General features: G+C 62.4%; 56 protein-coding genes (1 of these 56 running past the window's edge). 3 read left to right on the top strand and 53 right to left on the bottom strand.

Annotation, left to right across the window (positions count from 1 at the left end):
* Positions 1–456: 456 nt before the first annotated feature.
* From ACF8EA_RS20170 to ccmA, 10 genes are read right to left on the bottom strand one after another with little or no spacing between them, the layout of a single operon-like run.
* Positions 457–873 (bottom strand): hypothetical protein, encoded by a 417-nt coding sequence (locus tag ACF8EA_RS20170; RefSeq protein WP_021785213.1) that lies wholly within the window; start codon positions 871–873, stop codon positions 457–459.
* Positions 874–885: 12 nt separating this feature from the next.
* A complete protein-coding gene (ccmI, locus tag ACF8EA_RS20175) occupies positions 886–2082 on the bottom strand; it encodes a c-type cytochrome biogenesis protein CcmI (protein ID WP_392523075.1) in 1197 nt (398 codons plus the stop codon).
* Positions 2075–2551, bottom strand: coding sequence for a cytochrome c-type biogenesis protein (locus tag ACF8EA_RS20180; RefSeq protein WP_021785211.1), 477 nt, complete (start codon positions 2549–2551; stop codon positions 2075–2077). The genes ccmI and ACF8EA_RS20180 overlap by 8 nt, the downstream gene beginning before the upstream one ends.
* Positions 2548–3084: a DsbE family thiol:disulfide interchange protein gene (locus ACF8EA_RS20185; RefSeq protein WP_392523077.1), complete on the bottom strand. Its 537-nt coding sequence runs from the start codon at positions 3082–3084 to the stop codon at positions 2548–2550. The genes ACF8EA_RS20180 and ACF8EA_RS20185 overlap by 4 nt, the downstream gene beginning before the upstream one ends.
* The gene (locus ACF8EA_RS20190) at positions 3081–5054 is read right to left on the bottom strand and encodes a heme lyase CcmF/NrfE family subunit (protein WP_189638497.1); all 1974 of its coding nucleotides are present in this window, start codon (positions 5052–5054) and stop codon (positions 3081–3083) included. The genes ACF8EA_RS20185 and ACF8EA_RS20190 overlap by 4 nt, the downstream gene beginning before the upstream one ends.
* An 11-nt stretch (positions 5055–5065) precedes the next feature.
* Positions 5066–5521 (bottom strand): cytochrome c maturation protein CcmE, encoded by a 456-nt coding sequence (gene ccmE / locus ACF8EA_RS20195; protein WP_021785209.1) that lies wholly within the window; start codon positions 5519–5521, stop codon positions 5066–5068.
* The gene (ccmD, locus tag ACF8EA_RS20200; protein ID WP_021785208.1) at positions 5518–5694 is read right to left on the bottom strand and encodes a heme exporter protein CcmD; all 177 of its coding nucleotides are present in this window, start codon (positions 5692–5694) and stop codon (positions 5518–5520) included. The genes ccmE and ccmD overlap by 4 nt, the downstream gene beginning before the upstream one ends.
* Positions 5691–6458, bottom strand: coding sequence for a heme ABC transporter permease (locus tag ACF8EA_RS20205; RefSeq protein ID WP_021785207.1), 768 nt, complete (start codon positions 6456–6458; stop codon positions 5691–5693). The genes ccmD and ACF8EA_RS20205 overlap by 4 nt, the downstream gene beginning before the upstream one ends.
* Positions 6459–6504: 46 nt before the next feature.
* The gene (gene ccmB / locus ACF8EA_RS20210; protein WP_012051653.1) at positions 6505–7173 is read right to left on the bottom strand and encodes a heme exporter protein CcmB; all 669 of its coding nucleotides are present in this window, start codon (positions 7171–7173) and stop codon (positions 6505–6507) included.
* Positions 7170–7802, bottom strand: a complete 633-nt coding sequence (gene ccmA, locus ACF8EA_RS20215; protein WP_103462222.1) for a cytochrome c biogenesis heme-transporting ATPase CcmA — start codon at positions 7800–7802, stop codon at positions 7170–7172. Before ccmA ends, ccmB begins: the two co-directional genes overlap by 4 nt.
* A 267-nt stretch (positions 7803–8069) precedes the next feature.
* On the opposite strand from ccmA, the gene ACF8EA_RS20220 reads away from it, so the two are divergent.
* From ACF8EA_RS20220 to ACF8EA_RS20230, 3 genes are all read left to right on the top strand, one after another.
* A complete protein-coding gene (locus tag ACF8EA_RS20220; RefSeq protein ID WP_392523078.1) occupies positions 8070–9626 on the top strand; it encodes a flagellar hook-length control protein FliK in 1557 nt (518 codons plus the stop codon).
* Positions 9623–9961, top strand: coding sequence for an EscU/YscU/HrcU family type III secretion system export apparatus switch protein (locus tag ACF8EA_RS20225; protein ID WP_021785204.1), 339 nt, complete (start codon positions 9623–9625; stop codon positions 9959–9961). Before ACF8EA_RS20220 ends, ACF8EA_RS20225 begins: the two co-directional genes overlap by 4 nt.
* 67 nt (positions 9962–10028) lie before the next feature.
* The gene (locus ACF8EA_RS20230) at positions 10029–12740 is read left to right on the top strand and encodes a dermonecrotic toxin domain-containing protein (protein ID WP_392523079.1); all 2712 of its coding nucleotides are present in this window, start codon (positions 10029–10031) and stop codon (positions 12738–12740) included.
* A gap of 114 nt (positions 12741–12854) precedes the next feature.
* On the opposite strand, the gene ACF8EA_RS20235 is transcribed toward ACF8EA_RS20230, so the two are convergent.
* The 43 genes from ACF8EA_RS20235 to rffA all read right to left on the bottom strand — a co-directional run.
* Positions 12855–13250 carry a DUF2802 domain-containing protein gene (locus ACF8EA_RS20235; protein WP_103462219.1) on the bottom strand — a complete coding sequence of 132 codons (396 nt, stop codon included), beginning with the start codon at positions 13248–13250 and terminating at the stop codon, positions 12855–12857.
* Position 13251: 1 nt separating this feature from the next.
* Positions 13252–13731: a chemotaxis protein CheW gene (locus ACF8EA_RS20240; RefSeq protein WP_003254393.1), complete on the bottom strand. Its 480-nt coding sequence runs from the start codon at positions 13729–13731 to the stop codon at positions 13252–13254.
* A 41-nt stretch (positions 13732–13772) separates the two neighbouring features.
* Complete coding sequence (locus ACF8EA_RS20245; protein WP_021785201.1) at positions 13773–14666, bottom strand: CheW domain-containing protein; 894 nt, start codon at positions 14664–14666, stop codon at positions 13773–13775.
* Positions 14666–15454 (bottom strand): ParA family protein, encoded by a 789-nt coding sequence (locus tag ACF8EA_RS20250; RefSeq protein WP_021785200.1) that lies wholly within the window; start codon positions 15452–15454, stop codon positions 14666–14668. Before ACF8EA_RS20250 ends, ACF8EA_RS20245 begins: the two co-directional genes overlap by 1 nt.
* Positions 15455–15677: 223 nt before the next feature.
* Positions 15678–16535, bottom strand: a complete 858-nt coding sequence (gene motD, locus ACF8EA_RS20255; protein WP_103462218.1) for a flagellar motor protein MotD — start codon at positions 16533–16535, stop codon at positions 15678–15680.
* Positions 16536–16538: 3 nt separating this feature from the next.
* On the bottom strand, positions 16539–17279 hold the full coding sequence (locus ACF8EA_RS20260) for a flagellar motor protein (protein ID WP_003254399.1): 741 nt from the start codon (positions 17277–17279) through the stop codon (positions 16539–16541).
* Positions 17279–18391, bottom strand: a complete 1113-nt coding sequence (locus ACF8EA_RS20265) for a chemotaxis response regulator protein-glutamate methylesterase (RefSeq protein WP_021785198.1) — start codon at positions 18389–18391, stop codon at positions 17279–17281. Before ACF8EA_RS20265 ends, ACF8EA_RS20260 begins: the two co-directional genes overlap by 1 nt.
* Positions 18392–18437: 46 nt before the next feature.
* Positions 18438–20675: a chemotaxis protein CheA gene (locus ACF8EA_RS20270; RefSeq protein ID WP_103462217.1), complete on the bottom strand. Its 2238-nt coding sequence runs from the start codon at positions 20673–20675 to the stop codon at positions 18438–18440.
* A gap of 12 nt (positions 20676–20687) precedes the next feature.
* The gene (locus tag ACF8EA_RS20275; RefSeq protein ID WP_021785196.1) at positions 20688–21476 is read right to left on the bottom strand and encodes a protein phosphatase CheZ; all 789 of its coding nucleotides are present in this window, start codon (positions 21474–21476) and stop codon (positions 20688–20690) included.
* 22 nt (positions 21477–21498) lie between these two features.
* Positions 21499–21873 carry a chemotaxis response regulator CheY gene (locus tag ACF8EA_RS20280; protein WP_023663319.1) on the bottom strand — a complete coding sequence of 125 codons (375 nt, stop codon included), beginning with the start codon at positions 21871–21873 and terminating at the stop codon, positions 21499–21501.
* A gap of 107 nt (positions 21874–21980) precedes the next feature.
* A complete protein-coding gene (fliA, locus tag ACF8EA_RS20285; protein WP_021785194.1) occupies positions 21981–22721 on the bottom strand; it encodes an RNA polymerase sigma factor FliA in 741 nt (246 codons plus the stop codon).
* On the bottom strand, positions 22718–23551 hold the full coding sequence (fleN, locus tag ACF8EA_RS20290; RefSeq protein ID WP_021785193.1) for a flagellar synthesis regulator FleN: 834 nt from the start codon (positions 23549–23551) through the stop codon (positions 22718–22720). Before fleN ends, fliA begins: the two co-directional genes overlap by 4 nt.
* A gap of 93 nt (positions 23552–23644) precedes the next feature.
* Complete coding sequence (flhF, locus tag ACF8EA_RS20295; protein ID WP_103462216.1) at positions 23645–24952, bottom strand: flagellar biosynthesis protein FlhF; 1308 nt, start codon at positions 24950–24952, stop codon at positions 23645–23647.
* 11 nt (positions 24953–24963) lie between these two features.
* Complete coding sequence (flhA, locus tag ACF8EA_RS20300) at positions 24964–27093, bottom strand: flagellar biosynthesis protein FlhA (protein WP_021785191.1); 2130 nt, start codon at positions 27091–27093, stop codon at positions 24964–24966.
* Positions 27094–27463: 370 nt separating this feature from the next.
* Complete coding sequence (flhB, locus tag ACF8EA_RS20305; RefSeq protein ID WP_021785190.1) at positions 27464–28606, bottom strand: flagellar biosynthesis protein FlhB; 1143 nt, start codon at positions 28604–28606, stop codon at positions 27464–27466.
* A 2-nt stretch (positions 28607–28608) separates the two neighbouring features.
* Entirely contained in the window at positions 28609–29385 is a 777-nt protein-coding gene (fliR, locus tag ACF8EA_RS20310) for a flagellar biosynthetic protein FliR (RefSeq protein ID WP_021785189.1), read from the bottom strand.
* A 7-nt stretch (positions 29386–29392) separates the two neighbouring features.
* Positions 29393–29662: a flagellar biosynthesis protein FliQ gene (fliQ, locus tag ACF8EA_RS20315; RefSeq protein WP_021785188.1), complete on the bottom strand. Its 270-nt coding sequence runs from the start codon at positions 29660–29662 to the stop codon at positions 29393–29395.
* A gap of 21 nt (positions 29663–29683) precedes the next feature.
* A complete protein-coding gene (fliP, locus tag ACF8EA_RS20320) occupies positions 29684–30439 on the bottom strand; it encodes a flagellar type III secretion system pore protein FliP (RefSeq protein ID WP_003254415.1) in 756 nt (251 codons plus the stop codon).
* The gene (gene fliO, locus ACF8EA_RS20325; protein WP_031322757.1) at positions 30439–30873 is read right to left on the bottom strand and encodes a flagellar biosynthetic protein FliO; all 435 of its coding nucleotides are present in this window, start codon (positions 30871–30873) and stop codon (positions 30439–30441) included. The genes fliP and fliO overlap by 1 nt, the downstream gene beginning before the upstream one ends.
* Before the next feature lie 12 nt (positions 30874–30885).
* Entirely contained in the window at positions 30886–31350 is a 465-nt protein-coding gene (fliN, locus tag ACF8EA_RS20330; RefSeq protein ID WP_003254417.1) for a flagellar motor switch protein FliN, read from the bottom strand.
* Between the two features lie 47 nt (positions 31351–31397).
* Positions 31398–32366, bottom strand: coding sequence for a flagellar motor switch protein FliM (gene fliM, locus ACF8EA_RS20335; RefSeq protein WP_021785186.1), 969 nt, complete (start codon positions 32364–32366; stop codon positions 31398–31400).
* Positions 32367–32375: 9 nt separating this feature from the next.
* Entirely contained in the window at positions 32376–32873 is a 498-nt protein-coding gene (gene fliL / locus ACF8EA_RS20340) for a flagellar basal body-associated protein FliL (protein WP_103469891.1), read from the bottom strand.
* 357 nt (positions 32874–33230) lie between these two features.
* Positions 33231–34499 carry a flagellar hook-length control protein FliK gene (locus ACF8EA_RS20345; protein WP_392523082.1) on the bottom strand — a complete coding sequence of 423 codons (1269 nt, stop codon included), beginning with the start codon at positions 34497–34499 and terminating at the stop codon, positions 33231–33233.
* Between the two features lie 70 nt (positions 34500–34569).
* Positions 34570–34917, bottom strand: coding sequence for an Hpt domain-containing protein (locus ACF8EA_RS20350; RefSeq protein WP_004577674.1), 348 nt, complete (start codon positions 34915–34917; stop codon positions 34570–34572).
* Between the two features lie 48 nt (positions 34918–34965).
* Entirely contained in the window at positions 34966–36657 is a 1692-nt protein-coding gene (locus tag ACF8EA_RS20355) for a fused response regulator/phosphatase (protein ID WP_135192494.1), read from the bottom strand.
* An 8-nt stretch (positions 36658–36665) separates the two neighbouring features.
* A complete protein-coding gene (locus tag ACF8EA_RS20360; protein WP_021785182.1) occupies positions 36666–36974 on the bottom strand; it encodes an STAS domain-containing protein in 309 nt (102 codons plus the stop codon).
* A gap of 395 nt (positions 36975–37369) precedes the next feature.
* Positions 37370–37822, bottom strand: a complete 453-nt coding sequence (gene fliJ / locus ACF8EA_RS20365; protein WP_103469894.1) for a flagellar export protein FliJ — start codon at positions 37820–37822, stop codon at positions 37370–37372.
* Between the two features lie 6 nt (positions 37823–37828).
* The gene (gene fliI, locus ACF8EA_RS20370; protein ID WP_021785180.1) at positions 37829–39184 is read right to left on the bottom strand and encodes a flagellar protein export ATPase FliI; all 1356 of its coding nucleotides are present in this window, start codon (positions 39182–39184) and stop codon (positions 37829–37831) included.
* The gene (gene fliH / locus ACF8EA_RS20375; RefSeq protein ID WP_392523083.1) at positions 39174–39968 is read right to left on the bottom strand and encodes a flagellar assembly protein FliH; all 795 of its coding nucleotides are present in this window, start codon (positions 39966–39968) and stop codon (positions 39174–39176) included. Before fliH ends, fliI begins: the two co-directional genes overlap by 11 nt.
* Positions 39969–40130: 162 nt before the next feature.
* Positions 40131–41150 carry a flagellar motor switch protein FliG gene (fliG, locus tag ACF8EA_RS20380; protein WP_013973604.1) on the bottom strand — a complete coding sequence of 340 codons (1020 nt, stop codon included), beginning with the start codon at positions 41148–41150 and terminating at the stop codon, positions 40131–40133.
* Positions 41143–42921, bottom strand: a complete 1779-nt coding sequence (fliF, locus tag ACF8EA_RS20385) for a flagellar basal-body MS-ring/collar protein FliF (RefSeq protein WP_021785178.1) — start codon at positions 42919–42921, stop codon at positions 41143–41145. Before fliF ends, fliG begins: the two co-directional genes overlap by 8 nt.
* A gap of 15 nt (positions 42922–42936) precedes the next feature.
* Entirely contained in the window at positions 42937–43269 is a 333-nt protein-coding gene (gene fliE / locus ACF8EA_RS20390; RefSeq protein WP_021785177.1) for a flagellar hook-basal body complex protein FliE, read from the bottom strand.
* 233 nt (positions 43270–43502) lie between these two features.
* Positions 43503–44858 carry a sigma-54-dependent transcriptional regulator gene (locus ACF8EA_RS20395; protein WP_392523084.1) on the bottom strand — a complete coding sequence of 452 codons (1356 nt, stop codon included), beginning with the start codon at positions 44856–44858 and terminating at the stop codon, positions 43503–43505.
* Entirely contained in the window at positions 44858–46075 is a 1218-nt protein-coding gene (locus ACF8EA_RS20400) for a sensor histidine kinase (RefSeq protein ID WP_392523085.1), read from the bottom strand. Before ACF8EA_RS20400 ends, ACF8EA_RS20395 begins: the two co-directional genes overlap by 1 nt.
* Before the next feature lie 510 nt (positions 46076–46585).
* Positions 46586–48061: a transcriptional regulator FleQ gene (gene fleQ / locus ACF8EA_RS20405; RefSeq protein WP_103469900.1), complete on the bottom strand. Its 1476-nt coding sequence runs from the start codon at positions 48059–48061 to the stop codon at positions 46586–46588.
* Between the two features lie 169 nt (positions 48062–48230).
* Entirely contained in the window at positions 48231–48527 is a 297-nt protein-coding gene (locus ACF8EA_RS20410) for a flagellar protein FliT (protein WP_392523086.1), read from the bottom strand.
* A gap of 14 nt (positions 48528–48541) precedes the next feature.
* On the bottom strand, positions 48542–48937 hold the full coding sequence (fliS, locus tag ACF8EA_RS20415) for a flagellar export chaperone FliS (protein WP_021785172.1): 396 nt from the start codon (positions 48935–48937) through the stop codon (positions 48542–48544).
* Between the two features lie 134 nt (positions 48938–49071).
* Positions 49072–50490 carry a flagellar filament capping protein FliD gene (fliD, locus tag ACF8EA_RS20420; RefSeq protein ID WP_392523088.1) on the bottom strand — a complete coding sequence of 473 codons (1419 nt, stop codon included), beginning with the start codon at positions 50488–50490 and terminating at the stop codon, positions 49072–49074.
* 79 nt (positions 50491–50569) lie between these two features.
* A complete protein-coding gene (locus ACF8EA_RS20425; RefSeq protein ID WP_274147964.1) occupies positions 50570–50929 on the bottom strand; it encodes a flagellar protein FlaG in 360 nt (119 codons plus the stop codon).
* Between the two features lie 69 nt (positions 50930–50998).
* Entirely contained in the window at positions 50999–51847 is an 849-nt protein-coding gene (locus ACF8EA_RS20430; RefSeq protein WP_015271225.1) for a flagellin domain-containing protein, read from the bottom strand.
* A gap of 246 nt (positions 51848–52093) precedes the next feature.
* The gene (locus ACF8EA_RS20435; RefSeq protein WP_021785169.1) at positions 52094–53029 is read right to left on the bottom strand and encodes a ketoacyl-ACP synthase III; all 936 of its coding nucleotides are present in this window, start codon (positions 53027–53029) and stop codon (positions 52094–52096) included.
* Between the two features lie 247 nt (positions 53030–53276).
* Positions 53277–56819 carry a glycosyltransferase family 2 protein gene (locus tag ACF8EA_RS20440; RefSeq protein ID WP_392523090.1) on the bottom strand — a complete coding sequence of 1181 codons (3543 nt, stop codon included), beginning with the start codon at positions 56817–56819 and terminating at the stop codon, positions 53277–53279.
* 44 nt (positions 56820–56863) lie between these two features.
* On the bottom strand, positions 56864–57671 hold the 3' portion of the coding sequence (gene rffA / locus ACF8EA_RS20445) for a dTDP-4-amino-4,6-dideoxygalactose transaminase (protein WP_021785167.1). The gene runs 347 nt beyond the window's last position; only the last 808 of its 1155 coding nucleotides appear in the window; its start codon lies off the right edge, out of view; its stop codon occupies positions 56864–56866.

Here is a 57671-nt window from a genome sequence, read left to right on the forward strand (position 1 = left end):
GTGTCGCCATCGCGAATGGACTGTTCGCTGAGTCAAAACAGACGAGTTCGCTTCTTGCTTCTTGCTTCTTGCTTCTTGCTTCTTGGATGTGGGCACTCACATCGGGTAGGTATTCATTCACGCAGGTGGCGCATAGTCACCTTTCCGCCCTTACGGCGGGTCACTTTTTGTCAAACGCGACAAAAAGTAACCAAAAAACGCTGTGCTCCCATCATCCGGCCCCTGCGCTACGCTCCGGGGTTCCCTCGCTACGGTCTTGCTCCCGGGAGTACGCGCCGAAGGCCCCATCCATGGGGCCTCAGCGCTTGACGGGCATCCATGCCCGTCACCTCCCTTCGCAAGCCCTGCGCTCGGCCTCCTGAAGTCGCAATCTGCGTCGCCTGAACTATCGCGCGCTTACAAGCAAAATCAAAAGCAGAAGCAGAAGCAGAAGCAGAAGTAAATACAGAAACAGCGTTACTGTGCGAACGCGCGCCCTAACCCACCTGGTACACCGCTGCTGTCAGTTTCCTGCCAAGGCCCATTCGGGCTCAACGACCAGCTCCAGCCGTTATCGAACCGATAGTAGGTACGCTGCCGGTAGAAGGTATTGGGCTGCTTCTCCAACACATATACACCCAGCCTGGGATCCCAGTGGCTTGCCCCGCCAGGCGGTGGCGCAAAGCTGGCCGAGGTACGTGGCATGGGCTTGGGTATCGCTGCCGGCTTGCTCGGCTGAGTGGAAGGCTGCCCGCCCGGCAAGGGCTTGACCACCGGCCCCGACGGCGGCACACGCTCGATAGGTGGCGCGGGCTGCTCGTACGGCTCGTGCACCGTACACGCAGACAAACCCAAGGCCAGGGTAATCAGGGTCAGGCGGACGGTGCTATGCATGGCATTGCTCTCTTACTGGTCTGGAGTGTCGATGGTCAGGCGCTGGGTAGCCCGGGTGGCGCTAGGCAACGGAGCACCCCGGCCAATCCATTCACCCTGGGTAGGCTGACCCGCGCGCGAAACACGTGCAACCAGTTGGACTTCGGCAAATTGCGACAGTTTCATCTGCGGCATCATCGCATCAGCATCAGACAACTCCACTTCGATCGGCAACTGCGCCACGGTCACACGCTTGGCCGCCAGTGGCATCGGCGGGCCATTGCTGGCGCGAGCGAAGATAAACACCGTGTCGTCCGGCTTGACCTTGTCCTTCAAAGCATCCGCCAGCTCCACACGCACTTTCAGGCGAGCCGCCACAGGTGCAGGTTCGGTAGCCTGCGCTGGCGCGCCACCCAGGCGCTCGGCGGCGCGGTCGATACCGCCCTGCAGGGCAGCACGCGATGTATCACCTTCTGGCAACTGCGCCAGCAAGCGCTTCCAGTAGTCGATGGCTTCCTGATAACGCTCGCCTTCAAACGCAGCAATACCGCGCAGGCCCAGGCTGGTCACCTCGTTGGGGTCCGCCTTCAGCGCTTCGTCAGTCAGCGCCTGCAATTGCGGGCTCCACTGCTTGTTGGCGGCAAAGTACAGGGCCTGGGCCCACTGCCCCAGCAGCTCGGGCTGGCGCCCAGCCAGGGCCACGGCCCGTTCGAACGTACGCGCGGCATCGGCCGGGCGCTGCTCGGCCATGTAGGCCCGGCCGAGGAAATACATGGCCTCGGCCGAATCCGGCTGGGCCTGCACCACGCGCTCAAGGCGCGTGGTCATTTCTTCCATCGACTTGGGTGCCTCGGCAAATTCCTGGGTCAGCGCCACCTTGTCGGCCGCGCCAAAATGCAGGTACAGCCCCAGCGCCATCAGCGGTACCAGCACGGCCGCCAGCAGCGGCAGGGCCTTGCCCAAATGCCCCTGGCGCGGGGCCTCGGCGCCTTCGGTATCGGCCAGCAACTCGCGGGCAGCCTCGTCCCGGCCCTTGGCCATCTGCGCCTCATCGAGCACACCGGCGGCTTGCTGGGTCGCCAGTTCAGCGATGCGCTCCTGGTAAAGGGCCACGTTCAGGGCCGTGCGGTCTTCTTCCTGCTGGCGACGGCGGCCACGCAGGATCGGGAGCAACAAAAAGCTGAGGGCAGCGAGCAGCAGCAGGCCCGCGCTAAGCCAGAATTCAATCATGGGTCTGTTCTTTTTCCAGCAGTTTGGCGAGACGCTCGCGTTCTTCGGCAGACAACTCATCGGCGCCTTGCGCGGCCGTGCCACGGCGCCGGCGAACGATCACCGCCAGCACCACGAAGCCACCGACCAGCAAGATCCCCGGGCCAAACCACAGCAGCCAGGTACGCGCGCTGAGCGCCGGCTTGTAACGCACGAAGTCGCCGTAGCGGTCGACCATGAAGTCGATGATCTGCTGGTTGCTCTGGCCTTCGCCGAGCATGCGGAAGATCTCCCGGCGCAGGTCGGCAGCAATCGGCGCGTTGGAGTCGGCAATATCCTGGTTCTGGCACTTGGGGCAGCGCAGTTCCTTGGTCAACTGTTGGTAACGCTCGCGCTCGGCCTCGTCGCGAAACTGGTAGGTGTCGATAGCCGCCTTGGCCACACCGGCCAGGCTCATGCCCAGCACTGCAGCTGCCAGCCAGCGCTTCATGGCTTGGCCTCGTCGATCAGGCCCTGGTACAACGGCGCCAGCTGTTCACGCCAGACCGTGGCATCAACGATGCCCACGTGCTTGTAGCGGATGATGCCCTTGGCGTCTATCAGGAAGGTTTCCGGCGCCCCATACACCCCAAGGTCCAGGCCCAGGCTGCCCTGCTCGTCACGAATATCCAGCTGGTAGGGGTTGTGGAACTCGGCCAACCACTTCTGCGCGGCGGCGTTGTCATCCTTGTAGTTGACCCCATGGATCACCACACCCTGCCGTGCCAGCTGGTTCAGGTACGGGTGCTCGACCTTGCACGACGGACACCAGGTGGCCCACACGTTGACCAGTGCCGGGCGGCCCTGCAAGTCAGCCTGAGTCAGGGTACGGTCCCCCTGTGTCGAAGCCAGGGAAAACGCCGGGAACGGTTTACCGATCATTGCCGAAGGCAGCTCGTCGGGCTTGAGGAAAAGCCCCTTGTAGAGGAACACCGCCACCAGCAGGAACACTGCAAGGGGCACTACCATGATCCAACGCTTCATGCAGCTGCTCCAGACACGCCCAGGACATCACGCACCCGGGTCTTGACCTTGACGCGGTAGCGCCGGTCGAGGGCCGCCAGCAACCCGCCCAGGCCGGTCAGCAGACCGCCCAGCCAGATCCAGCGAACGTAAGGCTTAATATGTACGCGCACAGCCCAGGCGCCATTCTCCAGTGGCTCACCAAGCGCAACGTACAGGTCTCGGGTAAAGCCGGCGTCGATGCCCGCTTCGGTCATCATCGACTGTTGCACGGTGTACAGGCGCTTCTCCGGGTGCAGTGTGGTCACTTCACGACCCTCGCGGCTGACCACGACGGTGCCCTTGTCAGAGATGAAATTCGGCCCCTCGAAGTGCTTGGCGCCCTGGAACAGGAAGTGGTAGCCACCCAGTTCCACGCTTTCGCCCGGCGCCATGCGCAGGTCGCGTTCGGCGCTGTTGTTGCTGGACAGCACCACGCCCAGCGCGCACACCGCCAGGCCCAGGTGCGCCAGTTGCATGCCCCAGTAGCTGCGCCCCAGGCCCGGCAGGCCTTTGACCAGGCCCTTGTGGCGGGTCTTGTCGAAAATGTCACGCAGCCCGCCAAGTACTACCCAGGCAGCCAGGGCGAAGGCCGTCAGTGTCGGCCAATCGAAGTCGTCGACGATAAAGCCGGCAACCGGGGCAAGGATGGCACTGCCGATCAACACCGGGGTCATCATGCTGGCCAGCCATTTGCCCGGGGTGTCCTTCCAGCGCACCACCACGCCCACGCTCATCACCACCATCAGCAGCGCCATCAGTGGCAGGAACAAGGCGTCGAAGTAGGGCGGGCCGACCGACAGCTTGGCACCGGTCAGGGCATCGAGCACCAGCGGGTACAGGGTACCGAGCAGAATCATCGAAGCCGCCACCACCAGCACCAGGTTATTGGCCAGGAGCAGCGTTTCACGGGACCACAGGGCGAAACCAACCTGACTCTTGACCACCGGTGCGCGCAGGGCGAACAGCGTGAGCGACCCGCCGACCACGAACAGCAGGAAAAACAGGATGAAAATGCCGCGTGACGGGTCGGCGGCAAACGCATGCACCGAGGTCAGCACGCCGGAACGCACCAGGAAGGTACCCAGCAGGCTCAGCGAGAATGCGGCAATTGCCAGCAGCACGGTCCAGCTCTTGAACACCCCGCGTTTCTCGGTCACCGCCAACGAATGGATCAATGCGGTGCCCACCAGCCAAGGCATGAACGAGGCGTTTTCCACCGGGTCCCAGAACCACCAGCCACCCCAGCCCAGTTCGTAGTAGGCCCACCACGAACCCAAGGTGATACCGACACCAAGGAACGCCCATGCAACGATGGTCCACGGCCGCGACCAGCGCGCCCAGGCCGCGTCCAGCCGGCCGCCAAGCAAGGCGGCGATGGCGAAGGCAAAGGCCACCGAGAAGCCCACGTAGCCCATGTACAGCATCGGCGGATGCACGATCAGGCCAAAGTCCTGCAACAGCGGGTTGAGGTCGCGACCATCGGTCGGCACCTGCGGCAGCAGGCGCTGGAACGGGTTGGAAGTAATGATCAGGAAGCTCAGGAAGCCCACGCTGATCATGCCCATTACCGCCAGTACGCGGGCCAGCATCACCTGCGGCAACTGCCGCGAGAACACCGACACGGCAAAAGTCCAGCCGCCGAGGATCAGCGCCCAAAGCAGCAACGAACCCTCATGGGCGCCCCACACCGCACTGAACTTGTAGTACCAGGGCAAGGCGCTGTTGGAGTTGCTGGCCACATAGGCGACCGAGAAATTGTCTGTCATGAAGGCATGGGTCAGGCAGGCAAAGGCAAACACCAGGAAGGCAAACTGCCCCCAGGCTGCCGGCCGCGCCAGGCTCATCCACAGGCTGTCGCCACGCCACGCGCCCAGCAGCGGCACACTGGCCTGCACGACGGCAAAGCAGATGGCCAGAATCATCGCCAACTGGCCCAGTTCGGGGATTATCAGCGCTGCGTTCATGGCTTGGCCTCTGCGCCGGCAGCGGCCTGGCCGCTTTCCTTCAACGCCTTGGTGACCTCGGGCGGCATGTATTTCTCATCATGCTTGGCCAGCACTTCATCGGCTACCACCACCCCTTCGGCATTGAGCTTGCCAAGGGCGACGATGCCCTGCCCTTCGCGGAACAGATCGGGGAGGATGCCGCGGTAGGTGATGGGTACCGACTTGTTGAAGTCGGTAACCACGAAACGCACGTCCAGCGAGTCGGCCGAGCGCTGTACCGAGCCTTTCTCGACCATGCCGCCAGCGCGAATGCGCGTGTCCAACGGCGCTTCGCCGTTGGCGATCTGGGTTGGTGTATAGAACAGGTTGATGTTCTGCTGCAATGCGCTCAAGGCAAAGCCGACGGCAACCCCGACGCCGACCAACAGGCCGACGATGAGCAACAGGCGTTTCTTGCGCTGCGGATTCACTGGTTGTTCTCCCGGCGCAAACGGCGCGCCTCTTCTTGCAAATAGCGACGACGAGCCAGCAATGGCGAGGCGACATTCAGTGCCAGCACCACCAGGCAGATGCCATAGGCCGACCACACGTACAGCCCATGGTGGCCCATGGCGAGAAAGTCACCGAAAGTGGCAAAGCTCATTGTGCGGGCCTCCGCCCCAGGCTGTTCAATACTTCGTCCCTGACCCAACTGGCACGTGCTTCGCGCTTGAGCACTTCAAGGCGCATACGCAGCAACAGCACCGCACCGAAAAAGCAGTAGAAACCCAGCGCCGTGCACAACAGCGGCAGCCACATTTCGGCCGGCATCGCCGGCTTTTCGGTAAGGGTGAAGGTGGCGCCCTGGTGCAGGGTGTTCCACCACTCCACCGAATACTTGATGATCGGGATATTCACCACACCGACAATCGCAAGCACCGCACAGGCCTTGGCCGCACTGTCACGATTACTGATTGCCTGGCCCAGCGCAATAATGCCGAAGTACAGGAACAGCAGGATGAGCATGGACGTAAGGCGGGCATCCCACACCCACCAGCTGCCCCAGGTCGGTTTGCCCCAGATGGCGCCGGTAACCAGCGCCACGGCGGTCATCCAGGCGCCAATGGGCGCAGCACATTGCAGGGCGACGTCAGCCAGTTTCATCTTCCACACCAGCCCCACCACCCCGGCCACCGCCAGCAGCACATAGCAGGACTGCGCCAGCATCGCCGCTGGCACATGGATATAGATGATGCGGAAGCTGTTGCCTTGCTGGTAGTCCTGGGGGGCAAAGGCCAGGCCCCAGGTGATACCGACCAGCAGCAGGAGCACGGCAGCACCGGCCAGCCACGGCAGCATGCGGCCACTGATGGCATAGAACCATTTCGGGGAGCCCAGCTTGTGGAACCACGTCCAGCTTATTTTCATCAGGGTACATCCAGGGTATTTGCCGGGCTTGAGAGCCCGGGACTCGTTATTCGCCGACGCTGATCTTCAGGCCGGCCGCTATCGCAAAGGGTGCCAGGGTAACGGCCAGGGCCGTCAAGCTGGCGAGCCAGAGCAGATGGCCGGTTGCCGGCATATTTTGCAACGCCGCCTGCAACGCACCACTGCCCAGGATCAATACAGGGATATACAACGGCAGAATCAGCAACGCCAGTAACAAACCTCCGCGTTTAAGGCCGACTGTCAGCGCCGCGCCCACCGCACCCAGCAAGCTCAATACCGGCGTACCCAGCAGCAACGAACCGAGCAGCACCGGCAGGCAATGGCTTGGCAGCCCCAGCATCAGTGCCAGCAGTGGCGCCAACAATACCAGCGCCAGCCCGGAAAAGATCCAGTGCGCCAGCACCTTGGCCAGCACCAGCAGCGCCAGTGGGTGCGGCGACAGCACCCATTGCTCCAGCGAGCCGTCTTCGAAATCGCTGCGGAACAGGCCGTCCAGCGACAACAACACTGCCAGCAACGCTGCCACCCAGACCAGGCCGGGCGACAAGGTTTGCAACAATTGGCTTTCCGGGCCGACCGCCAGCGGGAACATGGCCACGACGATGGCGAAGAACACCAACGGGTTGGCCAGTTCGGCCGGGCGGCGGAACAACAGGCGCGCCTCGCGGCGCAACAACAGGATGAATACGCTCATGCCGCCCATTGCCCCAGGTTCAGTTCACGGTAACCGGAGGGCTTGCGTTCCAGCGTGTGGTGGGTAGTCAGCACTACCGTGCCGCCCTGCTCACAGTGGGCCGCCAGGTGCGCTTCGAGTTGCGCCACGCCCTGCTTGTCGAGCGCCGTGAACGGCTCGTCGAGAATCCACAACGGCGGGCCGGCCAGATGCAGCCGGGCCAGGGCCACGCGGCGCTGCTGGCCGGCCGAAAGGGTATGGCAGGGTACGTCTTCGAAACCGCGCAGGCCGACGGCCTCCAGCGCTGCCCAGATCGCCTCGCGGCTAGCCGGCTGGTGCAGGGCGCACAGCCAAGTGAGGTTTTCCTCGGCGGTGAGCAAGTCCTTGATGCCGGCGGCGTGGCCAATCCACAACAGGGCACTGGCCAATGCATGTCGCTGCTCGGCCAGTGGCTTGCCACCCAGCAGAATCTGCCCGGCCGTCGGCTGCATCAGCCCGGCCAGCAGGCGCAACAGGCTGGTCTTGCCACTGCCGTTTGGGCCACTGATCTGCAGCATGTCGCCGGCGCCCAGCTCGAAATCGAGCTGCTCGAACAGCAGGCGCCAGTCGCGCTCGCAGGCCAGGCCCGCGGCTTGGAGGTGAAGGGTCACGGTTTCGCCTTATCTTCAGTAGGGCTTTGGAGCAGCGTCGCCTGTTTCGCGGGTAAACCCGCTCCTACAGGTTCGGCGCAGTACTCGGATACTGCACAGAACCCTGTAGGAGCGGGTTCACCCGCGAAGCAGCCAACACCGCTCCAGAACCCTTGTGTCTCAAGTCGTCCCGCGCGCTGCCGTTATACTGGCAACCACGGGCGCTCGGCATTATTACACGCGCCGCCGCGCTGCCAAGAGGCCGGGCTCGACAGGTTGTATACAATCATGACTGAAATCAATAGTCTCGGCGCACAAAACGCGATCAGCAGCCAAACCATGAAGGCAGGCATGACCGGCGAACTGCTGCGCCTGATCCAGGCGCAGCCCGGTCTGCTGGCCCCCGGCGAAACCGCGCAAGCCGAGGTTGTATCGTTGCGCCAGACGGGCCAGGACTTTCAGCTGGTGCTACGGCTGATGCAGGCCAACGGCGTACAGACCCAGCTACAGGCCAACGCCAGCCAGCCGCTGCCCCAAGGCAGCCAGATCACCGTCAGCCAGACCGAAAGCAATCGCCTTGCGATCATGTTGCAACAGGCAAGCGCCAGCCAGGTGTCCACCCTCACCCAGCTGGACACCAGCAAGGTGCCGGTCGGCACCTTGCTGCAAGGCAAGGTCCTGACCAACCAGCCGCTGGCCCAGGCACCCGGCCAACCGGCCGTGTACCGGGCGCTGGTCAGCTTGCTCAACAGCGCCCAGGCCGGTGCCACACTGAGCATCGACAGCCCGCGCCCGCTGGCCATTGGCAGCCTGCTCAGCGCCCTGGTGCAGGGCGATCAGTCATTGCGCTTCGTGCCGCTCAGCGGCAGGCAGGACCAACTCAGCATTGCCCAACAGCTGCTGACCCAACAAAACCGCCAAGCTTCGCTGCCAGGCCTGCTCAACGCCCTGCAACAACTCACCCGCGACCCAGGCGTCGATGGCGACCTGCGCGCCAGTGCCGAACGCCTGCTGGCCGGCTTGCCGGACGCCCGACAACTGGGCGACGCCAAGGCAGTGGCCCAGGCCCTGAACAACAGCGGCGGCTTTCTCGAGGCAAAGCTGCTGAGTGGATCCACCGCCAGCGTCGCCACCGACCTCAAGGCGCATTTGTTGCGGCTGATGGACCAGGCTCCCGCCCTTGCGGCGGGCGCCACCAATCTCAACCCCGCCAGCCTGGCCGTGACCATGCCGGCACTGGCGCGCAGCGCACTGGGCATGCTCGAACGGGTCAGCCCCAAGCCGCAGCCGGGAGCTTTCCCGTTACCGTCGCGACTGCTAAAAGCCCTGGAGGACGAAGGCGACCTGCAACAGTTGCTGCGCCTGGCTGCTGCTGCCGTTTCACGCTTGCAGAGCCACGCCATGAGCAGCCTGCAACAAACCGGCACGCTGGAAAACGGCAACCTGCAGACCACCTGGCAAACCGAAGTGCCGATCCGCCACGGCCAGGACTTCATCCCACTGCAAGTCAAACTGCAGCGCGAAGAATCCCCGGAACAACAAGCCGACCGCCAATACAAAGCCCAAGACCCTCGGCAAGCCCTGTGGCGCATCGAGCTGGCCTTCGACCTGTCCCCGCTCGGCCCCATGCAAGTACAGGCGCAACTGAGCGAGGGCCGCCTGAGCGGGCAGCTATGGGCGGAGCGCGAGCAGACCGCGCGGTTGATCGAAACCCAGCTTGGCGAGCTGCGCGAGCGCCTGCTGGCCCGGGGCCTGGAAGTCGGCGACCTGGAGTGCTACCCGGGCATTCCGCCGCAGGGGCCACGCACACGTATGGAACAACGCTGGGTGGATGAAACCGCATGAGCCACACGACGCCACGCCAAGCCATAGCGCTGAACTACGACGGCCATCAGGCACCGACCCTCACCGCCAAGGGCGACGAGGAACTGGCCGAGGCCATCCTTGCACTCGCCCGCGAACACGAAGTGCCGATCTACGAAAACGCCGAGCTGGTACGCCTGCTGGCACGGCTGGAGCTGGGCGATCAAATACCCGAGGCGCTGTACCTGACCATTGCCGAGATCATCGCCTTCGCCTGGCAACTGCGCGGCAAGGTACCCGCCGGTTTCGACGATGCGCCTCCGGAAGAGCACGATATCACCCCGCCATTGCCCCTGCTGCCCGGCACTGGCCGGTAACTATCTACCACCCCCTCTCCCACCATGCGCCCAACCTTGTCGGCCTCCCACGTACAAGGTGACCGTCATGATCGACAGCAGAATCAACGCCCAAGGTGTGCAATTCGTAGTAGACCATCTGGCCAACATCCCACGCCCGGACCGCGAAGCGAATCGCTTGATCCGGCAGTGGCTTGCCGGGCAAGGTGTGGATATCGACCCCGATCGCGTCGAGGTGGTCACCCTGCACTACCGGCCGGATGACCAAGGGTATGTGGCAGCGGTCCAGCAGACACAGAGCATGACCCAGGCGCTGCTGGGCAACTGGCAAGGGGAGTCCGATAACAACCTCATTGGCGCGTTGTTTGCCAACCCTTGGGCAGGCACCTTCCCCCAAGGGCCATTGAGGCTGGTCGATCGCCTGCCAGCGCTGGGCTTTGGCCATCAGGGCGCAGCCTTCGAAGTGTACAACGGCCTGTTCCAGCGATCGTCCCCTGCCCGTTACGATGCCTCGACCCACATTCAGGTTCCGGCTGAAGCCTTCCAGCGGTTCATCGAAGCGCTGGACTTTCACCAGCCGTTCAAAGCCATGCTCGACGCTTACTGGCAGGAGCACCAGGACAGTCACCGCCTGGCCAGCAAGCTCAATTTCATCGCCGCCTGCAACGCCCAGGTCAGCCAGGGGCGCCTGAGCGATGCCGCCAGGGAGCTGGCATGGCAAGCCGCCGGCATGATGCCGCAGCGCTTCAAGATACGGGTCAGCACGCTGAGCATCTATGGCTATGCGGCCACCGACCTGCTGTACATCAATGCCCCCCACAGCGATCTGACCCTGCTGTACATGCCAGGCAACAGCTCGCCCTTGCTCGAATTCGCCAGCGAGAACCTGCTCAAGGACTGGGTAGGCGAGCAGTGCAAGGACCCCGCCCGACGCGAAGCACTCAAACAACACTTCAGGCTCGCCGACCGCCCTCAGGGCCTTGATTTCAGCGGCCTGGACACCGCGCTAGAGGGCCTTGGCGACTACCCGGACCGGCACCGCCTGCCGCCGGAACACGGTTATTTCAACGATGATGGCGTCTGGCCTCCCAGAACCTACGTGAATTACAAACCTGGCAAATACAACCCCAAACTGACCGGGGATATGTTCGCAGCCTTGACCGAGCGCCAGCGCCAGCGCAGCTACGACGATGCCGATTTTGTCATCACCACCGATAGCCAGGTTACCAAAGCCAGATGGCGAGGCTACCTCACCAACACGCTCAACCTGCTGGCGCCACTGTGCCTGGTGGTGCCGGGGCTGGCGCCACTGCTGGCGCTCGGAGGTATTGCCCAGTTGGGCCTGGGCCTGGATCAGGTGATCAATGGCCACAGCCTGAAAGCCAAACAGGATGGGGTTGGCGACATCGCCTGGGGGCTGTTCAACGCCGTACCGCTGGCAACGGAGGGCAGCGCAGGCATCAAGGCCCTGTTCGAGTTCAAAAGCGATGGTTTTGTCATGCCGCGCGAGGTCAACGGGCAACTCGGCTATCCGTTGAGCCCGACCAGTCCACCACGGCTTCCCGAGCCAGAAGGCGCAGAGTACTTCCACAACCACCAGCCGATTACACCACTTGACGAAGGTGACCCGGCTGTTGCCGGCGCGGTGATACGCTTGCCGCACTACGATGGCGAACTGGACGACCTGGAATGCAGCATCGAAACCTACAATGCACGCGTGGTCTATGACCTGGAGCACGACGCATTCATCATCAAGGAATCCGTCAACGAGGTCGAGCCGCAAGCCTACATCGCGGTACCTGGCAGCCGTGACCTTGTAGCGCTCGACAGGCAGCGCCCTGTCACCGACGCCATGCGCACCCGCACCTTGCGCGCGTTGGGTGTGGACCTGCCACTGCCAGTAACCATCCCAACACCGGCCCCGGACAGCGCCCCCATCCCCAAACTTATCTCCAGCCTCTGGGTCGGCGACAAAGTCATTAGCGAGCCATTGCTGGCCAACATTGCCGCCAACGCCGCGCGCCTGAGCGACAGTGAATACAGCATGCGCCTGTTTTTGTCGAAGGCTTCACCTACCGCCTACGAACAGAACGCAAGCCTGTTGGCAGCCCGGGCGCCAGGGCTGCGGGTATTGCCGCTTGAAGAGCAAGGTTTCTTCCGGGCCTTCCGCCAAAGCCGCTATTACGCACAGTACGATGCAGCACTGGATGGCAACGGTGGCATCGCCACCAATTACGCGTCGGCGACGGATGTGCTGCGCTACCGAATGCTGCACCATGAGGGTGGGCTATACATGGACGTAGACGATTTCCTGCTGCCGGACGGCAAGGGCGAAACGATCGATCAGGTCGAACTGCGCACCCCACCCGATGGGCTGCTGCTGCCACCGCCAATGTCCAACGAGAAAATGAGCATGAATTGCCTGTACAACACCAGCCTCATTGGTAGCCACCCCGGCAACCCGCTGCTGGATGCGATCTCTGATGAAATGCTCGCACGTTACCAGACCCATGCAGACTTCTACGATAGCCGGCCGAGCCTGGAACAGGACCCGAGCGGTTTCTACCGCTATGCCAATACGCTCAGCTACCTCACCGGGCCGGCACTGCTCACCGAAGTGGTCGATCGCCATCTACCCGGGTTGCGGACCCTGCGCCAGATCATAAACCTGCACACCATGCCACGCGTCAACAGCTATCCATTCATCAACCCTTCGCAAGCCAATACAGCCCTGAGGCAACTGCTGCCCCTGAACCGATTCGCCAGCGTCGGCGGCAACCATTCCTGGGTTCGCAACTGAAATGAACAGCGGGTACTGAGCGGGCCCGGCGGCACCTTCAGATCGAGCGGCGCGTGGGCGACGCTCGGTTTCCCAGGCGACGAACCTGCTGCCGAGGCTACCTGCCAGCCCCAGTCAAGGAGCCCGGTAAACCTTGCTCATCAACTCCGCCTCGGCCTGGGTCAGGCCGCAGCTTTGGGTCAACTCATCGATACTCGCCCCCATCCCCACCAGCTTGGCCGCCTGGCTAAAGGTAACGTTGCTCGGGTCGCGCTGTTCCAGGCGCTCCAGCCGGTCTGGCAGGGTGGCCACCGCCTCACGCAGCTCATGGATGGCCTCACCCATACGTACGGTAACGTTCTGGTAGTCATCCAGACGCTTGGCCAAGTCCTTGATACGCTGGTCACGCAGCGCATCGCCCTCCGCCTGCTGCGCAGCCAGCTCGCGCTGGCGCTTGCTGTAGTTGAGGAAAAACCACAGGCTCAGCGCCCATGCCAGTACCAGGAAGATGACAGCAACCTGCAGGATCAACTCAGATGTTCTCCAGCTCGGACCACTCTTCCTCGGTCATCATCTTGTCCAGTTCGACCAGGATCAGCAGCTCGCCATTCTTGTTGCACACGCCCTGAATGAACTTGGCCGACTCTTCGTTACCCACGTTCGGCGCGGTCTCGATTTCGGACTGGCGCAGGTAAACCACTTCGGCCACGCTGTCGACCAGAATGCCGACCACTTGCTTGTCGGCTTCGATGATGACGATACGGGTGTTGTCGGTTACTTCGGTCGGCATCAGGCCAAAACGCTGACGCGTGTCGATCACCGTCACCACGTTACCGCGCAAGTTGATGATGCCCAGCACGTAGCTCGGCGCACCCGGCACCGGGGCGATCTCGGTGTAGCGCAGTACTTCCTGCACCTGCATCACATTGATGCCGTAGGACTCGTTGTCCAGACGGAAGGTAACCCACTGCAGGATCGGATCTTCGGAACCTTGTGCAGACGACTTTTTCATTCCCCTACCCTCAAAATCCGCCGTTGGCGGTATGTTCTGTGTCATTTCTGTTTCGCGTGCATCTGCTTGACCGCGCCGCTGGCGATCAGCTCGGCCAGTGCGGCGACGTCGAGCAGTGCACACATGTGTTCGATTACCGTGCCGGCCAGCCACGGGCGCTGGCCACGCTGGCTGCGCCACTTGATCTCCGACGGGTCCAGGCGCAGCGAGCGGCTGACCTGATGCACCGCCAGCCCCCATTCGTAGCCCTGCACCGAAATCACGTATTGCAGGCCCTGGCGAAAATCATCGCGGTAGCGGTCAGGCATTACCCAACGCGCAGTGTCCAGCACCTTCAGGTTGCCAGCCTGGCAGGTCAGGATGCCGAGGAACCAGTCGGGCTGCCCGAACAGTGGCGTCAGCTCCTGGCCAGCCAGGGTGTAGATCGAGCCCAGGCACACCAACGGCACCGCCAGGGTCAAGCCGGCAACGTCGAACAGCAGGCATTCGAATGGCTCGGCCGCCCATGCCGGACGACCGTCGACAGTGGCCGGCGGTACGGGCAGGTTGGGCGCCGGCAGATGCACATCGACCAGCGGCACAGCCGGTTCCACGGTTTGCTCTTCGACCAGTACCGGAATGCTGGCTTCGGCCACGATCTCCTGCTCGACCACCGTCACCACCGGGGCTTCCACCGGCATCAGGCTCGGCAGTACCGCCAGGCGGGGCTCGGCGAACGGCCGCGGGGCCAGGCTGGCGGCAGCCACGGCGGGCTCAGGCCGGGCCGATTGCCGGGCATCGCGTGCCTGCTCCTCACGCACCGCCTCGGCGAATTCATCCGTCACTGCCGGCGGCTCGCTCAGGTCTTCGGCCTCGGTGGCCTCCTGCAGCAAGCCGTCCAGGTACGATTGCAGGGCCATCTGGGGCCGGGTGCTGGTTTGCCGAGTTTGAGTCATCAGGCCACCTGCACTGCGTTCTTGTAGGTGAGCAGGTGCTTGAGCAGCGCCCTGTAGGCGATCAACCCGCGGCTCTTGCTGTCGAACTGCGAGGGCGTGACGCCCTTGCGACTGGCATCGCGCAAGCGCGTATCCACCGGGATGTAGCCCTGCCATACATGCTGCCCATAGGCATCACGCAGCAGCTTGAGGGTGCCCAGCGACGCCTGGGTACGACGATCGAACAGGGTCGGCACGATCTGGTACGGCAGCGCCTGCTTGCGCGAGCGGTTGACCATGGCCAAGGTGCCAACCATGCGCTCCAGGCCCTTCACCGCGAGGAATTCGGTTTGCACCGGGATCACCAGCTGCTGGCTGGCGGCCAGGGCATTGACCATCAGCACCCCCAGCAAGGGTGGGCTGTCGATCAGGGCATAGTCGAAATCCTGCCACAGCTGCGCCAGACTCTTGGCGATTACCAGGCCCAGGCCATTCTGTCCTGGTGACTGGCGCTCCAGCACCGCCAGCGCGGTACTCGACGGCAGCAGCGAAATGCGCTCATCGCTGGTGGGCAGCAGCAGTTGCCCGGGCAAGCCTTCGGGCACCGCACCCTTGTGCAGGAACAGGTCGTAGCAGCTGTGCTCCAAGGCATCCGGGTTGTGCCCGAAGTAGCTGGTCATCGAGCCGTGCGGGTCGAGGTCGACGACGACCACGCGCTTGCCGGCCTCGGCCAGCAGGCCGGCCAGGGCAATGGTAGTGGTGGTCTTGCCGACGCCACCTTTTTGATTGGCTACTGCCCAGACTCTCATCAAGCAAACTCTATCTATTGATTTGGCAGGGACACTGTAGATACAACTGTCATGCGCAAAACTTCAAAGCTTGCACGCCCCTCAGTGTGAGCGTGCAGGACCGCGAACACCGGCGCAGCCGGTGCCATTCACCGAGTCGCTGGCTTCGCGGGCATGCCCGCTCCCACAGGGTACGGCGGCACATTCAAAATCGTGTTCATATCAGCGACGGGGAATTGACGAATCACTGCCCCGCCACCGTTGCTGGCGTTGCTGGTGCACTTTGTGTGCCAGCCCGGCGCAACGCGGCATCCGGTGTGGCATTGGCACTGCCCGAGCCTGTCAGGCTGCGGCGCACTTCCAGGTTACGGGAAATCACCAGCACAACCCGACGGTTGCGTGCGCGCCCTTCGGCGGTATCGTTGCTGGCCACCGGCTGGTACTCGCCGTAACCCACCGAGGCCATGCGTGCCGGGTTGACACCCTCCATGGCCAGCAGGCGCACGATGCTGGCCGCGCGCGCCGAGGACAACTCCCAGTTGGTGGGGTACTGCGCGGTGCGGATCGGCAGGTTGTCGGTGAAGCCTTCGACGTGCACCGGGTTGGCGAACGGCTTGAGGATGTTGGCCACCTTCTCGATGATCGCAAATGCCTTGTCACTGGGCATCGCATCACCACTGCCAAACAGCAGCGACGAATTGAGCTCGATCTCGATCCACAGTTCGTTGCCGCGCACAGTCATCTGGTCGCTTTTGATCAGGTCGCCAAAGGCATCGCGCACGTCATTGCTGATGGTTTTCAACGGGTCGGCATTGGTCGCCGCCAGGCCCGCTTCGGTCTGCTCGCTGTCTTTGACCAGCGGTTCGGCCGGGCGCACGCTCAGCGGCTGCTCATCGCCAATCGGGATCGGCTTCATGCTGCGCTCGGGGTCGTTGAATACCCCGAGCAAGGCCTGGGAAATAACTTTGTACTTGCCCTCGTTGATCGAGGAAATCGAATACATCACGACGAAAAAGGCGAACAGCAACGTGATGAAGTCGGCGTACGACACCAGCCAGCGCTCGTGGTTTTCGTGTTCCTCGGTATGACGACGGCGACGCATGGGTTACTCCATGAAGCCTTGCAGCTTCAACTCGATCGAGCGCGGGTTTTCACCTTCGGCAATCGACAGCAGGCCTTCGAGCAGCATTTCGCGGTAGCGCGACTGGCGCATGACGATGGCCTTGAGCTTGCTGGCAACCGGCAATAGCACAAGGTTGGCACTGGCCACACCGTAAATGGTGGCGACAAAGGCCACGGCAATGCCATTGCCCAGTTGCGACGGGTCGGCCAGATTGCCCATCACGTGGATAAGGCCCATGACCGCACCGATGATGCCGATGGTCGGCGCATAGCCGCCCATGCTTTCGAATACCTTGGCTGCCTGGATGTCACGGCCTTCCTGGGTAAGGAAGTCGACCTCGAGGATGCTGCGGATGGCTTCCGGCTCTGCACCGTCCACCAGCAGTTGCAGGCCCTTGCGCGCATACGGGTCGGGCTCGCTGTCAGCTACCCCTTCCAGGCCCAGCAAGCCTTCTTTGCGAGCGGTCAGGCTCCAGTTCACCACGCGGTCGATACCGCCCGCCAGGTCGACCCGCGGTGGAAACAGGATCCAACGTAAAATCTGCAAGGCGCGCTTGAACGACGACAGCGGCGACTGCAACAACGCCGCCGCCAGGGTACCACCCAGCACGATCAGAGCCGCCGGGCCATTGACCAGAGCACCGACATGACCGCCTTCAAGAAAGTTGCCACCGACGATGGCAACGAAAGCCAGGATCAAACCGATCAGGCTGAGGACGTCCATCAGACGCACGCCTCCACCAGGTGCTTGCCAATTTCGTCCAGGCTGTACACGGCATCAGCCAGGTTGGCCTTGACGATGGCCATGGGCATGCCATAAATCACGCAGCTGGCTTCATCCTGGGCCCACACCGTGCTGCCACCCTGCTTGAGCAGGCGCGCGCCTTCACGGCCATCGGCGCCCATGCCGGTAAGCACTACCGACAACACCTTGTCACCATAAGACTTGGCCGCCGAACCGAAGGTGATGTCCACGCAGGGTTTGTAGTTCAGGCGCTCGTCGCCGGGCAGGATCTTCACCGTACCACGGCCATCGATCATCATCTGCTTGCCGCCGGGGGCCAGCAGGGCCAGGCCCGGGCGCAGCATGTCGCCGTCCTCGGCCTCCTTGACGCTGATGCGGCACAGCTTGTCCAGGCGTTCGGCAAACGCTTTGGTGAAGGCCGCCGGCATGTGCTGGATCAACACGATCGGCGCCGGGAAATTGGCCGGCAGTTGGGTCAGTACCCGCTGCAGTGCCACCGGCCCCCCCGTGGAGGTACCGATGGCCACCAGTTTGTAGGGTTTGCGCTTGGGTGCCGGCGACTGCGAGGCTGCCGCTGTCGGGGCCGCTGCACGGGCAGGCGCAGCCGGGCGTGCCTGCGCCTGGCTGGTGAAGGTGCTGGCGGGCGCTGGCGCGGCGACCGGCGCCGTTCTGGCATAGCTGCCGATCCGGCGGTTGCTGCGCGAAATGGTGTGTACCTTCTCGCACAGCAGCTGCTTGACCTTGTCAGGGTTGCGCGAGATGTCCTCGAAGTTTTTCGGCAGGTAGTCCACGGCGCCGGCATCCAGCGCGTCGAGGGTGACACGGGCGCCTTCATGGGTAAGTGACGAGAACATCAACACGGGCGTCGGGCAGCGCTGCATGATGTGCCGCACTGCGGTGATGCCATCCATCATGGGCATTTCGTAGTCCATGGTGATCACATCGGGCTTGAGCGCCAGCGCCTGGTCGATTGCTTCCTTGCCGTTGGTCGCGGTCCCCACGACCTGGATCGTTGGATCCGCCGAGAGGATTTCCGAGACACGGCGGCGGAAGAAACCAGAATCATCCACCACCAGGACCTTGACTGCCATAAACACTCCATTAGGCGGCGCAACCCGCCAGGGCGCGCCACCGAAATCAAATACGCCGCGCGGCGTAACGCTTGAGCATGCTCGGGACGTCGAGAATCAACGCGATGCGACCGTCGCCAGTGATGGTGGCCCCGGACATGCCCGGGGTGCCCTGCAGCATCTTGCCCAGCGGCTTGATGACCACTTCTTCCTGGCCAACCAGTTGGTCGACGACAAAGCCGATGCGCTGGGTGCCGACCGACAGAATCACCACGTGGCCCTCGTGCTGCTCTTCGTGCACCTGGCCCTGGACCAGCCAGCGCTTGAGGTAGAACAGCGGCAGCGCCTTGTCGCGCACGATCACCACTTCCTGCCCGTCGACCACGTTGGTGCGCGACAGGTCGAGGTGGAAGATCTCGTTGACGTTGACCAGCGGGAAGGCAAACGCCTGGTTGCCCAGCATCACCATCAGGGTGGGCATGATTGCCAGGGTCAGCGGCACCTTGATGACGATCTTTGAGCCCTGGCCCTTGGCCGAGAAAATGTTGATCGAGCCGTTGAGCTGGGAGATCTTGGTTTTCACCACGTCCATGCCCACGCCACGCCCGGACACATCGGAAATCTCGGTCTTGGTCGAGAAGCCCGGGGCGAAGATCAGGTTGTAGCAGTCCGACTCGCTCAGGCGCTCGGCAGCGTCCTTGTCCATCAGGCCCTTTTCCACCGCCTTGGCGCGCAGGATGTTGGGGTCCATGCCCTTGCCGTCGTCCGAGATCGACAGCAGGATGTGGTCACCTTCCTGTTCGGCCGACAGTACTACGCGGCCGGTACGCGCCTTGCCAGAAGCTTCACGCTCGTCGGGCATCTCGATACCGTGGTCGACAGCATTGCGCACCAAGTGCACCAACGGGTCGGCCAAGGCTTCTACGAGGTTCTTGTCAAGGTCGGTCTCTTCGCCGACCAGCTCCAGGTTGATCTCTTTCTTCAGCTGGCGCGCCAGGTCACGGACCAGGCGCGGGAAGCGGCCGAAGACTTTCTTGATCGGCTGCATGCGGGTTTTCATCACCGCGGTCTGCAGGTCAGCGGTGACCACGTCGAGGTTGGACACGGCCTTGGACATGGCCTCATCGCCGCTGTTCAGGCCCAGGCGCACCAGGCGGTTACGCACCAGCACCAGTTCGCCGACCATGTTCATGATCTCGTCCAGGCGCGCGGTATCGACGCGCACCGTAGTTTCTGCTTCGCTGGCAGCATGCTTTTCGGCGGCCGGGGCCGGCGCGCGAGGCGCCGCGGCAGGTTTGCTGGCCGGCGAAGGCGCTGGTGCAGCGGCTGGCTTGGCCACCGGCTGGCTTTCGGCCTTGGCGGCAGCCGGCGCTTGCGCCTGGACAGCAGCCGGGGCTTCTACAGCGGCAACATCGCCACCGAACTTGCCCTTGCCGTGCAACTGGTCCAGCAGGGCTTCGAATTCGTGCTCGCTGATTTCATCACTGGCTGCGCTGCTGTCTGGCACGGCAGGCGCTGGTGCCTGGGTGGCTGGCAAGGCATCGACCTGGAAGGTGCCCTTGCCATGCAGTTGGTCGAGCAGCGATTCGAATTCGGCGTCGGTGATTTCATCACTGGTCGCTTCGCTGCTGACGGCAACCGGCGGCGCCGCAACCTCGACACTGAACTGGCCCTTGCCGTGCAACTGGTCGAGCAGCGACTCGAACTCGGCGTCGGTGATTTCATCACCAGCACCGCTGACGGTCTCGCCCTGCATCTGCTCGTCGGCCGCTGCTTGCGCCTTGACCGCATCGAGCGAATCGAGCAACTGCTCGAACTCGCTGTCAGTGATGTCCTGGTGCTGCTCGTCGGCATCGGCCGATGCCGCAACCGCCACGTCGGCAACCGGTGCCGGCGCTGCAACAGCTTCGGCTCCGCCAGGTTCGGCCAGGCGCGCCAACGCCGCCAGCAGCTCGGGGGTGGCCGGCGTCACTTCGGAACGCTCGCGCACCTGGCCAAACATGCTGTTCACTGTATCCAGTGCCTCGAGCACCACATCCATCAGTTCCGCATCGACCCGGCGCTCACCTTTGCGCAGGACGTCGAACACGTTCTCGGCGATATGGCAGCACTCCACCAGCTCGTTCAGCTGAAGGAAGCCGGCGCCCCCTTTTACAGTGTGGAAACCGCGAAAGATCGCATTGAGCAGGTCGGCATCGTCAGGTCGGCTTTCCAGCTCGACCAGTTGCTCGGACAATTGCTCAAGAATTTCGCCGGCTTCTACCAGGAAATCCTGGAGGATTTCTTCATCGGCGCCGAAGCTCATCAAACGTGCTCCTTAAAAACCAAGGCTGGACAGCAGATCATCGACATCGTCCTGACCGGACACGACGTCTTCACGCTTATCGGCATGAATCTGCGGACCTTCACCCCGAGTCGGATGTTTTTCTCGATCTTTTTCTGCACGCAATTGATCGTGATCATGGTTTATACCGGCAAAGCGGTCGACCTGGCTGGCCATCAGCACCAGCTTGAGCAGATTGCTCTCCACCTCGGTCACCAGTGTGGTGACGCGTTTGATCACCTGGCCGGTCAGGTCCTGATAGTCCTGGGCCAGCAAAATGTCATTGAGGTGCCCGGCAACCTTTCGGTTACCCTCGGCGCTGTGCGTCAGGAAACTGTCGACTCGCTTGACCAGATCACGAAATTCCGGCGCAGCCACTTCGCGGCGCATGAAACGCTGCCAGTCGGTACTCAGGGCCTTGGCCTCGCTGGCCAGTTCATTGAGCACCGGCGTGCTTTCCTCGACCAGATCCATGGTGCGGTTGGCCGCGCCCTCGGTGAGCTTGACCACATAGGACAGGCGCTCGGTGGCGTCGGTAATCTGCGACACCTCTTCTGCCTGCGGCATGGTGGGGTCGATCTGGAAACTGACGATGGCACTGTGCAGCTCGCGAGTCAGCTTGCCGACTTCCTGATACAGGCCGCGGTCGCGGGTCTGGTTCAGCTCGTGAATCAGCTGCACCGCCTCGCCGAAACGGCCCCGTTCCAGGCTTTCGACCAACTCCTGGGCATGCTTCTTCAGGGTCGATTCGAACTCGCCCAAAGACGTTTGTGATGAATCCATGACGCGCCCCCCGTAACGTGACTCAGCCGTTGACGCGTTCGAAGATCTTCTCGATCTTCTCTTTGAGCACCTGAGCGGTGAACGGCTTGACCACATAACCATTGACGCCGGCCTGGGCCGCTTCAATGATCTGGTCGCGCTTGGCTTCAGCAGTCACCATCAGTACCGGCATGCTTTTCAGCTTGTCACTGGCACGCACTTTACGCAGCAGGTCGATGCCGGACATGCCCGGCATGTTCCAGTCGGTTACCAGGAAGTCGTAGTGACCGTTCTCCAGCATTGGCAACGCCGTGGTGCCGTCATCGGCTTCCTCGGTGTTGGTGAAACCCAGGTCACGCAACAGGTTCTTGATGATCCGCCGCATCGTCGAAAAGTCGTCAACGATGAGGATTTTCATGTTCTTGTCCAATTAGACCTCCAAGCAGTCTCAAACGCGCTCGGCCTACCGAGCACGCACTCATTCAATTCGGTACAACGTGGAAAACGACTGCAACGACAGCGGGCTCAACGCGCCCGCCATTCCCCCAGGCGGCTACGCAGGCGCGCGGCACACTGGCTGTGCAACTGGCTGACCCGCGACTCGCTGACACCCAGCACCTCACCGATTTCCTTGAGATTCAGCTCTTCGTCGTAGTACAGCGCCAGCACCAGGCGCTCACGCTCCGGCAGGTTGGCGATAGCCTCGGTCAGGGCAGCCTGGAAGCGGTCCTCTTCCAGCCCCCGCGCAGGTTCGACCTGGCCACTGGCGCCATCCTCATGCAGCCCTTCGTGCTCACCGTCCTGCAACAGGTCGTCGAAGCTGAACAGGCGGCTGCCCAGGGTATCGTTCAAAATCCCGTAGTAATCATCGAGACTCAATTGGAGTTCGGCAGCAACTTCATGATCTTTAGCGTCACGGCCTGTTCTGGCTTCAACCGCACGCATCGCGTCACTGACCATACGGGTGTTTCGGTGTACCGAACGCGGCGCCCAGTCACCTTTGCGTACTTCGTCCAGCATGGCCCCGCGGATGCGGATGCCAGCATAGGTTTCAAAGCTGGCGCCCTTGCTGGCGTCGTATTTGTTAGCCACTTCCAGCAGCCCGATCATGCCGGCCTGGATCAGGTCTTCGACCTGCACGTTGGCCGGCAAGCGCGCCAGCAGGTGGTAGGCGATGCGCTTGACCAGCGGGGCGTAGCGTTCGATCAGCTCGTACTGGGCGTCCTTCGACGCCCGGCTGTACATCTTGAAACCGCTGGCGTTCATAGCACGGGCCCCGCGCTGGTGGGTTGCACCAAGCGCTCGACAAAGAACTCCAGATGGCCGCGCGGGTTGGCCGGTAGCGGCCAGCTATCGACCTTCTGGGCAATCGCCTTGAAAGCCAGCGCACACTTGGAGCGAGGGAAGGCTTCGTAGACGGCACGCTGCTTCTGTACCGCCTTGCGCACGCATTCGTCGTACGGCACGGCACCCACGTACTGCAGGGCAACGTCAAGGAAGCGGTCGGTGACCTTGGTCAGCTTGGCAAACAGGTTGCGCCCTTCCTGCGGGCTCTGCGCCATGTTGGCCAACACACGGAAACGGTTCATGCCGTAGTCACGATTGAGCAGCTTGATCAACGCGTAGGCATCAGTAATCGAAGTAGGTTCATCACACACCACCAACAGCACTTCCTGGGCGGCGCGAACGAAGCTGACCACCGAGTCACCGATACCCGCAGCGGTATCGATCACCAACACATCGAGGTTGTCGCCGATTTCGCTGAACGCCTGGATCAGCCCGGCGTGCTGGGCTGGGGCCAGGTGCACCATGCTCTGGGTGCCCGAGGCTGCCGGCACGATGCGCACACCGCCAGGGCCCTGCAGCATCACGTCACGCAGTTCGCAACGCCCTTCAATGACATCGGCGAGAGTACGTTTGGGGGCAAGGCCCAGCAACACGTCGACATTGGCCAGGCCCAGGTCGGCGTCCAGCAGCATGACCCTGCGGCCAAGCTCGGCCAGCGCCAGGGACAAGTTCACTGAAACGTTAGTCTTGCCGACGCCACCTTTGCCGCCGGTCACGGCGATCACCTGTACGGGATGCATGCTACCCATGTCTGTTCTTTACCTTGTCTCGCTGGGACTCAGGCCACACGTAGGGCAATTCTGCGTGCCCCTTGGCATAGCTACTTTGCACACGCTTCATGGTCAACCCGCTCGCCGTGGGTTGTGATAGAGATCAGCGAACATGTCGGCCATGGCCTCTTCGCTGGGCTCGTCCTGCTGCTGCACATTCACCGCGCGCGAGACCAACTGGTGGCCCCGCGGCAAGTGCAAGTCGTCAGGAATGCGTGGCCCATCGGTAAGATAGGCCACTGGCAGTTCATGACTGATGGCAAGACTCAACACATCGCCAAGGCTTGCCGTTTCATCGAGCTTGGTCAGGATGCAGCCGGCCAGGCCACAGCGTTTGTAACTGTGGTAGGCGGCGGTCAGCACCTGCTTCTGGCTGGTGGTGGCCAACACCAGATAGTTCTTCGCGGCAATGCCACGCCCGGCCAAGGTTTCCAGTTGCATGCGCAGCGCAGGGTCGCTGGCCTGCAGGCCGGCAGTATCGATCAGCACCACGCGCTTGCGCAGCAGAGGCTCCAGCGCTGCTGCCAGCGACTGGCCCGGGTCGACGTACGTCACCGGCACGTTGAGGATGCGGCCCAGGGTCTTGAGCTGCTCCTGGGCGCCGATACGGAAGCTGTCCATGCTCACCAGCGCCAGATTCTGCGCGCCGTACTTGAGCACGTAGCGCGCGGCCAGCTTGGCCAGGGTGGTGGTCTTGCCCATACCCGCCGGGCCGACCACGGCGATCACGCCGCCCTCTTCGATCGGCTCGATTTCAGGTATTTCGATCATCCGCGCCAAGTGAGCCAGCAGCATGCGCCAGGCCTGGCGCGGCTCTTCGATCTCGGCGGTCAGGTCCAGCAGCTCGCGGGCGATCGGCCCCGACAGGCCGATGCGTTGCAGGCGGCGCCAAAGGTTGGCCTGCTGCGGCTTGCTGCCCTGCAGCTGATTCCAGGCCAGCGAACCGAGTTGCACTTCCAGCAACTCGCGCAGGCCCGACAGCTCGGAACGCATGGCATCGAACAGGCGCGGATCAACCGGTGCAGCAGCCGGTGCGGCAGCAGCCTCGGGGGCCTCGACATGCGGCTCGATCAACGGTTCGGCAGCGGTCAAAGATTGCCCGGCGAACAATTGGCGGTTGTTGTCGCTGCTGTCCTGACGGTGGTCCAGCTCGGCCTGGGCACTGGCAATGCGCGTATGGGTCTTGCGCAGTTCTTCTTCCAGCTCGGCGTTGGGCACACGCGGGGCCAGGGCGGACAGCTTGTAGTCCAGCGCGGCCGTCAGTTCGACACCACCGGCAATGCGGCGGTTGCCAATGATCGCGGCATCGGCGCCCAGCTCGTCACGGACCAGCTTCATGGCCTGACGCATATCGGCGGCGAAAAATCGCTTAACTTGCATTATCCCCTACCTCAGCCGTTAGGGCCCACTGTGGCAACGATGGTGACTTGCTTGTTGTCAGGTATTTCCTGATACGCCAGAACATGCAAATTCGGTACAGCCAGGCGACCGAAACGCGACAACATGGCGCGGATCGGGCCGGCGACCAACAGGATGGCCGGCTGACCCTGCATTTCCTGGCGCTGGGCCGCCTCGATCAGCGAACGTTGCAGCTTCTCGGCCATGCTAGGTTCCAGAAGAACACCATCTTCCTGACCCTGCCCGGCCCTTTGCAGACTATTCAGCAAAATCTGTTCCAACCTTGGCTCCAGGGTAATCACTGGCAGCTCCGACTCAACGCCGACAATGCTTTGCACGATGGCACGACACAATCCGACGCGCACTGCCGCCACCAGTGCGGCGGTATCTTGACTCTTGCCGGCGTTGTTCGCGATGGCCTCGGCAATACTGCGAATATCGCGCACTGGCACCTGTTCAGACAACAGTGCTTGCAGCACCTTGAGCAGCCCCGACAAGGAAATGACACCCGGCACCAGCTCTTCTGCAAGTTTAGGCGATGCCTTGGCAAGTACTTGCAGCAGTTGCTGAACCTCTTCGTGACCGATCAGCTCGTGGCAATGTTTCTGCAGGATCTGGTTGAGGTGGGTGGCCACCACGGTGCTTGCATCGACCACGGTGTAGCCCAGCGACTGCGCCTGCGAGCGCTGGCCAACGTCGATCCACACCGCCTCCAGGCCAAACGCCGGGTCGCGCGCGGCAATACCATTGAGGGTGCCGAACACCTGCCCCGGGTTGATCGCCAGCTCGCGGTCCGGATAGATCTCCGCCTCGGCCAGAATCACCCCCATCAGGGTCAGGCGATAGGCGCTGGGTTGCAGGTCGAGGTTGTCACGAATGTGCACGGTGGGCATCAGGAAACCCAGGTCCTGCGACAGCTTCTTGCGCACGCCCTTGATCCGCGCCAGCAACTGGCCACCCTGGTTGCGATCGACCAGCGGGATCAGCCGATAGCCAACCTCCAGGCCGATCATGTCGATGGGGGTGACGTCATCCCAACCCAGTTCCTTGGTTTCCAGCGCGCGTTGTGGCGAGGGCAGCAGGTCCTGCTGGCGCTGCGCCTCTTCCAGGGCTTTGACCTTGGCCTGCTGCTGTTTCTTCCACACCAGGTAGGCGCCCCCACCGGCCAGCAGGCCGAGACTGAGGAACGCCACGTGCGGCATGCCCGGCACCAGTCCCATGACGATCATCAACCCGCCAGACACAGCCAGGGCCTTGGGCGAATCGAACATCTGCCGATTGATCAGCTTGCCCATGTCCTCGGAGCCCGACGCGCGGGTTACCATGATCGCGGCGGCGGTGGACAGCAGCAGTGATGGCAATTGCGCCACCAAACCGTCACCGATGGTCAGCAAGGCGTACACCTTGCCGGCCTCCGTGAAACTCATGCCGTGCTGCATCATGCCGATCAATATGCCGCCGATCAGGTTGATGAACAGGATCAGCAAGCCGGCGATGGCATCACCGCGCACGAACTTGCTGGCACCGTCCATCGAACCGTAGAACTCGGCCTCCTGCGCCACCTCGGCACGGCGGTGCTTGGCCTGGGCCTGATCGATCAGGCCGGCATTGAGGTCGGCGTCGATGGCCATCTGCTTGCCGGGCATGGCGTCAAGGGTGAAACGCGCACTCACTTCCGAGATACGCCCGGCCCCCTTGGTCACCACCACGAAGTTGATGATCATGAGGATGGCGAACACGACGGCACCGACCACGTAGTTACCGCCGATCACCACCTCACCGAAGGCCTGGATCACTTTACCGGCAGCGCCGTGGCCCTCCTGGCCATGCAGCATGACCACACGGGTGGACGCCACGTTCAGGGCCAGGCGCAACAAAGTGGCCACCAGCAGGATGGTGGGGAACGCGGCAAAGTCGAGCGGGCGCAGGGCGTATACACACACCAGCAGCACCACGATCGACAGGGCGATGTTGAAGGTGAAGAACACGTCGAGCAGGAACGGCGGTATCGGCAACATCATCATTGCCAACATCACCAGCAGCAACAGCGGCACACCCAGGTTGCCCCGGCCGAGCCCGGCCAGGTTGTTACGGGCGTTGCTGATTAACTGAGTGCGATCCACCGCGAGTCCTCTTGATGCAAAACTTTGACGCCCAGGGGGCGCCTGGGCGTGGCTCTGCAAGAAGCCTTCCAACTTTTTGGTTTGGGCGTTCGCCGTGGTTTTTTGGTGTCGGTGAGATAGAGCGCCGCCCGCGCGGCGCATCGCGAGCTGCGCTCGCTCCTACGTTTGTTTCGGGCCAATTATTTCTGTGGGATTCGCGCACGAACGCCTTGGCGTATGCCGAGATATTACGTCGTACCAACAAGGCGGTCGCGCGCGCCTGTCACAGGCATGACTGGCCTGAAACAAACGTAGGAGCGAGCGCAGCTCGCGATGCGCCGCGCGGGCGGCGCTCTATCTCACCGGCACCAAAAAACCTACGCCGGACACATCAACTGTCACGCCGCAAATCCGGCGGGATCGGCAGGTCGTCCTTCAGCGGCTCTGGCCGCTTGCCCTTGCCAGCCCGGTACTGCCGAATCTGGAACACATACGCCAACACCTGGGCCACCGCCAGGTACAAGCCAGCAGGGATTTCCTGCTCAATTTCGGTGGAGTAATAAATCGCCCGCGCCAGCGCTGGCGATTCGAGGATCTGGATCTTGTGCTCCACGCCAATCTCGCGGATCTTCAAGGCAATGAAGTCAGTCCCCTTGGCCAGCAACAGTGGGGCCACCCCACCCTTCTCCGGGTCGTACTGCAAAGCCACCGCATAATGCGTCGGGTTGGTGATGATCACGTCGGCATCCGGCACCGCCGCCATCATGCGCCGCTGCGAAACCTCGCGCTGCAGTTGGCGGATACGCTGCTTGACCTCGGGTTTACCTTCGGTGTCCTTGTACTCGTCACGCACCTCCTGCTTGGTCATCTTCAGCTTGTTGTGCGCCTGCCACAACTGGAACGGCACGTCGGCCGCCGCAATCAACAGCAGCCCGGCCGACATCCACAACGCACTCCAGCCCACCACCTGCAGGCTATGGATGATCGCCTGCTCCAACGGCTCATTGGCGATGGCGAGAAGCGCCTGGCGGTCATTGACCAGCACCACTACCGCCACGACCAGAATCACGAGAAATTTCGCGAATGCTTTCAAGAGTTCGGTCAGGGCATTCATTGAGAACATGCGCTTGATCCCCGACAAGGGATTCATGCGGCTGAATTTGGGCTGCAGCAGGCTGCCGGAAAACAGGAAACCGCCCAGGACTATCGGCGCGACGAAGGAAATCACGAACAACAGGATCAATATCGGCTGCACCGCCCAGATGGCCATCTTGCCCGAGGCCAGCAGGAAAGCCCCCATGGCGCGCTCATCGACGATGAAGTCGCGGGTCAGGCTGAAGTTCATGCGCATGATCGCCAGCAGCGTCTCGGCCAGGTGGCCGCCAAACGCCAACAGGCCACCGGCACCGGCCAAGGTCACCGCCACCGTGTTCAGCTCCTTGGAACGCGCGATCTCGCCTTTCTCGCGAGCATCGCGCTTGCGCTTGTCGGTGGGCTCCTCTGTCTTGTCCTGACCGCTTTCGCTTTCCGCCATGTTCAGCGCGCCCTCGCCAGTTCACGCAGCCATTGCAGCGCTTCGCTGGCCAATGCCTGGTAATGGGAAAGTATATCGGCAAGCCCGACCCAAAAAATGAACATGCCCATGACCAGGGTCAGCGGAAAACCAATGGAGAAAATGTTCAGCTGCGGCGCGGCACGCGTCATTACGCCAAAGGCGATATTCACCACCAGCAGTGCGGCAATTGCCGGCAGGATCAGCAGGAGACCGGCACCGAACACCCAGCCGAGGCGCCCCGCCAGCTCCCAGAACTGATTGACCACCAACGCATTGCCCACCGGCAAGGTGGTGAAGCTTTCGGTCAGCACCTCGAACGCTACCAGATGGCCGTTCATCAGCAGGAACAACACGCTTACCAGCATGGTCATGAACTGGCTGATAACCGCGACGTTGACGCCGTTGGCCGGGTCGACCATCGATGCGAACGCCATGCCCATCTGCACCGCGACGACCTGGCCAGCGATCACGAAAGCCTGGAACAACAACTGCAATGACAATCCGAACAAGGCCCCGACGATGACCTGCTCGGCACACAGCAGCAGGCCGCGCAGGCTCAACGGGTCGAACTCGGGCAAGGGTGGCAGAGCCGGGACGATCACCACGGTGATAGCCACCGCCACATACAATCGCACCCGCGCCGGCAGCATGCGGGTGCCAAAGATCGGCATAGTCATCAGCACCGCCGTCACCCGGAACAACGGCAAGATGAAGGTGGCGACCCAAGTGCCGATCTGCGTATCGGTCAGCTCCAGCATCGGCGCGTCAACCGATCAACTGCGGGATGCTGGTGTAGAGGCTGACGAAGTACTCCATGAACTTCTGCACCAGCCACGGCCCGGCGACGATCAGTGTGACCAGCATCACCAGCAGGCGCGGCAAAAAGCTCAGCGTCTGTTCGTTGATCTGCGTGGCGGCCTGGAACATCGCCACCACCAAACCCACCAGCAGGCTCGGCACTACCAGTATGGCGACCATCAGGGTGGTCAGCCATAACGCATCACGAAACAGGTCGACAGCGACTTCAGGTGTCATCGGCGGCTCTCCTTGACGGCGTCAGACGCCGCCGAAACTGCTGGCCAGGGTGCCCATGATCAGCGCCCAACCATCCACCAGCACGAACAGCATGATCTTGAACGGCAGCGAGATGATCAGCGGCGACAGCATCATCATACCCATGGCCATCAGCACACTGGCCACGACCATGTCGATGATCAGGAACGGGATAAAGATCATGAAACCGATCTGGAACGCGGTCTTCAGCTCGGAGGTGACGAACGCCGGCACCAGGATGGTCAGCGGCACCTGGTCGGGGCCAGCGATGTCGGTACGCTTGGACAAGCGCATGAACAGGTCAAGGTCGCTTTGCCGGGTTTGCGCCAACATGAAGTCCTTGAGCGGCCCCTGGGCCTTGTCGATAGCCTGCTGGGCAGTCATCTGCTCCTTCAGGTACGGCTGCAGCGCGTCCTGGTTCACCCGATCGAACACCGGGGCCATGATGAACATGGTCAGGAACAGCGCCATGCCGGTCAACAGCTGGTTGGACGGTGTCTGCTGCAGGCCCAGGGCCTGGCGCAGGATCGAGAACACGATGATGATGCGGGTAAAGCTGGTCATCAGGATGACGAACGCCGGGATGAAGCTCAGCGCGGTCATGATCAGCAGGATTTGCAGGCTGACCGAATATTCCTGCTGCCCGTCCGGGGTGTTGGACAGGGTAATGGCCGGAATCGACAGCGGGTCGGCCGCCAGGGCCAGCGGCGCTGCCAGCAGCAGCGCCAGAGTCAACAACGTACGCAGCGCGCCGCTCATCACTTGTTGTCCTTAGGGTCCTTGCCCATCAGCTCCATCAGCCGCTGGGCAAACTCCGGCGTCGCCTGACGGACGCTTGCCGGCACTTCCACGGGTTCGGCCAGTACGTGCAGCGCCTCGATACTGCCGGGGGTATGGCCGATCAGGATCTGCTCCTTGCCCACCTGCACCAGCAGCAGGCGGTCACGCGGGCCGATGGCACGGCTGCCGACGATCTCGATCACCTGCCCACCCTTCACTGCGGTGCTCTGCAGGCGCCGCAGCAGCCAGGCCAGGAAGAAGATCAGGCCCACCACCAGCAGCAGGCCCAGGACCATCTGCGCCAGCTGCCCGCCGAGACTGCCAGGTTGAGCCGCCGGGGTGGCCGCTGGCGTGGCCGCGGCCATGCAGACGTGGCTGGCGAACAGCGCCGCAACTGCGGCGATGGCGCGCATCGTGCCCTTCACTCAGCGCAGCTTCTTGATACGTTCGCTGGGGCTGATCACGTCGGTCAGGCGGATGCCGAACTTTTCGTTGACCACAACCACTTCGCCATGGGCGATCAGCGTGCCGTTGACCAGCACGTCGAGCGGCTCGCCGGCCAGGCGGTCGAGCTCGATCACCGAGCCTTGGTTGAGCTGCAGCAAGTTGCGGATGTTGATCTCGGTGCTGCCCACCTCCATGGAAATGTTCACCGGGATGTCCAGGATCACGTCCAGGTTCGGGCCTTCGAGGCTGACATTTTCGTTCGGCTTCGGCGAGCTGGCGAATTCTTCCATCGGCAGGCGGCCAGGGCCGCTGCTGCCGGTGTCCCCGCCCAGCAGTGCATCGATGTCGGCCTGCCCGGCTGAACCGGTTTCTTCCAACGCTGCGGCCCACTCATCGGCCAGTGCCTGGTCCTCTGGGGAGGTGATCTCGTTTTCGTTAGCCATGATTTCCTCGACAGGCATTCAATTCGTTGTAAGCGACCGGCACACCGTCAGCGGCGTTCGATCGGGTCGATGATCTGCAGGGCAAGGTTGCCCTTGTGCGAGCCCAGCCGCGCCTTGAACGCGGGCACCCCGTTAGCGCGCAGCACCAGGTGCTCGGGCAGCTCGACCGGGATCACGTCACCCGGCTGCATGTGCAAGATGTCGCGCAGCTTCAGCTGGCGCCGGGCGACCGTTGCGCTCATTGGCACGGCCACGTCAAGCACGTCCTCGCGCAGGGCCTTGACCCAGCGCTCGTCCTGGTCGTCCAGGTCCGACTGGAAACCGGCATCGAGCATTTCCCGCACCGGCTCGATCATCGAGTACGGCATGGTCACGTGCAGATCGCCGCCACCGCCGTCCAGTTCGATGTGGAAGGTGGACACCACCACCGCCTCGCTGGGGCCGACAATGTTGGCCATGGCCGGGTTGACCTCGGAGTTCATGTACTCGAAGGTGACCGGCATGATCGCCTGCCAGGCTTCCTTGAGGTCGACGAAACACTGGTCCAGCACCATGCGCACCACGCGCAGTTCGGTCGGGGTGAACTCACGCCCCTCGATCTTGGCGTGGCGGCCATCGCCGCCAAAGAAGTTGTCCACCAGCTTGAACACCAGCTTGGCGTCAAGGATGAACAGCGAGGTGCCGCGTAGCGGCTTGATCTTGACCAGGTTGAGGCTGGTTGGCACGTACAGTGAATGCACGTATTCGCCAAACTTCATTACCTGCACGCCACCCACGGCCACGTCTGCGGAGCGGCGTAGCAGGTTGAACATGCTGATACGGGTGTAGCGGGCGAAGCGCTCGTTGATCATTTCCAGGGTCGGCATGCGACCCCGTACGATCCGATCCTGGCTGGTCAGGTCGTAGCTCTTGATGCTGCCAGGCTCGGATGCACTCTCGGTCTGCACCAGACCGTCGTCGACGCCGTGCAACAGGGCATCAATTTCATCCTGGGACAGCAGGTCCTGTACGGCCATTGCGGACTCCTACTGCAATACGAAATTGGTGAACAGCAACTGGTCAACGACCGGCTTGCCGACTTCCTTCTGCGCCACTTCCTGGACCACTGCGGTGGCCTTCTGGCGCAACATCTCCTGCCCTACCGGGCTGCTGGCAAGGGTGTCGAACCCTTGCCCGGAGAACATCATCACCAGGTTGTTGCGGATCACCGGCATGTGCACCTTGAGCGCATCCAGGTCGGCCTGGTTACGCGCCTGCAGGGTGATGCTCAACTGCATGTAGCGCTGACGGCCGTTCTGGTTGAAGTTGACCACGAAGGCCGGGGTCAGCGCTTCGTAGATCGCCGCTGGCTTGACGTTGCTGGCCGCTGCCTCGATAGCAGGAGCCGGCTCGCTCTTGTGCATGATGAACCAGGTAGCGCCCACCGAAAGGCCGATCGCCAGCAACAGGCCTACGACGGCCAGCAGGATCAGTTTGAGTTTGCCTTTAGTGGCGGGGTCTTTGACTGCTTCGCTCTTCGCCATGCCAATAATCCGTCGTCCATCGGGGGTTCAAGGGAGGATGGCTTGGCTTGAGCAAGTGTTATGCCAGAATTTGGCTTGAGAGATTTTGCGCTTGCGAGATCGAGCGCCGCCCGCGCGGCGCATCGCGAGCTGCGCTCGCTCCTACGTTTGTTTCGGGCCAATTATTCCTATGGGATCTGCGCGCGAACGCCTTGGCGCAGGCCGAGATATCACGTCGTATCAACAAGGCGGTCGCGCGCGCCTGTCACAGGCATGACTGGCCTGAAACAAACGTAGGAGCGAGCGCAGCTCGCGATGCGCCGCGCGGGCGGCGCTCGATCTCACTGCCCCCCCAAAAACAACGCCACGCACCAGACATCAGGCGTAATAATCGACCGCACTGTCGCCGACAACCACCTGCTGCTCCAAAGGCCGGGTGCTATCGACCGCCTCGGTTCCGCCCTGCTCGGCACGGCGCGCCGCCACTCCGGACAGGCTGCTGCCCTGCGCCTGCCCCTGCTGCTGCTGTTGCTGCCCGCGCGACTGGTCAGCCACGTTGACATCCGGCTGCGCCAGCCCCTGCTGGGCAAACAGTTCGCGCAGGCGGTGCAACTGGCTGTCGAGGGCATCACGTACGCCGGCGTGGCCGCTGATGAAGGTGACCTGGGTAGCCTGGTCCGCCGCAACATTGACGCGAATATCGAGGCGACCGAGCTCTGCCGGCTCCAGCTGGATATCAGCCGACTTGAGGTTCTGGCTGGACAAGTACATGACCCGGTTGACCAGGCCCTCGGCCCAAGCATTCTGGTTCATTGGCAATGGCTGGTGTAGCGGACTCGCATTGGCCGGGACGGCGTTGGCGGTCTTGGCGGTGGCCGCCTGGGTCAGGCTGGCCAGGCGGTTGGCAAAATCATCGATCCGGGTGTCGCTGCTGGCGCTCTTGGTGTCCTTCAGGCCGTCTTCAAGCAAGGCGCCAAAGGCCCTGTCACCGGATTCGGCGCTTTCGCCCTCGGTATTCTCGACCAGATTCGCCAAGGTATTGACGGCTGCCCGCCCATCCTCGGCCTGAGCCTGGGCAGCATCAAGGGCATGAGCCGAGGTGCCACCCTTGGCCTGGGCACTGTGCTCCAGCGCCAGGCGCAAGGTCGGCAGGTTGGCCAGGGGGTCGGCATCCGGGTCGAAGGCCTCCTCGGCAGATGCCTCTTCAGGCAGTGCGGCGGCAACCTGGGTTTGCGCCGTGGCCGCCTGCAGCACTGGCGCCACCGCCTCGGCCTGCGCCTGGATCAGTTGCGCGCCGGGCTGGGCATCAGTGACCTGACCGGCCACCAGGCTGGCATCATGCACACTCGTATCGGCCTGGGCCGAATCATCCTCTGGCAACTTTTTGCCGTCCTCGGCAACTGCAGCGTTGCCAGCCGGGTCTTTCTTGCCGCCCGTTGCCGCATCAGGCTTGTCCTTGGGCTTGGCCTGAACGCCCTTGTCATCCTGCCCGGCAACCTTGTCGCGACCCTGCCTGGCCATCATCTGGCCAAAAGCATCGCCCTTGTCGCCCAGCGCCTGAAGCGGTTTGTCCGCCTGCACGGTGGCCGAACGCGAGGTTTTGGCAATGGCATTGGCTTGCAACAAAGGGTTGGGTGCGACAGGCATCGAGCGGTCTCCGCGCCAGAAACAGAAATCATCCTGGCAGAGACACGCAAGACTCGCGCCAACTCGCCTATCAGCCTGCGGAAATACGCTGCTGCTCACCACGGTAAAAGTGCTGCACCACGACGAATTCCATGTCGATGCGGCTGATCAAGTCTTCAATACCGTACAAAGGGGGCCGCCGCGCGCGCTCTTCGAGCTGCTGACACAGGCTGGCCAAGGCCACAGCGCCCATGTTGCTGCTGCTACCCTTGAAACTATGAGCCGCTGCACCAAGCTCCTCGGCGCTTTTGGCCGCGTGCAACTGCCCAAGACGCCGTTCTGAGTCATCGAGAAAAGTCTGCACCAACTGCAGGTAGCCATCTTCCATGACCTCACGCAGGTCACTGAGTACCTTGTGGTCAATATGCATGTCAGTCACTTGTTCACTCCTTGATCAAGCCAGATTATGCCCGAGCCAACCAGTGGGTCACCATACGAACTCCACATGCGCGCAACGCCCGCCCTCACTCCAGCGCGCCTCACTGGCCAGCTGCCGAACCAGATTCAGACCGCGACCGCTCAGCCCCTGACCCAGCGAAGGCCGCGCAAGTACCCGCTGCACGTCGAAGCCGGCACCGCTGTCGCGCACCTCAATTATCAGGCGCCCACCGCCGTCATGCGGTTCAACCTTGAAATCAATGCTTACAAAGCCTTCGGTCAGCGAGCCCAGGCGCCGGGCGCGCTCCTGATAGTAGTCGGTAAAGCCTTGCACATCGCGCTTGAGCTGTGAGTCCAGGCCCAGCACACCATGCTCCAGCGCATTGGAATACAACTCGCTAAGCACACTGTGCAGGTTGCCGATACGCGCGCGCAGGCTGTGAATTTCCTGCAACAACTGCACCAGGTACGGCACAGGGTTGAAGCGCTTCAGGCTTTCGCCGCGCACCTCGAAGCCCAGCGACCAGTCCAGCGGGCTGGAGCGGCCACTGTCAGAGTAGATCATCGGTGCCGGCACCCGCTCATCGGCAGTGAACATGCGAATATCGCACAAGCTGATGTCATCTCGTGGCTGCCCACCAAAACGTTCCAGGGCCAACATCAGTTCATCGAACAACTGCACAGGGTCGCGGTTTTCGGCCAGCACGGCACGCAGGCGATGCACGCCAAACAGGCGTTCGTGTTCGTCGGCAGTATCGAGCACACCGTCTGACAGCAGCAACAGGCGCTCGCCCGGCGCCAGCGGCAACACCTCAGTGCTGTCATCGAAACGCTCAGCGGCCAGGATGCCCAGCGGCAGGTGCCGCGAACTCAGTGCCGACAGCACCTGGCCATCCACCGACAGGCGATAGCCATCGGGCATACCGCCATTCCATACCTCCACCAAGCCGCGCTGCATGCTGAGGTTGAGCAGCAGCGCACAGCAGAACATGTCTACCGGCAGGATGCGCTTGAGCTTGGCATTCATCTCGCGCAGGATCTGCGTCATGCTGCAGCCCTTGGCGGTCATGCCGTAGAACACCTCAGCCATCGGCATGGCGCCGACCGCTGCAGGCAGGCCGTGACCGGTAAAATCGCCGAGCAGCACACGCATGTCGCCGGCCGGGGTAAATGCCGCCAGCATCAGGTCGCCATTGAACAGCGCGTAAGGCGATTGCAGGTAGCGAATGTTGGGCGCAGAAAGGCATCCAGAGTGGGCCACTTTGTCGAACACCGCCTTGGCCACCCGCTGCTCGTTAAGCAGATGATGGTGATGCCGTGTGATCTGATCGCGCTGCGCCAACACGGTAGCCTGCAACCGGCGCAGACGGTCCATGGCGCGAATCTTGGCAGCGAGGATCACCGCGCTGTAGGGCTTGGCCATGAAATCATCGCCACCCGCCTCAAGGCAACGCACCAGGCCTTCTTCTTCATTCAGCGACGTCAGGAAAATGATCGGCACCAGCGCTTCGCCAGCCAATGCCTTGATCTGCCGCGCCGCCTCGAAGCCATCCATGACCGGCATCAGGGCGTCCAGCAGCACCAGCTGAGGGCGCCGCTCGATGAACAGCGCTACCGCTTGCTCGCCGTTCTCTGCGGTGAATACCTGATGACCCTGGCGGCGCACGATCTGCGCAAGCAGAAGGCGATCGACAGCACTGTCTTCGGCGACCAGCACGGTCAGCGCCTGTTCGGCCGGCATGTCGGCGCTCAACTACTGATATCGAAGAGTTTTTCGAAATTGGAGATGGCGAGAATCTTGCGCACGTCGGAGCTGGCATGCACTACCCGCACATCCGACTCGTCACCGCCCGCGTGGTCGCGCAGCAACAGCAGCATGCCAAGCGCAGAGCTGTCGAGGTAGGTGGTGTCCTTCAGGTCGACGACGACCGAATCCGGCCGCTTGGGCTGGCGCTCGTAGGCGTCGCGGAACTCTTGGTGCTTGCCGAAATCGAAGCGCCCTTTGATCTTGATGGTCAGCTTTTTCCCGTCCTGCGAAAAATCAGTCTCGACTGCCATGCTAGCGATTCCTTCGATGATGGCGGATGCAACTGTTTAAGGTTTAGCAGGCGATGGTAGGGGTGGCAAGTGTTCAGCATGGGGCCTGCGGTGCTCATGAGATCGAGCGCCGCCCGCGCGGCGCATCGCGAGCTGCGCTCGCTCCTACGTTTGTTTCGGGCCAGTTATTCCTATGGGATTTGCGCGCGAACGCCTTGGCGCATGGCGCATTATCACGTCGTACAAACAAGGCGGTCGCGCGCGCCTGCAACAGGCGTGACTGGCCCGAAACAAACGTAGGAGCGAGCGCAGCTCGCGATGCGCCGCGCGGGCGGCGCTCGATCTCACAGACACTGCAAGACCTGCGACAAACACTTACAAATGGCTCTTGCCGCGGCAAACGCTACGACAAACACCTAAAAATGGCTCTGCCGCGGCAAACGCTGCGACAGCTCATCCAGCAAGTGCTGCTCACGCTTGTCTTCAGCACGCCGGGCCTCGTCCTGGTAGCGCTGCACCAGCTTGCGCAAACCCTCCACCCGGGCATAGGCCTGCTGCCAGGTACCACGTGCGTTGTTGAGGTTGTTCTGGTGCCAGACCAGGCTCTGACGCTGCTGGGTCATGGCCGTTTCCAGCTGCCCGAGAAAACGCTGGTAATTGACCAGCCAGCTACCATTGACCCCTTGCCCGCCGCGGTTGATCCACTGCAGCTGGTAATCCTCGCGAAAGCGCTCCAGCTCGGCCAACTTGGCCTGGGCCGTGGCCACCTGCTGCTGAAAATGGCCAAGACGCTGAGCGGCCTTGCGCTCGGCCTCTTCGGCCATGTCCACCACCGGCGCCAGGCGCGCGGCACGTCCGGGCTGCGCCATGGCTTATCAACCTGCCGGGGGCGTGAAAATCGCCCCCAGCTGCTCGCGGCTCTGCGCCATGCCCACGTCCTCGCGCAGGCCCTGACGCAGGAACTCAACCAGCTTCGATTGCAACGCAATGGCCAGGTCGGTCTCCGGATCACCGCCGGCCACATAGGCACCCACGCTGATCAGGTCGCGGCTTTGTGACAGACGCGACCACAGTTGCTTGAACTTCTGCGCCTGGCGCAAGTGGTCGGCATCGACCACTTGGGGCATGACCCGGCTGATCGAGGCTTCGATGTCGATGGCCGGGTAATGGCCTTCCTCAGCCAGCCGACGCGACAGCACAAAGTGGCCGTCGAGCACGCCCCGCGCCGAGTCGGCGATCGGGTCTTGCTGGTCGTCGCCTTCGGACAACACGGTATAGAACGCAGTGATCGAACCACCGCCGGGTTCGCCATTGCCTGCCCGCTCCACCAGTTTGGGCAGTTTGGCAAACACCGATGGCGGGTAGCCCCGGGTGGCTGGCGGCTCGCCGATGGCCAGGGCAATCTCCCGCTGAGCCTGGGCGAAGCGGGTCAAGGAGTCCATCAGCAAGAGCACATTCTTGCCTTTGTCGCGGAAGTACTCGGCAATGCGAGTGCAATACATGGCGGCACGCAGGCGCATCAGCGGCGCGTCGTCTGCCGGCGACGCCACCACCACCGAGCGCTTGAGGCCCTCTTCACCGAGGATGTGCTCAATGAACTCCTTCACCTCGCGCCCCCGCTCACCGATCAGACCGACCACGATGATTTCGGCTTCGGTGAAGCGGGTCATCATGCCCAGCAGCACCGATTTACCCACCCCGGTACCGGCAAACAGGCCTAGCCGCTGGCCCCGGCCGACGGTAAGCAGGCCGTTGATACTGCGAATGCCCACATCCAACGGCTTGCTGATAGGGTCGCGGTTGAGCGGGTTGATCACCGGACCATCCATCGGCACCCAGTCCTCGGCCTTCATCCCGCCCTTGCCATCTAGCGCACGGCCGGCGCCGTCGAGCACCCGGCCCAGCATGCTCATACCCATCGGCAAGCGGCCGCTGTCATCCAGCGGAACTACGCGTGCCCCCGGAGCAATACCGACGATGCTGCCCACCGGCATCAGAAACACCTTGGGCCCGGCAAAGCCCATGACTTCGGCCTCAACCTGCACCGGGTGATAACTGTCATCGTTGATCACCAGGCAGCGGCTGCCCACTGCAGCGCGCAGGCCTTCGGCTTCCAGGGTGAGGCCGACCATACGCAGCAAGCGGCCTTCGACGATGGGCTGGGACGGCAGCGCGATGGCCTCGGCGTAGGTGCCCAGGCGCTTGCCGAAGCTGGTGCGTTCAAGGTGCATCGGGGTTGTCCACGGCACGCTCGACCGGCGCGCCCAGATCTATCGCCATGTCTGGCACCGCCGGGTGCAGGGAATGGTCGTGCAACTGGTCGAACAACTGCGCCACCGCTTTTTCAATACGCGTTTCCATGGTGGCATCGATACGGCTGTGGGCCGTCTCGATGCGGCAACCACCCGGCAGCAATGCGCTGTCTTCCAGCAGCCGCCAGTTCTCCTCATGGCGCTCGCGCAGGGCCTTGGCCAGCTCGAAATCCTGCGGGTTGAGGTGGATGCGGATATTGTCCGCGCCCATGGGCAGCAGCTTGAGCGCTTCGCGCAGCACCTGAGTGATCTGGCTGGAATCGTTGCGCAGCTCGCGGCCAATCACCTGGCGAGCCATGTGCGCCACCAGGTGCACCAGGCTTTTCTCGATCTGCGTGTCCTGCTCGGCGATCGGCTCCATCAGGTTGGCCATCAGCAGTTCGAGGCTGTCCAGCTTGGCCTTCAGGGCCTCTTCGGCCTCCTGGCGAACCTTGAGCTGGGTGCTGTGGAAGCCCTCGCGCTCACCAGTGGCGAAGCCCTCGTTGTAGGCCTCCTGACGGATGGCTTCGAGCTCTTCCAGAGTCAGTGGCTGGACTTCTTCCAGCGGCACTTCCTCGACTTCTTCCGCGATGACCTCGGGCTCCGCCTCTGGCTCGGGCTCTGGCTCGGGTTCCGGGTCGAAGCTTGGCAGCGTCCACACGTCCACGCCCTCAAGGTCGCGGGCGCGGATCAGGTCGCTGGGGTGGTGTTCTTTGGTGGGCATGCTGTCATGTTCTCAAACCATGTCTGGCCGACACGGTCCCTTGTAGGAGCGGGTTCACCCGCGAATGCGTCGGCAGCGACAACCTCGATTGCCAGGGCCGACGCCTTCGCGGGTAAACCCGCTCCTACATAAGGCGGCGTCGGCTATGGGATCGCGAATACCTTAGATCATTTCCTCGGCGCCCTTGCCGCCGAGGACGATCTCGCCGGCCTCGGCCATACGCCGGGCAATGGTGAGGATTTCTTTCTGCGCGGTTTCCACGTCGCTGACCCGTACCGGCCCTTTGGCCTCCAGGTCGTCGCGCAGCAGCTCCGAAGCACGTTTGGACATGTTCTTGAAGATCTTGTCCTTGACCCGCTCGTCGGCGCCCTTGAGCGACACCACCAACACGTCGGAGGACACTTCGCGCAACAGCGCCTGGATGCCCCGGTCGTCGACATCGGCCAGGTTGTTGAAGACGAACATCAAGTCTTCGATCTGCTCCGACAGGTCGCTGTCGATTTCGCGGATCGCGTCCATCAGTGCACCTTCCACCGAGCTGTCGAGGAAGTTCATGATGTCGGCAGCACGCTTGATACCACCCAAGGTGGTGCGCGCGGCATTGGAGTTGCCCGAGAACTGCTTCTCGAGGATCTGGTTCAGCTCCTTCAGCGCCGCCGGCTGTACGGTGTTCAGCGATGACACGCGCAAGACGATGTCAAGGCGCACCTTGTGGTCGAAATTGCTCAGCACTTCACCGGCCTGGTCGGGGTCGAGGTAGGCGACGACGATGGCCTGGATCTGCGGGTGCTCGTAGCGGATTACGTCGGCAACGGCGCGCGGCTCCATCCACTTGAGGCTGTCCAGGCCGCTGGTGTTGCCACCGAGCAGGATGCGGTCGACCAGGCCGTTGGCCTTGTCCTCGCCCAGGGCCTGGTTGAGCATCTTGCGGATATAGGCATCGGAGCCCACGCCCAGGCTGGTTTGGTCGCCGACGATTTCGACGAACTCGCTCATCACCTGTTCGACCTGGTCACGGTGCACATTGCCCATCTGCGCCATGGCCACACCCACCCGTTGCACTTCCTTGGGCCCCATGTGCCGCAGCACCTGGGCGGCGTCGGTCTCGCCCAGCGAAAGCAGGAGGATCGCCGCCTTGTCGACGCGGCTCAGCTTGGCGGTAACGGCTCGGTTATCACTCATCGGCGTTGATCCACTCTTTCACGACCTGGGCAACGCGGCCCGGGTCTTCGGCCACCAGGCCTTTGATTGCGTTGAGCTGTGCCTCGTAACCCTCGCTCGGGCTAGGCAGCAGAATGCTTGTCGGGCCACCCAGACTGACGCGGTCGTTGGCCAGTTCGCCATCCAGACCCATCATGCCGCCCAGCTCCATGTCGCTGTCCGGGGCAGCCTGCTTGCCGCCCCCGGTAATGTTGTTCAGCACCGGTCGCAGCACACCGAACACCAGCACCAGGATGAACACCACGCCCAGCACCTGCTTGACGATATCCCAGAACCACGGCTGCTGGTAGAAGGCGATGTCGGCGATTTCCTCGCCACGGTCGGCGGCGAACGGCACGTTGATCACCGTCACGCTGTCGCCCCGGCTGGCATCGAAGCCGACGGCGTCCTGCACCAGGCGAGTAAAGCGCGCCAAGTCCTCCGCGCCCCATGGCGCTCGAGTGGCATCGCCAGTGGCCGGGTCGACCTTGACCTGGTCGTCCACCACCACCGCTACCGACAGGCGGGTCATGCGCCCCTGCTGCTGGCGAGTGTGGCTGATGGAACGGTCCAGCTCGAAGTTCTTGGTGCTTTGCTGACGTTTATCTGACGGGTATGGCGCGAGCATCGGCTGGCCGGTGGCCGGGTCCATGATCTGCTGGCCATTGGCATCCACCAGCGGCTGGCCAGGCTGAATGGCAGCAGCCGGGGTAGCCGCGCCACCGGTGGTCTGCGGTGCCGAAGCGGCGCCTGGCGGCTGGTTGCTCAGTGCGCCAGGCACGCCTTGCGGACCTTGGCTGCTGGCACGTTGCTCGTCAACCGACTGCTCGCTGCGCAACGCCGGCTGGTCGGGATTGAACTGTTCGGAGGTGGACTCGACCGCGCTGAAGTCAAGGTCGGCGGACACTTCAGCCTTGTAGCGGTCGTTGCCCAGCACCGGCTGCAGAATATTGTGCACGCGCTGGGTGAGCATGCTTTCCACCCGGCGGCTGTAGTCGAACTGCTTCCCGGCCTGGGTCAGCGCGGAATCCTGAATCTGATCGGACAGCAGGTTGCCCTTCTGGTCGACGACGGTGACCTGGGATTTGTCCAGTTCCGGCACGCTGGTGGCGACCAGGTTGACAATCGCCATCACCTGCCCGGCTTCCAGCGCGCGGCCTGGGTACAGCTCGACCAGTACCGAGGCGCTGGGCTTGCGTTCATCACGCACGAACACCGAGCTTTTCGGAATGGCCAGGTGCACGCGCGCGCCCTTGACGTTGTTGAGGCTGGAAATGGTACGGGCCAGTTCGCCTTCCAGGCTGCGGCGGTAACGGGTGGCTTCCATGAACTGGCTGGTGCCCAGGCCCTGCTCCTTGTCGAGCAGCTCGAAGCCGACATTGCCGTCGCTCGGCGCCACGCCGGCGGCTGCCAGTTTCAGGCGCGCACGGGAGAGGTCGTCGGCCTTGACCAGCAGGGCCCCCGAGTTGGGCTCCACGTTATAGGGGATGTCAGCAGCGGCCAGGGTGTCCATGACCTGCTTGGTGTCCATGCCCGACAGGCTGCCGTACAACGGACGGTAATCGGGCTGTTGCGACCACAACACCACGGCAAAGCCGATGGCCACGCTGGCCGCCAGGCCGACCAAGAGGCCGATCTGGCGCAGCATGGGCATCTGCGAGATATTTTCCAGAAACGCCATGCCAAACAGCGGCGGCTTGGCCGCTGGCGAGCCAGCCTTGGCGGGGGCGTTTTCGACGACTGCTTCAGCCATGGGTTACATCCGTCCTCAAACCGGCATCTGCATGATGTCCTGATACGCCTGGACCAGCTTGTTGCGTACCTGGGTCAAGGCTTGCATCGACACGCTGGCCTTTTGCGAAGCGATCATCACGTCAGTCAGGTCGACGCCGCTCTTGCCGATTTCGAACGCGTTGGCCAGCTGGGTCGAAGCCTGCTGCGTCTCATGCACCTTGCCGATGGCCTGGCCGAGCATGTCGGCGAAGGTACTTTGCCCTGGCGCCAGCTCGGGGGCGGCGGTTGCCTTGGGCAGCGACATGGCATCGGCCTGCATGGCCCGCATGTCCAACATCAGACGATTGAATTCAACACCTTGGCTCATGACCCTTCTCTCTCCTGCGGCCGCATTTTTTTGACAGTCATGCGGCGAATGACCTACGTAAAGCAACAAAGGTGCCAGCCTTGCCAATCAAATCCCATGTGAAACGTGCGCCGTGGGAGCGGGCACGCCCGCGAACACCGGCGCAGCCGGTGCCAGCCACCGCGCCGGATTCTTCGCGGGCCTGCCGCTCCAATAGAGGCCCAGTGGTGCTCAACCATTCAGTTGGGTGCCAGTCAGCCGAACAGACTGGCCTCGACGTCAAACCCGGCATCGCGCATCTGTGCCAGCTTGTAGCGCAACGTCCGCGGGCTGATGCCCAAGCGTTCGGCCGCCTCTTTGCGGCGGCCGCGCTCAGCACGCAGGGTGTCGATGATCATCTGATACTCGTGCCGACGCATGTCATCGCCCAGCCCGCCGGCTTCGGCCGCCACGTCAGGTGATGGCTCGATGCCATCTGACAATGGAATGGCGCCCGCCAGACAAAAATCCGCCGCCTCGATCACTCCACCCTGCTGCAGGATCAGCGCCCGCTGCAAAGCGTTGTCCAGCTCGCGAACGTTGCCCGGCCAGGCATAGGCCTGCAGGCAGGCCCGCGCCTGCGGCGACAGACGCACCGGGGCATGCTTCATCTTGACCACATGCCGCGCCAGCAGGCGCTCAGCCAGCTGCAGGATATCGCCCGGCCGCTCACGCAGCGGGCGCCAGGCCAGCGGAAACACTGACAGGCGGTAGTACAGGTCTTCGCGGAAGCGCCCCGCCGCCACTTCGCCGGCCAGGTCGCGGTTGGTGGTGGCCAGCACCCGAATGTCCAGGCTGATCGGCTTGCGCCCGCCTACCCGCTCCACCTCGCGCTCCTGCAGCACACGCAGCAGCTTGGCCTGCAAGGCCATGGGCATTTCCGAGATTTCGTCGAGCAGCAGAGTACCGCCTTCGGCCTGCTCGAACTTGCCAGCCTGAGCAGCGATAGCGCCGGTGAAGGCGCCCTTCTCGTGGCCGAACAGGGTGGCCTCAAGCATGTTGTCGGGGATCGCCGCGCAGTTGATGGCCACGAAGGGTTGCGTGGCACGCTGCGACTGCTGGTGAATGTAGCGCGCCAGCACTTCCTTGCCAGTACCGGACTCGCCGGAAATCAGCACGGTCGAGTCACTGCGCGCCACACGGGCCGCCAGTTCCAGCAACTGGCGACTGGCCGGCTCGCAGGCCACCGGCCCCTCATCGCCGGTGACCCGCCCGGCGGCATGCCGCTCCACGAGGCTGAGCAGCGCCTTGGGCTCGAACGGCTTGACCAGGTAGTCAGCGGCGCCTTGGCGCATGGCCTCGACCGCACGTTCGACAGCGGCATGCGCCGTCATCAACAGCACCGGCAACTGTGGTTGCTGGCGGCGCAGCTGGCTGAGCAACTGGTGCCCGTCCATGCCGGGCATGTTGACGTCACTGACCACCAGACTGAAAGCGTCGTCCACCACGGCCTCCAGCGCTTCTTCGGCACTGCCCACCGCCTGATAGGCGAAACCGCCGATTTCCAGGGTATCGCCCAGCGCCTGGCGCAATACGCGGTCATCCTCGACCAGCAGCACCTTGATTGCCATTACACCCCCTCCGCCAATTGCCCGTCGATCAATGGCAACTCTACCCGCACGCAGGTACCACGGCCGACTTTCGAGCGCAGGTTGATCGTACCCTGATGCGCACGCACCACCGCCTTGACCACGGCCAGGCCCAGGCCGGTACCGGTGGCTTTGGTGGTGAGGAACGGCTCGCCCAAACGGCCGAGCAAGCCTGCATCTATGCCGCTGCCGGCATCGCTGATGCACAGGTGCAAGCTACGTTCGCGGCGGTACAGGTGCACCTTCAGCCGTGCCGGGCCATCGCTGGCCTGCAGGGCATTTTCAATCAGGTTGAGCAAAGCGCCGACCAAGGTGTCGCGGTTGCACAGCAATTCACCCAGATGGCTGTCGCACTGCCAGCGCACGGCGTGCCCCTGCACATGCGCCTGGGCCGCCTGCTGCAGGGCCTGGAACAGCGCTTTAGGGGTCGCCCGATCCCCCAGTGGCAACTCGCCACGGGCAAACACCAGCATGTCGCGCACCTGGTGCTCCAGTTCGTGCAGGCGTTCCTTCAAGGTCGCTGCGAAACGCAGGCGGGTTTCCGCGCTCAGCGCTTGCTCGCTATCGGCCAGGTGGCTGGCATACAGCATGGCTGCCGACAGCGGTGTGCGGATCTGGTGGGCCAGCGAGGCAACCATGCGCCCCAAGGACGACAGGCGCTCGTGGCGAGCCAGTTGATCCTGGAGGCGACGGGTTTCAGTCAGGTCGTTGAGCAGCACCAACTGGCCAGGCTCGGCATCCAGCGAGCGGGTGGCGATGGACAGACGGCGACCGTCGCGCAGCGAGACTTCGTGGCCGTCGTCCTTGCGCGGAGCAAAACTACGGGCGATCACCTGGCGCCACAATTGGCCGATCAGAGGTTCGCCGAGCAACTCACAGGCGGCTGGGTTGGCTTCGCGCACCAGGCCTTGGCCGTCGATCACGATCACCCCACCGGGCAGCAAGTCCAGCAGATTTTGCAGGCGGTTGGCCAGGCGTTCCTTTTCGCTCAGTTCTTCGATGCGCTGGGCGCTGACCACCGCCAGCTCGCCCTTCAGTTCACTGACCCGGGCTTCGAGCAGGCTGTAGGACTGGCTCAGCTGGCTGGACACCTGATTGAACAGGGCAAAGGCTTGCGCGATACCCTGGCCGCTGTCCTGCGCGACCGGGGTTTGCCCCTGCTGATCGGGGGCTCGGGATACGTGGGCGGCCTGGGGCATCTTGCTCTCTCGCGTGGCTGACCGTCATAAAAACGGTGTGGTGCCAGCGGTGTAGCAATAGCCGTGCCGGAGATAGGGATTTGGGTTTGACGTGGGATTGCTTCAAGGCTGAGAAGTGTTCGCCTTGAGATTGGTTGTGCCTGGGAGATCGAGCGCCGCCCGCGCGGCGCATCGCGAGCTGCGCTCGCTCCTACGTTTGTTTCGGGCCAATCATTCCTGTGCCATTTGCGCGCGAACGCCTTGGCGCATGGCGCAATATCACATTGTACAAACAAGCATCGCGAGGTCCTACGCTTGTTTCGGGCCAATCATTCCTGTGGGATTTGTGCGCGAACGCCTTGGCGCATGTCGCGATTTCGCGTGGTACGGGCCAGGCGGCCGCGCGCGCCTGGCACAGGCGTTACTGGCCCGAAACAAACGTAGGAGCGAGCGCAGCTCGCGATGCGCCGCGCGGGCGGCGCTCGATCTGCGCCCAAACGCAAAACCCGAGACAAACACCCCGCCCAAACATCAATCTTCCGCCTGTTCCTCACCGCCCTGGCGGCTCATGCCGTACTTGCGCATTTTCTCGACCAGGGTGGTACGGCGAATACGCAAACGTTCAGCCGCGCGCGCAACGATACCGTTGGCATCGTCCAGAGCCTGCTGGATCAGCCCCTGCTCCAGGCTACCCAGGTAGTCCTTGAGGTCCAGGCCTTCGGGCGGCAGCATGGCGTGATTGCTGAAGTTTGGTGTGTGGCCATTGATCGCCACGCGCTCTTCAAGGTCGCTGCGCAGGCTGTCGACCATCTGCTCGTCTTCGTCATCGACGTAGCGGAATTTCTTTGGCAATTCCGACACGCCAATGACCCCGTACGGGTGCATGATCGCCATGCGCTCGACCAGGTTGGCCAGCTCGCGCACGTTGCCCGGCCAGCCATGACGACACAGCGACATGATCGAGGCGGAATTGAAGCGAATGGAACCACGCTTCTCGTGCTCCATGCGCGAAATCAGCTCGTTCATCAACAACGGGATGTCTTCCACGCGCTCACGCAGCGGTGCCATTTCGATGGGGAACACATTCAGGCGGTAGTACAGGTCTTCACGGAACGTGCCGTCCTCGATCATGTTTTCGAGGTTCTTGTGCGTCGCAGCGATGATGCGCACGTCGATGCTCTGGGTCTTGTTGCTACCCACACGCTCGAAGGTACGTTCCTGCAGCACACGCAGCAGTTTGACTTGCATTGGCAATGGCATGTCGCCGATTTCGTCGAGGAACAGGGTACCGCCGTTGGCCAGCTCGAAACGCCCGGCACGGCTGGTGATGGCCCCGGTAAAGGCCCCCTTCTCGTGGCCGAAGAGTTCGCTTTCCAGCAGCTCGGCCGGGATCGCACCACAATTGACTGGCACGAACGGCGCTTCGCGACGTTTGGAATGGTAGTGCAGGTTGCGGGCCACCACTTCCTTGCCGGTACCCGACTCGCCCAGGATCAGCACGCTGGCGTCGGTATCCGCCACTTGCTGCATCATCTGCCGTACGTGCTGGATGGCACGACTGGTGCCGACCAGGCTGCGGAACAGATTGGGCTCGCGCTGGCGACCGCGCTCGCGTGCCTGGTCATACATTTCGCGGTAGACCTGGGCACGGTGCAGCGAATCCAGCAGCTGGCTGTAGCTTGGCGGCATTTCCAGGTTGGAAAGCACCCGGCGGCGAAGGTCTTCCGGGAACTCCGCAGAAGAAATTTCACCTAAAAGCAGAACCGGAAGGAACTCATCCCAGGTAGCCACTGTCTTAAGCAAGCCAAGCAGATTGCCCGGAGCATTCACGGTGCCGATGAGCACGCACAGCACTTCGCGGCTCGAGGACAATGGCTCGACAACCTGCTGCCAGTCATGGCTGGCACATGCGAGGTTTTCTTCGCCGAGGAAGTTCAGCACCACCGCAAGGTCGCGGCGGCGCGCGCTGTCGTCATCGATCAGCAGAATCTTGGTTTCACGCCACATGCAATAGCAACTTCCCTAGTCATATCGGCGCCCTGCGGGGGCGTGCTCGACATCATTCCGACTGAATGGTCAGTGTTCGGACGTCTGAAATTCGAAAACAGCCACTAGTAAAGTCAAAAAACACCGATCAGTCAAATTAATGGCGCACGGCTTTTTGCAACAACGGTGGTCAGGTGAACAAATGGTATACCTTTGCCGCGTTCTTCGCCTGACGGATTTTCGTCATTTCATCGACCAAGGATTGACGCTCACCACTTGCAACCTCGATTAGTTGGCGGTACACGACCATCAATTGCTCGAGACTGGCACTGACATCCGCCTCATTGCCTTTGGCTTCGGACACCATGTCACCGATGCGCAAGCGACATTCCAGGTCCAACTCCCCCACCGCTTCCCAGTCGCGGTCAGCCAGCGCTGCCAGCAGCATGTCCCGGGTCTGTTCGATTCGGGCGATTACTTCGCTCATGTCATGCTCCTTTATCAGGAAGCCGACGACTGATCGCCGATTGCATCCCAACCTTCCTTCACAGTGATCAGAAGGCGCGCGACCTCGTCGATGATGGTCGGGTCGCCTTTGACGTTGGCCTCGATCAAGCGACGGCTCATATACATGTACAAGCTGTCCAGCTCGGCCAGGCTTTCAGCATGGTTTTCCAGGTCCAGGCCTTCACGCAGGCCGCCGATGATGTCGATGGCCTTGCCGATGAGGATGCCCCTCTGCGCGATGTCGTTGCGAGCAATGGCACCCTTGGCCTGCGCCATGCGATCAAGGCCGCCCTGCATGAGCATCTGCACCAGGCGGTGCGGGCTGGCTTCGGAGGTCTGCGCTGCGCCGTTGACTTTCTGGTACTGCCGAAGGGCCAACATCGGGTTCATGGATCTGCCTCGTTGCTGCGGTAAAAATTTGCTTGTACCTGCTGTATCGCCTGTACGTCAAAAAACTTTAGGGGAAAAACAAAAAGCCCGGGGCGTCTCGCGGACGCCGCCGGGCTTTTGGCATGTTCAGCCGATCAGGATTTCTTGGCCTGGGCGTTGATCGCTTCGAAGATCGAGGTAATCTGGTCGGCCTGGGCTTTCATCTTGCCCAGGGCGGCGTCAAGGGCCACGTACTTCTTGGTCAGCGATTCGGTCAGGGACTCGGTGCGGCGATCAAGCGCGGCCTGCTGGTTGGCCAGTTCCGAGACCGCCTTGTCGAGGTTGGACTTGCGCGTGGCAAGGCTGCCATCGGTCTTGTTGTAAGGATCGATGGCATTGTTCATGCGCTCGAAGATGCCGTCGGTGCCGGTGAACAGCTCCTGCACCTCCGGGCCAAGCTTCTTGTCATTCATCGCTGAGCTGAACTTGCTGCTGTTGAATTCGAGCGTGCCATCTTTCTGGGTGTTGATACCCAACTGGCTCAGCGTGGTCAGCTGGTCGCCGGCCCCCACCTCACTCAGCACCTTGCGAATATCACCCAGCAGAGAGCGGGTGGTCGGGTCGTTGGTGAGCGGGCCGAGCACCAGCTTGTCATCGCTGTCACGACTGGTCGACGTCAGCGACGTGATCGCCTTCTGCAGCGTATTGTAGGCATCGACGAAGCTCTGGACCGACTTCTTCAGACCATCGTTGTCCGCCGCAACGGTGACCGCCGTCGGCGTACCAGTGGGAGCGCCGCTGGCCTTGGGGCTGACCCCGGTCAACTCCAGGGTCATGCCACTGATGGCGCTATCGAGCGTATTGGAGGCACTCTTGACCTTCAAGCCGTCGATGGTCAATTCGGCGTCCTGAGCCTTGGCAGTGATGAAGCCTGCACCGGTACCGGACATCTGCGTGGTGCCATCGATTGCCAGCTCGGCGATACCGCTCAGGGAGATGTCAGTCCCCGCCCCCGTGGTCGTAGAGCCGAGCACCAGGCGCGAGCCGCCTTCCTCGTTGATGATGTTGGCGGAAATGCCGTTGGCACTCATTTCCTTGTTGATCTGGTCGCGCACACTTTGCAGCGTCGCGCCGCTGGGCACGTCCAGGTTGTAGGTCTTGCCGTTCTGGCTGATGGTAAGCTGGCCAGCAGTGATCGGGCTGGTAGCACCACCACTGAACTGCTGGCTGGCCACTTTCGAGCCGGTGGCCAGCTTGTCCACCACGATGTCATAGCTACCCGCTACCGCTGAGTTGCTCGACTTGATCTTGACCACCGACTCGTTGGCCGAGGTCGCTGCATAGGCGTTGAAAGACGGCGCATCCTTGTCGTTGAGCGCCTTCATGGCATCCTGGAATGCCGTGAGGGCACTGCGCAGCGAGCCAATACCCGAAATCATCGCAGTGTTATTGCTGGTTTGCCGAGTGATCTGCGCCTGCTTGGCGGATGTATCGGCTTTGACCAATGCGGTCACGATCTCGGTAATGTTGAGACCAGAACCCAGGCCTGTACTGGAAGTAATCGGGCTTGCCATGCTGTAGTCCCTCTCATCAACGCGTCAGCCCGCTCCTGCGGGACCGACATGCATCACTTCATTTGGTGTTCGCCGCCGATCATACCTTGGCGTCGAACAGAACACTTTTGACATCGCTCAGGCTGTGAGCGATCCGCAGGGCCTCTTCCGAGGGCAACTGGCGAATCAGTTCACCACTGTCGGTAGCGATGACCTTGACCACGATCTTGCCGGATTCTTCATCCGTGGAAAATTCCAGATTGCGCTGCGATGCCTTCAGGAACTTTTCGATCTCCGAAACGGCATGTTTGACCTTGTCGGCATCGTGCTCCGCCTTTGGGTCTTTCTTGTCGTCTTCGGGCTTTACGTTTTCTGTCGACCGGGCTACCGGTTTTTCGGCAACCTGCTCGGCCGGACGTGCGGCCGGATAAGACAGGTTCAGCTTGACGCTCATGTCCATGCCCACCACCTCGCAATGAAAAGGCGGGGAAGTGCCTTACCAGCACTTCCCCGCCAGCAACCAGGCAGATTAGCCCAGCAGCTTCAGTACTGCCGATGGCAGCTGGTTGGCCTGAGCCAGAACCGAGGTGGAAGCTTGCTGCAGAGTCTGCTGCTTGGTCAGCTGGGCAGTTTCAGCAGCGAAGTCGGTATCCTGTACACGACCACGAGCAGCTTCGGCGTTTTCGTTGATGTTTTGCAGGTTGTTGATGGTGCTGGTCAGACGGTTCTGCGCGGCACCCAAGTCAGCACGGTTGCTGTTGATGGTTTGCAGAGCGGCGTCGATGGCCGAAACAGCAGCGCTGAAGTTGGCTTCGGCGGTGGTGGTGTCGGAACCCTGGATGTTGATCGAGGAAGTAACGCCCAGGTCCGAAGCGGTGAACTTGGCGCTCAGGTCGATGGTGATCTGGTTGGCGGAACCGGTGTTGGAGCCAACCTGGAAGGTCATGACCGAAGCCGAACCGTCCAGCAGGTTTTTGCCGTTCAGCTGGGTGCTGTTGGCAATACGGGTCAGTTCCGAAGCCATCGACTGGAATTCTTTGTCCAGAGCGACGCGGTCGTTGGTGCTGTTCGAGTCGTTTCGGGACTGAACGGCCAGTTCACGCATACGCTGCAGGATGTTGGTCTGCTCTTGCATCGCGCCTTCAGCGGTCTGGGCGATGGAGATACCGTCGTTGGCGTTTTTGATAGCCATGGTCTGACCACGGATCTGCGAGGTCATGCGGGTAGCGATCTGCAGGCCGGCGGCGTCGTCTTTGGCGCTGTTGATTTTCAGGCCGGAGGACAGACGGGTCATCGAGGTGCTCAGTGCATCGGAAGCACGGTTCAGGTTCTTCTGAACGCCCAGAGAGGTGGTGTTGGTGTTAACAGTCAAAGCCATGACGAATTCCTCGTTGGATTGGGTACTACGGCTTCCGGCCTTGGCAATTCGCCGGGTGTGGCACAGAGAACCTTCGTACTATTTATCGTCGTCAGGGCAGTTTGCTTTAGGGTGATTTCTCACTTTTTTTGCTGGCATCCGGCCACCTCAATGAAATCAAGGGTTTGACGCCAGAAAAGCATCACCAAAAATGAAAGAAGCGCAGCCCGGGGACGGGCTGCGCTTCTTTGTTCATCCGGCGCTCAGTCAGCCGTTGCGCTCGATGATCGCCGAGCCCCAGGACAGGCCGACGCCGAAGCCACTGAGTGCAACGCGTTGGTGCTGCGAGTTGAGCACATGCTTTTCCAGCAGCAACGGAATGCTCGACGACACGGTATTACCGGTCTCGACCATGTCCTTGACGAATTTCTGCTTGTGCGCTCCCTCGTCAAAACGCGCGGACACGGCATCGACGATCGCCGCGCTGCCCTGATGCAGGCAGTACAGGTCGATATCCTCGGCACGCAGCTGGCTGGCCTCAAGCAATTGTTGCAGGTGCGCAGGCACCTTGACCAAGGCGAAGTTGTAGACCTGACGGCCATTCATGAAGAACTTGCCGTCGGTCGTGCGCAGGTGCTCGGCACCTGCACCGTCGCTGCCGAACAGCGATTTGCCGAGCTGCCAGACCGCATCCTCGCCCATCCAGGTCGCGGTGGCGGCGTCGCCGAACAGCATGGTGGTGTTGCGATCTTCGGGATCGACGATCTTCGAATACGGGTCGGCGGTGATCAGCAGGCCGTTTTTCAACCCGGTCGCCTCCATGAAGCCTTTCATGGCATAAAGACCGTAAACGTAGCCGGAGCAGCCCAGCGAGATATCAAACGCTGCAACCTGGGTGCTCAGGCCGAGCTTTTGCTGAACGATGGCAGCAGTGTGCGGCAAGCCTTCGCCGTCACCGTTCTGGGTGACGACTATCACGGCATCAATGGATGCAGGATCGAGCTCAGGATTAGCAGCAAACAAGTTTTTCGCTGCTTCCACGCAAAGATCAGAGGTTTCCTGAGTGGTTCCCTTGCGCGGCAAGAAAGTCGAACCGATCTTGCCAAAGATAAAATCCTGATCTTTGCCAAATTTTGCGCCCTGTGCGTAATTGTCGACACCTTCGACAGGTACGAAACTGGCGATGCTTTTGATGCCAATCATTGTGGCTTCCCGATAGATATGGCGAAAATTCGCGGGCTTGTGCGCCAGGGTCAGGATCTCGCGTGACGAGACGACGTGATTGCCCGCAGACTCGATAGCTTAGAGATGCACGTTTCGACTGCCAAGTCACGGTTATGTATACGATCAGGCAATTGCTCGACAAGATCAATGCCTTCGCGCGCAGCCGCGACCCGCGAGCACGGCCGGGTACCCACATTGCGCGGGCTCCCGGCCTTACCTCAGCACCTCAGACGAGCCAGGCCTGGCGCCAGGCTTCCAGGCGCTCCCCCTCGAGCAGCCAGTTCGAGCGAACGGCATTCTGCAGCGCATCACCCAGCGCAGCCGAGGCGTCACGATCTTCCAGGTGCAGACGAATGGCGCGCAGCCAGTCAGCCGGCTGGTTATCCACTTTCGACAACGGCAAGCTACCTGCACCAGCGAAACCGGCCACACGACTGCAGATGACGGGATGAGCGCAAGCGGCGTGCTGCAGCACCCGCAGATCGGCCGAGCACGCATTACCCAGGGTATCGGCCATGGGCACCAGCGCCAAATCCAGATTCAGCGCGGCGAGCGTAATGCCCAAGCGCTCGAACGGGACCGGTGGATGCTGCTCGCTGACATACGGCCTCAAAGCCTGCGGGCAATCACCCAGGACCACCCAGTCGACCTCCTGGGCCATGGCTGGTACGACCTCGGCCAACAGGCCCGCATCCTTGTTGCCAATCCAGCCCAGACGCGGCCTGGTCGCCGCACCACGCAAGCCTTGCAGCTGCCCCCAGGTGGCAGGTAATGCACTCTCGAGCAGGCGAACGTCGTCATGTTGCCCTAGCAGCATCTCTGCCAACGTCGGGCTGGCCACGACCACCCTGTCTGCCTGCATCAGGCCGTAATTCAGGCGCTGCAGCAACTCTTCGCCCCCCATGCCCGCAGCAAGCCCCATTTCTGCGACATAGCCGTCCAGGTCATACACCTTGAAGGCCTCGGAGAACGCGCGCAGACGACGCAAAGTCAGCAGGCCAGCGTCTGCCAGCGGGCGCTGCAGGACGATGGTCGAGGGCGCGTAACGCTGAATGTCGACCAGGGTGAGCACCCCAGTGGTCACCGAGCCATCGATTGCGCCGGTATTTCGCAACGCCATGAGCGGCTGTATCACACGTGCCTGGCCGGCCGCTTGCTGGTCCGCCGCAAAAGCCAGCACCGTCGGGACGATACCATGCAGCGGCCGCCAGCACAGGCCATTATCCTGTCGCGCATAACTATGGCCGGCCAGGAGCGACAGGTTGGCATTGTAGGAGGGATCACTGGCCAGTTGCGGCAACCAGCGAGCGTAGAGTGCCTCCTCCTGTTCGGCGCTTACCACAGCGGCTGCTGCCGCTTCCAGCTGCAGCCTGGCGCGTGGCGTCCAGACATTGAGGTAGCCGGCCTGCTGCAAACGCAGGCACAGATCGACTGCAACCCACGGTTCCAGCAACGGATCGACAGTGAAGCCACCCAGGTCGAGGAAGGTTGCGCGCCGAACCATCAGGCAATGATCACCCACTGCTACGCCGTTGCGCTCGATCATCAGCGCCGCCAGCTCACCCTCCTCGCCAGTCGCCCGCCCGGTGTAGGCCGGGCCCACGCTTCCGCCCTGACCGAGCACCAGGCCAGCCTGCCGGACCACACCGTCGACGCTCGACATCAAGCCGCCCACGGCTCCAACCTCAGGACGCTGCGCATGGTTGAGCAAGGCCTGCAACCAGTCACCGTCACTGACCATGGCGACTGCATCCAGCCAGACCAGGAATTCGCCCTGTGCTTCTTGCGCTGCGGCGTTGCACATGGCGGCGCGTGTCTGTCCGGCCATGAAACGCAGCACATGGATCCGTCCCTGGCCTACCTGGCACAGCATTTCCAGCCACTGCAGCATCAGCTGGTCGTCATTGCCCGGCTCGACCAGCAGCACTTCATGCTCGATAGCCGTGGTATAGGCTAGCAACTGCTCCACGCAGCGCTGCAACCGCGACAGGTCGCCATCGATATAGATCAGGATGCTCACCGAAGTCGGCTGCTGGTGCCCATAGTCGATTTCATAGCGATTCGGCGCCTGCGTGGTCGGCCGGACCTGTGCGTGCGGATAGCCACGCTCCAGCAGGTGTGCCTGGATGACCGAGCGTTCGTCATCGCAGGTCAGTGGCTGTTCCAGGTTGGCGATCAACAGCGGCTCGCTGACATGGCCTACTACCCCAAGGCCATGATCGGCAATCAGGCGCAACTGGTATGCCAGCTCGAATGCGCGCCCTGATGCCGGGTCGAACCCGCCCTGATGCAGCAGCGCACGCGTGTCATACAACCAGTGCCGCGACAAGGCGGCTGGATGGGCGAGCAACATATCCAGGTTGAGGTCCGGGCGCAGGCGCCCTTCGACAGTGTCACCGGCGCCACGAACGGCCTCATCGGCAAATACCGCCAGGCAGGTTTCCGGGGCCTGCGCCAGATCGAGCGCCACCACCAGCAGGCCGCTGGCGGTAAACTGCACGCCAGCATCGACTACCATGCACCACTCGCACGGGCTGTTTTCGAGCGCGCTATGGATGGAGGGTAGCGGCGCCCGGGTGTCAGCCGAGAGCCACTGTACGTTCGGCCGGCGGGGTTCCTGCGCGCCCAGAACACACACCTGGATGCGTTGGTACAGCACATCGTCGAGGCTGCCCAGAGTACGCGCCAAGGCGGCGGGGTCACCATGATCCAGCACCAGCACGGCAACCGAAGGCGCACCGGGTGCAGCCAGACGCTCCTGCATCAATTGCAACTGTTGCGGCAACGGGTACCGCTGGCGCAGCCATCTCAGCATGCCGGCACGGTTGCCGGCGGACTCGCGACGGGCCGCCAACTGCGTCTTGGCAATGAACACCTCAAGGTGCTGCCAGAACGGTGCAGTCTTTTCCACGTAGCGCTGCAGGGCACCCTCGAGGCCGGCACTGGCGCGCGCCAACGCGTGCGGCTGGTCGAGCATCGCAAAGCCGTGGCTGCCGATGAAGCTGGCTTCAAGAAACGACTGATCAATCCCGTACCCCGGAATGAAAATCACCGGGCAGCCGCACAGAACGGCGATCACGCAGGTCATCGACCACTCATGGGTGTAGAGCACTTCGGCCTTGCGCAGCAACACCGCCAGTTCAGGTAACGACAGGGCGTTGGCCATGCTAAGCAGGCGGATATCGCCAGGCAACTGTGAGTAGTCGATCTGCTCCAGAGGGTGGCGGTTCTGGTAAAGGTACTTGCCCTCACGCGCGCTACCCGGTGCCGGCGCGCTGAACAGCTCGACATCGATGGTCGGCAGGCACAACAGGTCGCCGTCCGGGTAGCCATGCCGCGCGGCGATCAGGGCGCCGGAATAGAACAACAGGTCACTGCCCGCTGCCTGCATGCTTTGGCCGGTCAGGAAACCCTCGAAGTTCAGCAGGAAACGCGCCACAACATCGCAGCCAAGCGGATTGCCAACCACCACTTCCGGATAGACAGCGATGGGTACCTTACCTTCATCCTGGTGCCGCTTCTGGGTCCGAGGGTCCAGTAGCGGCGTCTTGAGGTTCGGGTTGACCACCTGGCCACCGCAGATGTATGCCTCGCGCCCGTTCAGATTGAGCACATGGCAGAGGTAATGCAGGGACGCGACGCCCGACGAGGTTTCCCGGTAGTCCGGCGCCAGTATGTAATACGGATGCTCCGGCTTGGCATACATAAGGCGCAAGCGCATCAGCGCCTGGTCGAGCGATTGGGCGTCAACCCGGGCAGAATTGGGCATCGCTTGGAAACTCCAGAATCAGGAAATACAACGGCAAGCCGGCCTCAAACAGCGCGGGACTCGGCAAAGAATTGGGCGACTGCGGCACATACTTGGGCGACTTGGCGAGCGCTCATGTCGGAATACAGCGGCAAGCGCACCAGACGCTGGGCTACATCACAGGTCACCGGCAGTTCTCCGACGCTGCGCGAATAACGAAGGCCGGCAGGCGAATCGTGCAGCGGTACATAATGAAACACCGCGTGAATATCCCGCTCGCGCAGGAACCGGATCAGCTCACTACGTTCGTGGTTGTTGCGCATCAGCAGGTAGAAGATGTGCGCATTGGCTGGCCGCCCCCCTGGCGTGCGCGGCAGTTGGAAGTACCCATCGGCTTCCAGTGCCTGCAGCTGGTTGTAGTAAGCCTCGTACAGGCCACGCCGATGAGCGTTGATGCTTTCGCCCTGCTCCAGCTGGGCATACAGGAAAGCGGCCGTCAGCTCGCTGGGCAAGAACGAAGACCCGACATCGACCCAGGTGTACTTGCTGACTTCACCGCGGGCAAACGCCTTACGGTTGGTACCCTTCTGCCAGATGATCTCGGCGCGCTCGATCAGTTTCGGGTCATTGATCAGCAATGCCCCTCCCTCACCACTGATAACATTCTTGGTCTCATGGAAACTCAGGCAGCCGAGGTGGCCGATGGTACCCAGGGCCCTGGTCTTCTCACGGGCAAGAATTGCCTGGGCGGCGTCCTCGATGAGCATCAGGCCGTAACGGTTGCAGATACGCAACAGCGCATCCATGTCACAGGGCTGCCCCGCATAATGCACGGCCACGACCGCCTTGGTCTTCTCGGTGATTGCGGCTTCG

Source organism: Pseudomonas sp. YQ_5 (genome assembly GCF_043103305.1).
Classification (GTDB): Bacteria; Pseudomonadota; Gammaproteobacteria; order Pseudomonadales; family Pseudomonadaceae; genus Aquipseudomonas; species Aquipseudomonas putida_Y.

Bases quoted from the DNA above. Each gene is read 5' to 3' on its own strand.
- ACF8EA_RS20170 (WP_021785213.1), bottom strand. From the start codon at position 873: ATGCATAGCACCGTCCGCCTGACCCTGATTACCCTGGCCTTGGGTTTG.
- ccmI (WP_392523075.1), bottom strand. From the start codon at position 2,082: ATGATTGAATTCTGGCTTAGCGCGGGCCTGCTGCTGCTCGCTGCCCTC.
- ACF8EA_RS20180 (WP_021785211.1), bottom strand. From the start codon at position 2,551: ATGAAGCGCTGGCTGGCAGCTGCAGTGCTGGGCATGAGCCTGGCCGGT.
- ACF8EA_RS20185 (WP_392523077.1), bottom strand. From the start codon at position 3,084: ATGAAGCGTTGGATCATGGTAGTGCCCCTTGCAGTGTTCCTGCTGGTG.
- ccmD (WP_021785208.1), bottom strand. From the start codon at position 5,694: ATGAGCTTTGCCACTTTCGGTGACTTTCTCGCCATGGGCCACCATGGG.
- ACF8EA_RS20205 (WP_021785207.1), bottom strand. From the start codon at position 6,458: ATGAAAATAAGCTGGACGTGGTTCCACAAGCTGGGCTCCCCGAAATGG.
- ccmB (WP_012051653.1), bottom strand. From the start codon at position 7,173: ATGAGCGTATTCATCCTGTTGTTGCGCCGCGAGGCGCGCCTGTTGTTC.
- ACF8EA_RS20220 (WP_392523078.1), top strand. From the start codon at position 8,070: ATGACTGAAATCAATAGTCTCGGCGCACAAAACGCGATCAGCAGCCAA.
- ACF8EA_RS20225 (WP_021785204.1), top strand. From the start codon at position 9,623: ATGAGCCACACGACGCCACGCCAAGCCATAGCGCTGAACTACGACGGC.
- ACF8EA_RS20230 (WP_392523079.1), top strand. From the start codon at position 10,029: ATGATCGACAGCAGAATCAACGCCCAAGGTGTGCAATTCGTAGTAGAC.
- ACF8EA_RS20240 (WP_003254393.1), bottom strand. From the start codon at position 13,731: ATGAAAAAGTCGTCTGCACAAGGTTCCGAAGATCCGATCCTGCAGTGG.
- ACF8EA_RS20245 (WP_021785201.1), bottom strand. From the start codon at position 14,666: ATGACTCAAACTCGGCAAACCAGCACCCGGCCCCAGATGGCCCTGCAA.
- ACF8EA_RS20250 (WP_021785200.1), bottom strand. From the start codon at position 15,454: ATGAGAGTCTGGGCAGTAGCCAATCAAAAAGGTGGCGTCGGCAAGACC.
- motD (WP_103462218.1), bottom strand. From the start codon at position 16,535: ATGCGTCGCCGTCGTCATACCGAGGAACACGAAAACCACGAGCGCTGG.
- ACF8EA_RS20260 (WP_003254399.1), bottom strand. From the start codon at position 17,279: ATGGACGTCCTCAGCCTGATCGGTTTGATCCTGGCTTTCGTTGCCATC.
- ACF8EA_RS20265 (WP_021785198.1), bottom strand. From the start codon at position 18,391: ATGGCAGTCAAGGTCCTGGTGGTGGATGATTCTGGTTTCTTCCGCCGC.
- ACF8EA_RS20270 (WP_103462217.1), bottom strand. From the start codon at position 20,675: ATGAGCTTCGGCGCCGATGAAGAAATCCTCCAGGATTTCCTGGTAGAA.
- ACF8EA_RS20275 (WP_021785196.1), bottom strand. From the start codon at position 21,476: ATGGATTCATCACAAACGTCTTTGGGCGAGTTCGAATCGACCCTGAAG.
- ACF8EA_RS20280 (WP_023663319.1), bottom strand. From the start codon at position 21,873: ATGAAAATCCTCATCGTTGACGACTTTTCGACGATGCGGCGGATCATC.
- fliA (WP_021785194.1), bottom strand. From the start codon at position 22,721: ATGAACGCCAGCGGTTTCAAGATGTACAGCCGGGCGTCGAAGGACGCC.
- fleN (WP_021785193.1), bottom strand. From the start codon at position 23,551: ATGGGTAGCATGCATCCCGTACAGGTGATCGCCGTGACCGGCGGCAAA.
- flhF (WP_103462216.1), bottom strand. From the start codon at position 24,952: ATGCAAGTTAAGCGATTTTTCGCCGCCGATATGCGTCAGGCCATGAAG.
- flhB (WP_021785190.1), bottom strand. From the start codon at position 28,606: ATGGCGGAAAGCGAAAGCGGTCAGGACAAGACAGAGGAGCCCACCGAC.
- fliR (WP_021785189.1), bottom strand. From the start codon at position 29,385: ATGCTGGAGCTGACCGATACGCAGATCGGCACTTGGGTCGCCACCTTC.
- fliQ (WP_021785188.1), bottom strand. From the start codon at position 29,662: ATGACACCTGAAGTCGCTGTCGACCTGTTTCGTGATGCGTTATGGCTG.
- fliP (WP_003254415.1), bottom strand. From the start codon at position 30,439: ATGAGCGGCGCGCTGCGTACGTTGTTGACTCTGGCGCTGCTGCTGGCA.
- fliO (WP_031322757.1), bottom strand. From the start codon at position 30,873: ATGCGCGCCATCGCCGCAGTTGCGGCGCTGTTCGCCAGCCACGTCTGC.
- fliN (WP_003254417.1), bottom strand. From the start codon at position 31,350: ATGGCTAACGAAAACGAGATCACCTCCCCAGAGGACCAGGCACTGGCC.
- fliM (WP_021785186.1), bottom strand. From the start codon at position 32,366: ATGGCCGTACAGGACCTGCTGTCCCAGGATGAAATTGATGCCCTGTTG.
- fliL (WP_103469891.1), bottom strand. From the start codon at position 32,873: ATGGCGAAGAGCGAAGCAGTCAAAGACCCCGCCACTAAAGGCAAACTC.
- ACF8EA_RS20345 (WP_392523082.1), bottom strand. From the start codon at position 34,499: ATGCCTGTCGCACCCAACCCTTTGTTGCAAGCCAATGCCATTGCCAAA.
- ACF8EA_RS20355 (WP_135192494.1), bottom strand. From the start codon at position 36,657: ATGCCGGCCGAACAGGCGCTGACCGTGCTGGTCGCCGAAGACAGTGCT.
- ACF8EA_RS20360 (WP_021785182.1), bottom strand. From the start codon at position 36,974: ATGGCAGTCGAGACTGATTTTTCGCAGGACGGGAAAAAGCTGACCATC.
- fliJ (WP_103469894.1), bottom strand. From the start codon at position 37,822: ATGGCGCAGCCCGGACGTGCCGCGCGCCTGGCGCCGGTGGTGGACATG.
- fliI (WP_021785180.1), bottom strand. From the start codon at position 39,184: ATGCACCTTGAACGCACCAGCTTCGGCAAGCGCCTGGGCACCTACGCC.
- fliH (WP_392523083.1), bottom strand. From the start codon at position 39,968: ATGCCCACCAAAGAACACCACCCCAGCGACCTGATCCGCGCCCGCGAC.
- fliG (WP_013973604.1), bottom strand. From the start codon at position 41,150: ATGAGTGATAACCGAGCCGTTACCGCCAAGCTGAGCCGCGTCGACAAG.
- fliF (WP_021785178.1), bottom strand. From the start codon at position 42,921: ATGGCTGAAGCAGTCGTCGAAAACGCCCCCGCCAAGGCTGGCTCGCCA.
- fliE (WP_021785177.1), bottom strand. From the start codon at position 43,269: ATGAGCCAAGGTGTTGAATTCAATCGTCTGATGTTGGACATGCGGGCC.
- ACF8EA_RS20395 (WP_392523084.1), bottom strand. From the start codon at position 44,858: ATGGCAATCAAGGTGCTGCTGGTCGAGGATGACCGCGTATTGCGCCAG.
- ACF8EA_RS20400 (WP_392523085.1), bottom strand. From the start codon at position 46,075: ATGCCCCAGGCCGCCCACGTATCCCGAGCCCCCGATCAGCAGGGGCAA.
- fleQ (WP_103469900.1), bottom strand. From the start codon at position 48,061: ATGTGGCGTGAAACCAAGATTCTGCTGATCGATGACGACAGCGCGCGC.
- ACF8EA_RS20410 (WP_392523086.1), bottom strand. From the start codon at position 48,527: ATGAGCGAAGTAATCGCCCGAATCGAACAGACCCGGGACATGCTGCTG.
- fliS (WP_021785172.1), bottom strand. From the start codon at position 48,937: ATGAACCCGATGTTGGCCCTTCGGCAGTACCAGAAAGTCAACGGCGCA.
- fliD (WP_392523088.1), bottom strand. From the start codon at position 50,490: ATGGCAAGCCCGATTACTTCCAGTACAGGCCTGGGTTCTGGTCTCAAC.
- ACF8EA_RS20425 (WP_274147964.1), bottom strand. From the start codon at position 50,929: ATGGACATGAGCGTCAAGCTGAACCTGTCTTATCCGGCCGCACGTCCG.
- ACF8EA_RS20430 (WP_015271225.1), bottom strand. From the start codon at position 51,847: ATGGCTTTGACTGTTAACACCAACACCACCTCTCTGGGCGTTCAGAAG.
- ACF8EA_RS20435 (WP_021785169.1), bottom strand. From the start codon at position 53,029: ATGATTGGCATCAAAAGCATCGCCAGTTTCGTACCTGTCGAAGGTGTC.
- ACF8EA_RS20440 (WP_392523090.1), bottom strand. From the start codon at position 56,819: ATGCCCAATTCTGCCCGGGTTGACGCCCAATCGCTCGACCAGGCGCTG.